Source organism: Methylobacterium sp. CM6247, from assembly GCF_054817925.1.
The window spans coordinates 560,545-617,348 of the sequence record NZ_JBTXKX010000003.1 but is presented as its reverse complement, the minus strand read 5'-3'; the positions used below and the strand labels follow the sequence as shown (position 1 = coordinate 617,348).

Annotated in this window: 50 protein-coding genes and 1 pseudogene (2 of these 51 only partly in view); 25 read left to right on the top strand and 26 right to left on the bottom strand. The window is 65.7% G+C overall.

Features of this window, described 5'->3' with window-relative positions:
* Nucleotides 1-3,951, top strand: the 3' portion of a protein-coding gene (locus ACYQOP_RS03730) for a beta strand repeat-containing protein (RefSeq protein WP_461221206.1). 219 nt of this gene lie to the left of the window's left edge; the window shows 3,951 of its 4,170 coding nt (coding positions 220-4,170); its start codon lies off the left edge, out of view; its stop codon occupies nt 3,949-3,951.
* 126 nt (nt 3,952-4,077) lie between these two features.
* Here the strand turns inward: ACYQOP_RS03730 and ACYQOP_RS03725 are convergent.
* The 5 genes and pseudogenes from ACYQOP_RS03725 to ACYQOP_RS03705 form a co-directional block, all read right to left on the bottom strand.
* Nucleotides 4,078-4,954 (bottom strand): annotated as a pseudogene (locus ACYQOP_RS03725) (transposase).
* 621 nt (nt 4,955-5,575) lie between these two features.
* The gene (locus tag ACYQOP_RS03720; RefSeq protein WP_461221205.1) at nt 5,576-6,610 is read right to left on the bottom strand and encodes an adenylate/guanylate cyclase domain-containing protein; all 1,035 of its coding nucleotides are present in this window, start codon (nt 6,608-6,610) and stop codon (nt 5,576-5,578) included.
* 46 nt (nt 6,611-6,656) lie between these two features.
* Nucleotides 6,657-7,016, bottom strand: coding sequence for a response regulator (locus ACYQOP_RS03715; protein WP_461221204.1), 360 nt, complete (start codon nt 7,014-7,016; stop codon nt 6,657-6,659).
* Nucleotides 7,013-7,213, bottom strand: coding sequence for a hypothetical protein (locus tag ACYQOP_RS03710; protein ID WP_461221203.1), 201 nt, complete (start codon nt 7,211-7,213; stop codon nt 7,013-7,015). The genes ACYQOP_RS03715 and ACYQOP_RS03710 overlap by 4 nt, the downstream gene beginning before the upstream one ends.
* A complete protein-coding gene (locus tag ACYQOP_RS03705) occupies nt 7,210-10,077 on the bottom strand; it encodes a response regulator (RefSeq protein ID WP_461221202.1) in 2,868 nt (955 codons plus the stop codon). Before ACYQOP_RS03705 ends, ACYQOP_RS03710 begins: the two co-directional genes overlap by 4 nt.
* A gap of 697 nt (nt 10,078-10,774) precedes the next feature.
* On the opposite strand from ACYQOP_RS03705, the gene ACYQOP_RS03700 reads away from it, so the two are divergent.
* Nucleotides 10,775-13,039, top strand: coding sequence for a cyclic nucleotide-binding domain-containing protein (locus tag ACYQOP_RS03700; RefSeq protein WP_461221201.1), 2,265 nt, complete (start codon nt 10,775-10,777; stop codon nt 13,037-13,039).
* A gap of 186 nt (nt 13,040-13,225) precedes the next feature.
* Here the strand turns inward: ACYQOP_RS03700 and ACYQOP_RS03695 are convergent, their stop codons facing one another.
* The 3 genes from ACYQOP_RS03695 to ACYQOP_RS03685 form a co-directional block, all read right to left on the bottom strand.
* Complete coding sequence (locus ACYQOP_RS03695; RefSeq protein ID WP_056423430.1) at nt 13,226-13,513, bottom strand: hypothetical protein; 288 nt, start codon at nt 13,511-13,513, stop codon at nt 13,226-13,228.
* Entirely contained in the window at nt 13,507-13,857 is a 351-nt protein-coding gene (locus ACYQOP_RS03690) for a hypothetical protein (RefSeq protein WP_461221199.1), read from the bottom strand. The genes ACYQOP_RS03695 and ACYQOP_RS03690 overlap by 7 nt, the downstream gene beginning before the upstream one ends.
* Nucleotides 13,858-14,001: 144 nt before the next feature.
* Nucleotides 14,002-14,889, bottom strand: coding sequence for a LysR family transcriptional regulator (locus ACYQOP_RS03685; protein ID WP_461225184.1), 888 nt, complete (start codon nt 14,887-14,889; stop codon nt 14,002-14,004).
* A gap of 109 nt (nt 14,890-14,998) precedes the next feature.
* Here ACYQOP_RS03685 and ACYQOP_RS03680 point away from each other — a divergent pair, with 109 nt between their 5' ends.
* From ACYQOP_RS03680 to ACYQOP_RS03665, 4 genes are all read left to right on the top strand, one after another.
* Entirely contained in the window at nt 14,999-15,337 is a 339-nt protein-coding gene (locus ACYQOP_RS03680) for an antibiotic biosynthesis monooxygenase (RefSeq protein ID WP_461221198.1), read from the top strand.
* Nucleotides 15,334-16,497: an MFS transporter gene (locus ACYQOP_RS03675; protein ID WP_461221197.1), complete on the top strand. Its 1,164-nt coding sequence runs from the start codon at nt 15,334-15,336 to the stop codon at nt 16,495-16,497. The genes ACYQOP_RS03680 and ACYQOP_RS03675 overlap by 4 nt, the downstream gene beginning before the upstream one ends.
* 51 nt (nt 16,498-16,548) lie before the next feature.
* Nucleotides 16,549-16,773, top strand: a complete 225-nt coding sequence (locus ACYQOP_RS03670; protein WP_056423442.1) for a hypothetical protein — start codon at nt 16,549-16,551, stop codon at nt 16,771-16,773.
* Between the two features lie 217 nt (nt 16,774-16,990).
* Nucleotides 16,991-17,356 (top strand): hypothetical protein, encoded by a 366-nt coding sequence (locus ACYQOP_RS03665; RefSeq protein ID WP_056423446.1) that lies wholly within the window; start codon nt 16,991-16,993, stop codon nt 17,354-17,356.
* Between the two features lie 176 nt (nt 17,357-17,532).
* Here the strand turns inward: ACYQOP_RS03665 and ACYQOP_RS03660 are convergent, their stop codons facing one another.
* Nucleotides 17,533-18,660, bottom strand: coding sequence for an aldo/keto reductase (locus ACYQOP_RS03660; protein ID WP_461221196.1), 1,128 nt, complete (start codon nt 18,658-18,660; stop codon nt 17,533-17,535).
* A 96-nt stretch (nt 18,661-18,756) separates the two neighbouring features.
* On the opposite strand from ACYQOP_RS03660, the gene ACYQOP_RS03655 reads away from it, so the two are divergent.
* On the top strand, nt 18,757-19,671 hold the full coding sequence (locus ACYQOP_RS03655) for a LysR family transcriptional regulator (protein ID WP_461221195.1): 915 nt from the start codon (nt 18,757-18,759) through the stop codon (nt 19,669-19,671).
* 38 nt (nt 19,672-19,709) lie between these two features.
* On the opposite strand, the gene ACYQOP_RS03650 is transcribed toward ACYQOP_RS03655, so the two are convergent.
* Nucleotides 19,710-19,922: a DUF4287 domain-containing protein gene (locus ACYQOP_RS03650; RefSeq protein WP_461221194.1), complete on the bottom strand. Its 213-nt coding sequence runs from the start codon at nt 19,920-19,922 to the stop codon at nt 19,710-19,712.
* Between the two features lie 428 nt (nt 19,923-20,350).
* Between ACYQOP_RS03650 and ACYQOP_RS03645 the strand changes: the two genes are divergently transcribed.
* The 8 genes from ACYQOP_RS03645 (at nt 20,351) to ACYQOP_RS03610 (ending at nt 29,696) form a co-directional block, all read left to right on the top strand.
* Nucleotides 20,351-20,440: a K(+)-transporting ATPase subunit F gene (locus ACYQOP_RS03645; RefSeq protein ID WP_056423457.1), complete on the top strand. Its 90-nt coding sequence runs from the start codon at nt 20,351-20,353 to the stop codon at nt 20,438-20,440.
* Between the two features lie 12 nt (nt 20,441-20,452).
* Nucleotides 20,453-22,168, top strand: coding sequence for a potassium-transporting ATPase subunit KdpA (gene kdpA, locus ACYQOP_RS03640; protein WP_461221193.1), 1,716 nt, complete (start codon nt 20,453-20,455; stop codon nt 22,166-22,168).
* Between the two features lies 1 nt (nt 22,169).
* On the top strand, nt 22,170-22,391 hold the full coding sequence (locus ACYQOP_RS03635) for a hypothetical protein (RefSeq protein WP_311274325.1): 222 nt from the start codon (nt 22,170-22,172) through the stop codon (nt 22,389-22,391).
* A 50-nt stretch (nt 22,392-22,441) separates the two neighbouring features.
* Complete coding sequence (kdpB, locus tag ACYQOP_RS03630; protein ID WP_461221192.1) at nt 22,442-24,535, top strand: potassium-transporting ATPase subunit KdpB; 2,094 nt, start codon at nt 22,442-22,444, stop codon at nt 24,533-24,535.
* 53 nt (nt 24,536-24,588) lie between these two features.
* A complete protein-coding gene (locus ACYQOP_RS03625; RefSeq protein WP_461221191.1) occupies nt 24,589-25,194 on the top strand; it encodes a K(+)-transporting ATPase subunit C in 606 nt (201 codons plus the stop codon).
* 37 nt (nt 25,195-25,231) lie between these two features.
* The gene (locus ACYQOP_RS03620; RefSeq protein ID WP_461221190.1) at nt 25,232-27,946 is read left to right on the top strand and encodes a DUF4118 domain-containing protein; all 2,715 of its coding nucleotides are present in this window, start codon (nt 25,232-25,234) and stop codon (nt 27,944-27,946) included.
* A complete protein-coding gene (locus ACYQOP_RS03615) occupies nt 27,943-28,638 on the top strand; it encodes a response regulator (RefSeq protein WP_207409889.1) in 696 nt (231 codons plus the stop codon). The genes ACYQOP_RS03620 and ACYQOP_RS03615 overlap by 4 nt, the downstream gene beginning before the upstream one ends.
* Before the next feature lie 164 nt (nt 28,639-28,802).
* On the top strand, nt 28,803-29,696 hold the full coding sequence (locus ACYQOP_RS03610) for a lipase family protein (RefSeq protein ID WP_461221189.1): 894 nt from the start codon (nt 28,803-28,805) through the stop codon (nt 29,694-29,696).
* 80 nt (nt 29,697-29,776) lie between these two features.
* Here the strand turns inward: ACYQOP_RS03610 and ACYQOP_RS03605 are convergent, their stop codons facing one another.
* Nucleotides 29,777-30,220, bottom strand: a complete 444-nt coding sequence (locus ACYQOP_RS03605) for a PACE efflux transporter (RefSeq protein ID WP_056423715.1) — start codon at nt 30,218-30,220, stop codon at nt 29,777-29,779.
* An 89-nt stretch (nt 30,221-30,309) separates the two neighbouring features.
* On the opposite strand from ACYQOP_RS03605, the gene ACYQOP_RS03600 reads away from it, so the two are divergent.
* Nucleotides 30,310-31,218, top strand: a complete 909-nt coding sequence (locus ACYQOP_RS03600) for a LysR family transcriptional regulator (protein WP_461221188.1) — start codon at nt 30,310-30,312, stop codon at nt 31,216-31,218.
* A gap of 97 nt (nt 31,219-31,315) precedes the next feature.
* Here ACYQOP_RS03600 and ACYQOP_RS03595 read toward each other — a convergent pair whose 3' ends face one another.
* Both ACYQOP_RS03595 and ACYQOP_RS03590 read right to left on the bottom strand, forming a co-directional pair.
* Entirely contained in the window at nt 31,316-31,960 is a 645-nt protein-coding gene (locus ACYQOP_RS03595) for a hypothetical protein (RefSeq protein ID WP_461221187.1), read from the bottom strand.
* Nucleotides 31,961-32,006: 46 nt separating this feature from the next.
* A complete protein-coding gene (locus ACYQOP_RS03590) occupies nt 32,007-32,636 on the bottom strand; it encodes a hypothetical protein (RefSeq protein ID WP_461225182.1) in 630 nt (209 codons plus the stop codon).
* 80 nt (nt 32,637-32,716) lie between these two features.
* Here ACYQOP_RS03590 and ACYQOP_RS03585 point away from each other — a divergent pair, with 80 nt between their 5' ends.
* Nucleotides 32,717-33,700 (top strand): glycosyltransferase family protein, encoded by a 984-nt coding sequence (locus tag ACYQOP_RS03585; RefSeq protein ID WP_461225180.1) that lies wholly within the window; start codon nt 32,717-32,719, stop codon nt 33,698-33,700.
* Here ACYQOP_RS03585 and ACYQOP_RS03580 read toward each other — a convergent pair.
* Both ACYQOP_RS03580 and ACYQOP_RS03575 read right to left on the bottom strand, forming a co-directional pair.
* Complete coding sequence (locus tag ACYQOP_RS03580) at nt 33,688-34,896, bottom strand: glycosyltransferase family 4 protein (protein ID WP_461221186.1); 1,209 nt, start codon at nt 34,894-34,896, stop codon at nt 33,688-33,690. The two genes, ACYQOP_RS03585 and ACYQOP_RS03580, sit on opposite strands and share 13 nt — an antisense overlap.
* Nucleotides 34,896-35,936 carry a glycosyltransferase family 4 protein gene (locus tag ACYQOP_RS03575; RefSeq protein ID WP_461221185.1) on the bottom strand — a complete coding sequence of 347 codons (1,041 nt, stop codon included), beginning with the start codon at nt 35,934-35,936 and terminating at the stop codon, nt 34,896-34,898. The genes ACYQOP_RS03580 and ACYQOP_RS03575 overlap by 1 nt, the downstream gene beginning before the upstream one ends.
* 60 nt (nt 35,937-35,996) lie before the next feature.
* On the opposite strand from ACYQOP_RS03575, the gene ACYQOP_RS03570 reads away from it, so the two are divergent.
* From ACYQOP_RS03570 to ACYQOP_RS03545, 6 genes are all read left to right on the top strand, one after another.
* Entirely contained in the window at nt 35,997-38,051 is a 2,055-nt protein-coding gene (locus ACYQOP_RS03570; RefSeq protein WP_461221183.1) for an HAD-IIB family hydrolase, read from the top strand.
* Nucleotides 38,041-38,928 (top strand): glycosyltransferase family 2 protein, encoded by an 888-nt coding sequence (locus ACYQOP_RS03565; protein ID WP_461221182.1) that lies wholly within the window; start codon nt 38,041-38,043, stop codon nt 38,926-38,928. The genes ACYQOP_RS03570 and ACYQOP_RS03565 overlap by 11 nt, the downstream gene beginning before the upstream one ends.
* Before the next feature lie 22 nt (nt 38,929-38,950).
* Complete coding sequence (locus tag ACYQOP_RS03560) at nt 38,951-40,087, top strand: glycosyltransferase (protein ID WP_461225178.1); 1,137 nt, start codon at nt 38,951-38,953, stop codon at nt 40,085-40,087.
* Between the two features lie 48 nt (nt 40,088-40,135).
* Nucleotides 40,136-41,053, top strand: coding sequence for a galactosyltransferase-related protein (locus ACYQOP_RS03555; protein WP_461221181.1), 918 nt, complete (start codon nt 40,136-40,138; stop codon nt 41,051-41,053).
* Nucleotides 41,050-42,123: a glycosyltransferase gene (locus ACYQOP_RS03550; protein ID WP_461221180.1), complete on the top strand. Its 1,074-nt coding sequence runs from the start codon at nt 41,050-41,052 to the stop codon at nt 42,121-42,123. The genes ACYQOP_RS03555 and ACYQOP_RS03550 overlap by 4 nt, the downstream gene beginning before the upstream one ends.
* Before the next feature lie 61 nt (nt 42,124-42,184).
* Nucleotides 42,185-42,868 (top strand): class I SAM-dependent methyltransferase, encoded by a 684-nt coding sequence (locus ACYQOP_RS03545; RefSeq protein ID WP_461221179.1) that lies wholly within the window; start codon nt 42,185-42,187, stop codon nt 42,866-42,868.
* A 40-nt stretch (nt 42,869-42,908) separates the two neighbouring features.
* On the opposite strand, the gene ACYQOP_RS03540 is transcribed toward ACYQOP_RS03545, so the two are convergent.
* On the bottom strand, nt 42,909-43,976 hold the full coding sequence (locus ACYQOP_RS03540; protein WP_207409913.1) for a spore photoproduct lyase family protein: 1,068 nt from the start codon (nt 43,974-43,976) through the stop codon (nt 42,909-42,911).
* A gap of 254 nt (nt 43,977-44,230) precedes the next feature.
* Between ACYQOP_RS03540 and ACYQOP_RS03535 the strand changes: the two genes are divergently transcribed.
* A complete protein-coding gene (locus ACYQOP_RS03535; protein ID WP_461221178.1) occupies nt 44,231-44,467 on the top strand; it encodes a hypothetical protein in 237 nt (78 codons plus the stop codon).
* A 129-nt stretch (nt 44,468-44,596) separates the two neighbouring features.
* Here ACYQOP_RS03535 and ACYQOP_RS03530 read toward each other — a convergent pair whose 3' ends face one another.
* The 8 genes from ACYQOP_RS03530 to ACYQOP_RS03495 all read right to left on the bottom strand — a co-directional run bounded on the left by ACYQOP_RS03530 (nt 44,597) and on the right by ACYQOP_RS03495 (nt 54,721).
* Nucleotides 44,597-47,383 (bottom strand): bifunctional diguanylate cyclase/phosphodiesterase, encoded by a 2,787-nt coding sequence (locus ACYQOP_RS03530; RefSeq protein ID WP_461221177.1) that lies wholly within the window; start codon nt 47,381-47,383, stop codon nt 44,597-44,599.
* A 235-nt stretch (nt 47,384-47,618) separates the two neighbouring features.
* Nucleotides 47,619-47,870, bottom strand: coding sequence for a GCG_CRPN prefix-to-repeats domain-containing protein (locus ACYQOP_RS03525; protein ID WP_461221176.1), 252 nt, complete (start codon nt 47,868-47,870; stop codon nt 47,619-47,621).
* A 160-nt stretch (nt 47,871-48,030) separates the two neighbouring features.
* Nucleotides 48,031-48,285: a hypothetical protein gene (locus ACYQOP_RS03520; RefSeq protein WP_461221174.1), complete on the bottom strand. Its 255-nt coding sequence runs from the start codon at nt 48,283-48,285 to the stop codon at nt 48,031-48,033.
* 261 nt (nt 48,286-48,546) lie between these two features.
* Nucleotides 48,547-50,328: an ABC transporter ATP-binding protein gene (locus ACYQOP_RS03515; RefSeq protein ID WP_461221172.1), complete on the bottom strand. Its 1,782-nt coding sequence runs from the start codon at nt 50,326-50,328 to the stop codon at nt 48,547-48,549.
* Nucleotides 50,322-51,035: a siderophore-iron reductase FhuF gene (gene fhuF / locus ACYQOP_RS03510; RefSeq protein WP_461221170.1), complete on the bottom strand. Its 714-nt coding sequence runs from the start codon at nt 51,033-51,035 to the stop codon at nt 50,322-50,324. The genes ACYQOP_RS03515 and fhuF overlap by 7 nt, the downstream gene beginning before the upstream one ends.
* Nucleotides 51,032-52,270 (bottom strand): MFS transporter, encoded by a 1,239-nt coding sequence (locus ACYQOP_RS03505; RefSeq protein WP_461221168.1) that lies wholly within the window; start codon nt 52,268-52,270, stop codon nt 51,032-51,034. Before ACYQOP_RS03505 ends, fhuF begins: the two co-directional genes overlap by 4 nt.
* A gap of 334 nt (nt 52,271-52,604) precedes the next feature.
* Nucleotides 52,605-53,357 carry a type I methionyl aminopeptidase gene (map, locus tag ACYQOP_RS03500; RefSeq protein ID WP_461221166.1) on the bottom strand — a complete coding sequence of 251 codons (753 nt, stop codon included), beginning with the start codon at nt 53,355-53,357 and terminating at the stop codon, nt 52,605-52,607.
* A 140-nt stretch (nt 53,358-53,497) separates the two neighbouring features.
* Nucleotides 53,498-54,721 carry a CaiB/BaiF CoA transferase family protein gene (locus ACYQOP_RS03495; protein WP_461221164.1) on the bottom strand — a complete coding sequence of 408 codons (1,224 nt, stop codon included), beginning with the start codon at nt 54,719-54,721 and terminating at the stop codon, nt 53,498-53,500.
* Nucleotides 54,722-54,800: 79 nt separating this feature from the next.
* On the opposite strand from ACYQOP_RS03495, the gene ACYQOP_RS03490 reads away from it, so the two are divergent.
* Nucleotides 54,801-54,965, top strand: a complete 165-nt coding sequence (locus tag ACYQOP_RS03490) for a hypothetical protein (protein WP_461221162.1) — start codon at nt 54,801-54,803, stop codon at nt 54,963-54,965.
* A gap of 71 nt (nt 54,966-55,036) precedes the next feature.
* Here ACYQOP_RS03490 and ACYQOP_RS03485 read toward each other — a convergent pair whose 3' ends face one another.
* Nucleotides 55,037-56,329 carry an MFS transporter gene (locus ACYQOP_RS03485; protein WP_461221160.1) on the bottom strand — a complete coding sequence of 431 codons (1,293 nt, stop codon included), beginning with the start codon at nt 56,327-56,329 and terminating at the stop codon, nt 55,037-55,039.
* A 123-nt stretch (nt 56,330-56,452) separates the two neighbouring features.
* Nucleotides 56,453-56,804: the 3' portion of a pyridoxal-phosphate-dependent aminotransferase family protein gene (locus tag ACYQOP_RS03480; RefSeq protein WP_461221158.1), read on the bottom strand. The gene runs 824 nt beyond the window's last position; only the last 352 of its 1,176 coding nucleotides appear in the window; its start codon lies off the right edge, out of view; its stop codon occupies nt 56,453-56,455.

Genomic DNA, 56,804 nt, shown 5'->3' with positions numbered 1-56,804 from the left:
TTCACCTATACGATCGCGGCCGGGGAGGACGACGCGAGCCTCACCGTCACCGGCCTCGATCTCAATGGCGGATCGCTGGACAGGCCCGGCCTGCTCGACTTCGCGACTGCACCGAACGTCACGGTCGGCGGCGCGCCAGCGAGTGTGACGGTCGCCGACGTGAACGAGGATGGCAAGCTCGATATCCTTACCGCCAACAACAGCAGCAACACGGTTTCGGTGCGGCTGGGCGACGGGGCCGGCGGCTTCAGCGGCACGACCGACGTAGCCGTCGGCTCCGCTCCCGCCAGCGTGACGGTCGCCGACGTGAACGGCGACGGCCGGCTCGATATCCTCGCCGCGAACAGCGGCAACAGCACGGTTTCGGTGCGGCTGGGTGACGGGGCCGGCGGCTTCAGCGGCACGACCAACGTATCCGTCGGCTCAGAGCCTGGCAGCGTGACGGTGGCCGACGTGAACGGGGATGGTCATCTCGACATCCTCGCCGCGAACAGCGGCACCGACACCGTCTCGGTGCGGCTGGGTGACGGCGCCGGCAGCTTCGGCGGCACGACCGACGTCTCCGTCGGCGCCCAGCCTCGCAGCGTGACGGTGGCCGACGTGAACGGCGACGGCCATCTCGACATCCTCGCCGCTATCCAAAGCAGCAACACCGTCTCGGTGCGTCTGGGCAACGGAGCCGGCAGCTTCAGCGGCACGACCGACATAGCCGTCGGCAACGCCCCCTTCAGCGTGGCGGTGGCCGATGTAAACGGCGACAACCGGCTCGACATTCTCACCGCGAACAACGGCAACGGCACCGTCTCGGTGCGGATGGGCGACGGGGCCGGCGGCTTCAGCGGCACGACCGACATAGCCGTCGGCCCTAACCCCTTCAGCGTGACGGCCGCCGACGTGAACGGCGACGGCCGGCTCGATATCCTCACCGCGAACATCGGCAGCGTCACAGCCTCCGTGCTGCTCAACACCTCGACCACCGCGCTCACCTTCGACCCGGCCAGCGTCTCCAGCGCGACCACGGGCTCCGATACCGACCTGGCCATAGACGCCACCGCTCCGGCCCTGACCGGCACGCAGACCGTGCTCGCCGACGGCACGGAGGACGTCGCCTACACGGTGACCGAGGCGCAGTTGCTCGAGGGCTGGGCCGATGCGGGCGCCGCGATGCTGACCGTGTCGGGCCTGACCTCGTCCAGCGGCACGGTCACGGCGAACCTGGACGGCTCCTTCACCATCACGCCGGTAGCGAACGCCACGGGTCCGGTGACGCTGACCTACGGCGTCAGCGACGGCACCAACGCTCCGGCCCCCGCTACCCGCAGCTTCTCGCTCACGGCGGTGAACGACGCCCCGCTGCTCACCGGCACGCAGGCGACGCTCGTGGCCGGCACGGAGGACACCGCCTTCACGGTGAGAGCGGTCGACCTGCTGCAGGGCTTCGCCGATCCCGAGGGCGCCACCCTCGTCCTCTCCAACCTCAGCGTCGACCACGGCACCATCGTGAGCGACGGGGCGGGCGGCTACACCGTCACGCCGGACGCGAACTACAGCGGCCAGATCACGATCAGCTACAGCGTCGGCGATGGCGCGGCGTCGATCCCCGCCACCCTGAGCACCACCCTCGCGGCTGTGAACGACGCGCCGCGCCTCACCGGTACCCAGGCGACCCTGGCGGCCGGCAGGGAGGACGCTGCCTATACGGGTCGGCTCTCCAACCTACTGAAGGGCTTTACCGACACCGACAGTGCATCGCTCGCGGTCACGAACCTGAGGGCCGACCATGGCACGGTGACGATCACGGGCGGGACCTTCACGCTTACGCCGGACGCCGACTATAACGGTTTGGTTACGCTCAGCTACGATGTCGGCGACGGCACGGCCATCACGGCAGCGACCCGGGCGCTGACTCTCGCCTCAGTCAACGACGCCCCCGTCGCGACCGACGACGTGATCGAGGTTGTTCAGCGAAATTCCGTGGCGAGTGGCGTGCTCGGCAACGACATCGACCCCGACAGCGGCACCCTGACGATCACCGCGATCAGGGCGGTGACCGCCGGCACGGCCCGGACGACCATCGACGGCGCCACGGTGATCGCCGGCCGCTACGGCACGCTCACACTCCAGGGGAACGGCAGCTACACGTACGAAGCCGATGCCGAGGGCCGGGTCGCAGTGGGAGCAAGTGTCGTCGACGACTTCCTCTACACGCTCTCCGATGGACAGGGTGGCGCCGGTTCCGCGCATCTGCGGGTGACCGTCACCGGCTCCGGCCAGGGCGATGCGGACAACAACATCTTCCTTCTGACCGGCCCAGGGACGAGCGCCTCCGGGTATGACGGTGACGACACCTACATCGTCGACGCCGCCGGCGACCGCGTGTTCGAGACGGATGGCGGCGGCACTGACATGGTCAAGACCAGCGTGAGCCACACGCTGTTGGCCGGACAGGAGATCGAGACACTGAGGACCACGAACGACGCCGGCATGGCCGCCATCAGGCTCACCGGCAACGCGTTCGCGAACAAACTGGTGGGCAATGACGGCGCCAACGTTCTCAACGGCGGCGCGGGCGCCGACCGTCTCTACGGCAACGCTGGCGACGACACCTACATCGTCGACGACGCTGGCGACCGCGTGTTCGAGACGGATGGCGGCGGCACTGACATGGTCAAGACCAGCGTGAGCCACACGCTGTTGGCCGGACAGGAGATCGAGACACTGAGGACCACGAACGACGCCGGCATGGCCGCCATCAGGCTCACCGGCAACGCGCTCGCGAACAAACTGGTGGGCAATGACGGCACCAACGTCATCGACGGCGGCGCGGGCGCCGACCAGCTCTACGGCAACGCTGGCGACGACACCTACATCGTCGACGACGCTGGCGACCGCGTGTTCGAGACGGATGGCGGCGGCACTGACATGGTCAAGACCAGCGTGAGCCACACGCTGTTGGCCGGACAGGAGATCGAGACACTGAGGACCACGAACGACGCCGGCATGGCCGCCATCAGGCTCGGCGGCAACGCGTTCGCGAACACGCTGATAGGTAATGACGGCGACAACGTGCTGAACGGCGGCGCGGGCGCCGACCGACTCTATGGCTACGCTGGCGACGACAGCTACATCGTCGACGACGCCAGTGACCGCGTGTTCGAGACGGATGGCGGCGGCACCGACATGGTCAGGACCAGTGTGAGCCACACGCTGTCGGCCGGTCAGGAGATCGAGACGCTGAGAACCATGAGCGACACCGGTCTGGACGCCATCAGGCTCGGCGGCAACGCGTTCGCTAACACACTGATAGGCAATGCCGGTGCCAACGTTCTCAACGGCGGCGCGGGCGCCGACCGACTCTATGGCTACGCTGGCGACGACAGCTACATCGTCGACGACGCCAGTGACCGCGTGTTCGAGACGGATGGCGGCGGCACCGACATGGTCAGGACCAGTGTGAGCTTCACGCTGTCGGCCGGTCAGGAGATCGAGACGCTGAGAACCATGAGCGACACCGGCATGGACGCCATCGGGCTCATCGGCAACGCGTTCGCTAACACACTGATAGGCAATGCCGGTGCCAACGTTCTCAACGGCGGCGCGGGCGCCGACCTGCTCTACGGCAAGGGCGGCAGCGATACGTTCGCATTCTCGTCGAACCTCGGCTCTGTCAATGTCGACAGCCTTACCGACTTCTCAGTACCGGAGGACACGATCCAACTGGCCCGGGCCGTTTTCCGCGCTCTTGCCACGGGGCAGCTTGCGGAGACTGCGTTCAAGGATCTCGGCAATGCCGGTGCCGTGGTGGATGCGAGCGATCGCATTCTCTACAACCACAAGAACGGTGCGCTCTCCTACGATGCCGACGGCAACGGGACGGCTAGCACTGCCGTCCAGTTTGCCGTCATCGGCACGAAGGAAACGCTGACTCACCTCGACTTCCTGGTGGCGTAAGCTTCGCAATGCGCTCTGGCCGATCAATCCTGCTCGGCCAGAGCCGAGCATGCCGTATGGGCCTTCGCCTTCACGCGATCCGGCGGCTTTCTGCCCCTTCACCACGTCAACCGCTATTGCATTGACTCAGACGGATGGTTCAGGGGCTCGGTTGCGGGCATCGAAGTTGGCGGCGGCGGGCTTTATCCAGACGAAGGGGCGGGCGCTGCGGTTGTGCTCGGCGATATAGCGTTTGATGGCCACCTGCAGATCAACGACGCCACTGAACGTACCCCACTGGAGGCGGCGGCGTGTGAGCGTGGAGAAGAAGCCCTCGACCGCATTGAGCCATGAGGCCGAGGTTGGGTTGGAGGGACACGTTCATCGCGCGTGGCGGGTGTAGTCATGCGTCTGAGCGATAGGATGGCCGGGACCGATGGGACGGGTTCGCTCCAGAGTCTGGATCTGGGACTCCTCATCCTGAGCCTGTCGAAGGATCGTCGATGGACAGCACGACGGCGTGGGCGGGCGGATTTGGTGTTGTGACTGACCACATCCTCCACATTCTCGGCGAGGCCGGGTCGTGCGAGCGCTTGAAGGTACGCACCCGATGCGGTTGCAGACGGTGCTCCTGCAAGACCCGCTGCACGAAGCGGAGAGATCCTGGTCTACGCAGCGACGGCGCGGCCGGTCCAGTGGATGACCTCATCCGGCGGCACCGAGCAGGTCAGTGCCAGAGCTCCCGCCACCGTTCCTGTGAAATGCGGCGGGGTGTCGGGCAGACAGGTCTTGTCGGGTAGCAGACCCTCGACGCCTTCTTTGTCAAAGCGCTTTTGCTAGAGCCCTCCCGCAAGCCAACTGTTACCTGCCTCTCGAGCCACCTCTCCACGTTCAAGCGCTCGGTCGACCGCAGGATGCTGAGAGCGCGAACGATGCGCTTGAATGGCCGGGATTGGTCACCGGCAATCGCAGCCAGTTGTGACGTCGGTGGCTCATCGAAAGGTATCCAAACGGACTGAGCCATCACCCAGCTTCGCAGGCGTCAATCCCATCGTGAATCCTCTTGCCGCGTCAGGGCACTTAGGCCGCGAGCGCAGTCAGCAGGATCAGATCCTTGACGATAGGAGGTCTGCCTCAGACACTGACTTGAAGCACAGGGGCAGCACGATAAGAGTTAGTCCGATACCGAGTGGGGCTGCCATAACGATGGCCTCTCGAATGAGTGGCGGGCCTAAGTTGACCTGATCGAGGATGCGAGTGCCGGTCGCGGCAACGACTCCCAACGTGACGAGCGCAGAGACACCCAGGACGATCTGTGAAATCAAGCCCGCGACGAAGACTACATTGGGTGCGAATTCGATCCGGTTGGAGTAACGGAGGCTCCTCACTTAACGACGCGCATTTCTACGGGATGAGCCGATTTTACCTTGGCGGAAGAGTTTAAGCCGTATGACGCTGCGGGTCGTCGCAGTGCGTCATCGTTAGTTATTTGAGATCGGACGTCCGCATTGTGGCTACCTCGTTGAGGCTATGAAATATTCGAATACGAAATGAAAGTGCGTATTTTTAGATAGACTGAAATATACTTTAATTCAATGCTAATTTGACGCAGTATAAGTCTGGAATAAGAATAGCAAATACGGCACTACGTAAATTTAAAACAATAAACCTCGATCTCGCCTTTTCCCTTGAGAGACACCTTGCCGATATGGTTGATCGCGCTGCCGTCATGCACGCGGGCTGAGGCTTCCTCGGAGAGATGAACGGAACATCCGTCGCCGAGCGAACACAGACGAGCGGCCACGTTCACCGTGTCGCCCCAGAGATCGAAGGTGAACTTCGACCGCCCGACGATGCCGCCAACGACGGCGCCGATGTGAATGCCAGCCCGGATTCGCCATCCGGTGGAGCCATCACCAGCGATGGACACCATGTCCTGCGCGCAGCGGATCGCCGCGGTCACCGGATCGGTATGGGGCGATAACAAATTGGCGGTTGCCATGAAGGCGTCGCCGATCGTCTTGATTTTCTCCATGCCGTGCTTGTGCGCCACGACCTCGAACGCTTCGGCCAGACGCTGAACTTCGGCCACGACGTCTTCGGGGCCTTTGCTGTGGCACCACGCCGTGAAGCCGACGAGATCGATGAAGAGCACTGCGACATCGTAAAAGAGCCGCGGCTTGACCTGGCCGGTGCTCATCAGCTCGCTCACCGCCGCGACGGGCAGGATCGCGTGCAGCAGGTCGTCTGCGCGCTTCTGCTGGAGCTTGATGGTTTCCAGATGGGCCACTTCCCGGTCGTGCAGCCGCTTCCTGTCGAGGCAGGCACGGATCCGCGCTTCGAGCAGTACCGGCTCGAAGGGCTTGGGAAGGTAATCTTCGGCCCCCATCTCGATACAGCGCACGACGCTGCTGATCTCTGTCAGCGCCGAGATCATGACCACCGGGGTATGACGGAGCCGGTCGTTCGACTTTATGCTGCCCAATACGGCGTAGCCGTCCAGTATTGGCATCATCACGTCGAGCAGGACCAGATCGAACGGCTCGGTATTCAGGAGATCGAGCGCAGCGCGTCCGTTGGCGGCCCGAACGCTCTCGTGTCCGAGAAGCTCGAGCTCCTGCTCCAGCAGATCGAGGTTTAAGGCTTCATCGTCAACGATGAGGATGCGTGCGGGGTCCACAGGTCTCGTTATCTCCAGGTCGCAGCCGCTTCAGGACCGGCTGCGTTCAATCGAGCCATTGATGCAGCTTGGCGAAAAGCAGGTCTTCATCGACAGGCTTCGTCATGAAATCGTCGCACCCCGCCATCTTGGCCTTTTCCTCGTCGCCGCTCATCGCGTTGGCCGTGATCGCGATGACGGGAATGTTTCCCGTCGCCGGGTTGGCCTTGATCCGCTGCGTCGCCTCCCAGCCGTCGATGACGGGCAGGGAAAGATCCATGAGGATGAGATCCGGAATATGGCTCGCGGCCATCGCGACGCCCGCACCCCCATCGACGGCGATCAACAGCGCGTAGTCGTCCTCGAGGAGCTGTGTCAGCAGATCGCGATTGAGAGGGCCATCTTCGACAATGAGGATGGTCTTCATCGAGCGAAACCTTCGTAGTCTACGAAGAGATAGCCGGGGCGCTGCCCGGTGCTGGCAAGTCCTGTTTTTGTCCGGTTCGATTTTTCGGTGAGGACTCGGCAAATCCTGCGCCGATCCATGGCTCGCTGCCGGCCGATGCCGCGGCGCCCAACCAGGCTGTTCATCGAACGCACTCTCGCTTCCACGGCGCGGATCATTGGGCGATCTCGGCGCCCTGGGTTTCCAGCAAAGGCAATACCCGCCTGACCTCTCGGATGAGTGCGTCACGGTCGAGGCCCTGCTTGTCGATAAGCCCGCGCACGCGTTCCCGAAGCATGCCATGGTCGGCTGCGTTCAAGGATGCCGCCGTCAAGACGACAACGGGGATCGTGCGGGCAACGGGATCGGCCTGCAGGTGATCGAGGAAGGTGAGGCCGTCCATGCCCGGCATCAGGAGATCCAGGAGAATGACGCTCGGGCGCGCCTGCGCGATCCGTTCTAGGCCCGCGACGCCGTCGCGCGCCCATTCGATCGTACAGCGCTCGGTATCCAGCAACTGCCGGACGAGGTCGACCACGTTCGGGTCGTCATCGATCACGAGGATGCGTTCGCTGTCGGGGGCCGCGCGCCCAAGGGCGCCGATCAGTGACTCGCGCTCGAATGGTTTGACGATGTAGTCGCTGGCACCGAGGTGGAAGCCGAGCTCCTTCTGGTCGACGATCGAGATCAGGATTACGGGAATCTCACGCGTCAGAGGGTCGGTCTTGAGCGCATGCAGGACCTGCCACCCATCCGTTCCCGGCATCATGATATCGAGGGTGATGGCGCGCGGCTGAAGCTCCCGTGCCTTCCTCAGGCCGTCCTCGCCATTAGGGGCGCCGATTACGTCGTAGCCCGCGTCGAGCAGATTTTCCTTGAGGAGGTAGACGACGTTCGGGTCGTCATCGATGGCGAGCACGGTCCTGGACGAGGTCCGATTCACGGCTTCGGTCACAGGCGCCCGAGGGCTGGGCGGAGGTTCGACGTTGCCGTCGATACGCCGCGGAAGAGTGAGGGTGAAGGTCGAGCCCTTACCCTCTTGGCTGTCCACGCCCACTTCGCCGCCGAGCATCCGGGCCAGTCGGTGGCTGATGGCGAGGCCGAGCCCGGTTCCACTATGTGTTCGGCTTGCGGAATTATCGACCTGTTGGAACTCCTCGAAGATCAGGGTCAGCGCTCCGCTCGGGATGCCGATGCCCGTATCGATCACCGCGAGTGCGATCCGGTCCCCGACCGCGCGTGCGCGCAGGGTCACCGAACCGGTTTCAGTGAACTTGATGGCGTTGCTGAGAAGGTTGATCAGGATCTGCCTCAGCTTCTCCTGATCGGTGCTGATCGTCTCCGGCAGGCCCTCAAGATCTTTGACGAGTCGCACGTGCTCGCTTTTGACCAGGGGCTCGACCGTACGGAGGCAGAGGTCGAGGGTGGATTCGAGCGAGAATTCCGATGTCTTCACTTCCATCCGGCCCGCTTCGACCTTGGCGAGATCGAGGATGGTGTTGATCAGCGAGAGCAGATGCTCGGAACTAATCAGTATCTTTTCCAAGTTCTCGAACTGCTTGATGGGCAGCACGTCCTTGGCGCGACGCATGATGAGCCGCGTGAAGCCGATGATGGCGTTGAGCGGCGTCCGCAATTCGTGGCTCATGTTGGCCAGGAAGCTGCTCTTGGATCTGCTGGCGTTTTCCGCCGCGTCCTTGGCCTCCCGCAGGTTCTCCTCGGCACGTTTGCGCTCGATCACCCGGCCGAGCTGCGCGCCGATATTGGCCATGACGTTGAGGAGCGCCCGGTTCGGTGCTTGCGCGTCAGCCGCAAAGAACTCGAGCACCGCGACGACCTCACGACCGATCGTGACGGGGAACTCGAAAGCCGCCCGGAACCCCTCCGCAGCGGCGGCACCGGCATGGGAATGGTCGGATTCCGCATCGAGATCGAGGACCCACATCGCTTCGCCGGATGCCAACACGCGTCCCGGCAGCCCTATGCCGACAGGAAGCGGCGTCTCCGAAGTGACGGCCTGGAAGCGCGCAAAGCGCTCCGGCGTATCGCAATGCCAGATGCCGGACGACACCAGGGTTTCGCTGCCGTCATTGGCAAGCATGTAGGCGTGCCCGAGCGGCCATCCGGTATGTGCCGAGATCCGACCCAGGCAGATCTGCAAGGCATCCTCGACGTTGAGCGCCTCGTTGGCCGCGGCCGCCGTGACCTGCAGGAGCTCGACGAGAGTCGTCTGCTCCCGAAGTGCGAATTCTGCCTCCTTGCGCTCGGTGATGTCGCTCCAGGATTCGACGACCTCGACAGGTTCGCCATGCGGGCCGCTGATCAGGCGCTGCTCGTCCCTTACCCAGCGATAGATACCGTCCTTGCGCCGGAACCGGTACTCGACGACGTGGTGGCCATTCGCGAGAAGATGGGGGAACTCGGCCAGAACTCGGTCCCGGTCGTCGGGATGAAGCCGCTCGAGCCAGAAATCGGGGCCCTCGAGATACTCGCTCGGCTCGTAGCCGAGAAGGTCCCGGACATTCTCACTGATGAATGTCGGTGCGTTGCGGCCGCCCACCTCGAAGCTGCAGATCATCGACGGTGAGGCGGTCAGGAGATAGGACAGCCGACCCTGCGTCGTGAGGAGAGCCTGCTCGGTGCGCTTGATCTCGGTGACGTCCGTGTAGACGGCCACTGTCCCGCCATCCCGAGTCCTGCGCTCATTGATCTGGACCCAACGACCATCGACCCGCTGCTGAAGGATCGGCCCGCGCGGATCGCGATAAAGAGCGAGTCGGTTTTCGAGCCACGTATCGGCGGAGGAGCCATCGTTCCGCGCGATGCAATTTTCCGCGGAGGCGCGGGCAATCACGGAGAACGGTGCCCCCGGGACGATCACGCTCTCCAGCCCCGGATGAAACTGGCGAAAACGATCGTTACAGAGGAGGAGGCGGTCTTCGGCATCGAAGAGCGCGAAGCCGTCCGAACTGCTTTCGATCGCCTCGATCAGGCGCTGCTCCCCACCATCATTGGAGGGCACTGCCGTTGTGTAGGCTACCATGTCGTGCCCCGGCTCATCGAATTTCGGACGAATAGACCTGCTCTTATCATCTTATGTAATTCAAGCTCGTCGTTGCGAATAATAGATAATAATAGCACATCTATAAATTTATAAGTAATAGACTTTGACTGTTGCGAATATTAAAATTTATAAGTGAACCTTGTGGATGCCGTTCGATTTGCTCGCAGACATTACTGCATGCTTGGGCATCTGGATAGCTGGTAGATATCAAGGAGCGGTGTATGCCGGACCGGTGTTTCCAAGTATGCGCCACAGCGTCTGATCAGGATTCAGGATGAAACGTCGAAGAACGATGGAGTCATGATCGGTCTGCCGGGTGGTAAAATTATCACGCCTATGTCGGTTTGCTGGTGTTCGGTGACGTGCCAGTCACACATATGCGGGTTATTTCTAACATCCGAATTTCGATTTGCCCGTCGTTGCTCCCATGCAACAACCTCTCGATTGGCACTATCCAAAATACGTGTCAGGTCAGCCTAAATCTTTAACCGTCTCGGTAGTATGTGATCACTCCAGTGATTGCGAGAACGATAATGATTTCCCCCGTATTTATCGGGTTCATTTAGAATGTATTCGATGAATTTCTATGATTACGGCCTGCGGTTGTCGCCTCGTGATAGCGTTGAGATAAGCTCGCGTCTGCTTGGGCGAATCTCGAGCTACGGAAGCCGCCCCGATGAGAGCCGCTGACTTATCATCGGCTTCGGGCAAGGCGCCGGTCGAGAGGCGCTCGGCATTGGCGCGTATCGCGCGCATCGTTGCCGGTGCCTCCGTCGCTACGATGGTGCTGCTGATCGATTTCGTCAGCTTCTCCCAACTCATTTTTGCGGGTCCACTCGCTGAAAGCCGAATTGCCGGCATGTCGGGCATGCTGGCGGCCTATGTGCTGGGGAGCCTCGTCTTCATCGCGCTCCGGCGGAATGCGGTGGTGTCGCTTTCCTTCATCGGTGGAGCTGCGATCGTTCAGGCCGCGATCGCCGCCGCGGTCGCCGATGGGCTGCGCAAAGCCGGCATCACCGATCCGGACACGCTCGGGCAAACCGTCCTGGTCGCGTGCGGCATCTCCACTTTCGCCACCGGTCTCGTCTTCGTGCTGCTCGGTACCCTGCGGGCCTCGCTGCTCGCGCAGCTTCTGCCCTATCCGGTACTGACCGGGTTCTTGGGCGGCGTGGGGCTTCTTTTCGTACGCAGCGGGCTGCAGGTCGGCGCGCAGTTCGACGACGCTGCCGCTGCCATGCTGAAGACGTTCGGGTCGGCGTCTCCCGACCTGAGCCAGATCGATGCGGGTGCGCTTGGGCGCATTGCCCTGACGCTCGGCATTGGGTTTTGCGCCTTCAAGCTGCCTCGGCGCATTCGCCATTGGGCGACCTACCCGTCGGTCATTCTAGCCAGCCTCGTCATCGTTCATCTCGGCCTGGCCGTGTACGGAATCGACGCCCACGCTGCGCAACTGGCGGGATGGCTCATCGATCCGATGCCGGCGGGATCCCTGCTGCGCGTCCCGGCCGTGAGCAACTTCTTCGCCCTCGACCTTGGCCTGCTCCTGCCGATCCTTCCAAAGATCGCCACCGAGATCGTGGTCGCGGTGATCATCCAGATCCTGTACGTCATGAGCGTCGAGCTCGAGATGCGGCGCGAACTCAACATCGACAAGTTGTTCGTGGCGGCGGGCTCGGCCAACCTGGTCGGAAGCCTATTCGGCGGACCTACCGTGGGCTTTGGCCGAACTTCGACATTGCTGCTGCATAATATCGGCGGTGGCCACTGGCTTGGCTGGTGGCTCACCCTGACGGTGATCGCCGCGCTCCTCGTACTCGGTGGGAGCTCCCTTGCGCTGTTGCCGCGTCCGCTCGCGGGTGGGGCTCTCATTGCCATCGGGCTCGGCCTGCTGGCGAGCTTGGCGCTCGCCTGCCGGAACTTTTCAAAATGGGAAACAGGCGTCGCGCTCGGCGTATGCGCGGCGACCGCCTTCTTTGGCGCCACGGCGGGCCTTGTGCTTGGCCTCGCGCTGGCGATCCTGATCTTCGCGCTCCAGTACGCGCAGATCCCGGCGATCCGTCGTGCGTTCTCCGGAGCTGAGCGTCGAAGCAGTATCATTCGCGCGCCCCACATCACCGATCTGCTGCGTGCATCAGGGGAGCGGACGCGGATCTACATCCTGCAAGGGTACCTGTTTTTCCTGAACGCGCAGACGATCTTGCGCCAAGCCGCCGCTGACGTTGAAGCGACTCCCGATTTCCGTTTCCTGATTCTGGATTTCCGTGAATGTGTCGGACTGGACAGTTCCGCGCTGCTTGTCTTCCGCAAGATCGGGCAGTTCGCCGAGCAGGCGCGCTTCGACGTTCTGCTGGTCAATCTCGGCCCAATCGCTCATCAACAGATCGAACGTGACGGACTTCTCGTAGAGCCGCGAATACGGATCTTTCGCACCCGCGATGCGGCCATGCGGGCAGCGGAGACGGCTCTCTTGTCAGATGCCGGGACCAGCGACGAAGGTGAGGCGACATCGTTTGCTCAGCACCTTGCCGATAGGCTCGGCTGCACGGTCGGGGCTGGCGAACTGGAACCGTATCTTAGTCTCCGCACCCTGGCGGCCGGCGAGGCGCTGATGCGTCAGGGTGAGCCCGCTGACGCTTTTTACTTCCTCGAACACGGCCTCATTTCCATCCGCCTGGAGATGCCCGGCCGCTCCAACCATCGTTTGCGCACGACCACAGCCGGCACTGTCATCGGCGAAATCGGCTTGGCCCAGGGGGGGCGGCGCACCGCCACGGCGATCGCCGAAAGCCCCTGCCGCACCGTCGGCATTGATCGGGCCGCTCTGGCCCGCATGGAGCGTGAACGCCCCGACCTGGCGCTGTACGTTCAACGTTTTCTCATTCTGGAACTGGCCGACAAGATCGTCGACACCAATCGGCTCCTTGAAGCGGAGCTCTCTTGAGTCAGTCACGGGTTCTCATGAGACTTAACCCTGTCATGATCCTGCGGCCCCAAACAGGTTCGCGCCGTGCGCAGGTCTTTCCGGCACCTTTTGCCTGGAAAGAAGGGAAGAGTTGACAACCGCTCCACGAACGAAGGGATCGCGTCCGTCAAGCCGCTCGCTCGGACACGCACCCGCTGGGTGCCGCTATTTCCAACGCAGCTTCGGGAGACGTCGAAGGGACAAGATCGTCGGTGAGCGTCGAGGTTCGAGTAATTCGAGGTGTCCCGGCGGGCCGAGAAGTAAGCGGTGCTCTGACATGGCCGCGTCATCGGCCTCGATGTCACGAACCGTGACGGCGACCCGAACCGGCGCGCGCGCCCCCTCCTCGATGACCTCGCGTCCTGCCAGTATCCAGAGTACGGCAAACGCGATCAGGGAGAGCAGACCTATGAGGGTCGCGTTCCAGTTCGGCACTTCCTGCACCATCAGCACAACGAGGCCACCAACGGCGATTGCCGAAGCATATCCTCTGGTTGCGTGCGGATTCCTCGCCATGATTGATGATCGCCGAAAGAAATCGCTTTCTCGTGAAGCAATTTCATCAATTTGTTGCTGTCGCGAGCTGAATCAACAGCTTGAGTGCGGATGCCGAAAACGCACGCTGTCAAGTCCGTCATGATCGGAATGCCATGTCGATGGATATGGTGCATGCCGAGCGGATCGTCCGCCGTCGCCACCGAGCCGATTGTACACAGAAGCATCGTCGAGCGCTGTAGGTAGGCGCGAGAGAAGTTGCGCCGGCCGGTCCTCGACTCTTCCAGCCCGGTGCGAAACACCCTGAAGACTTCCAGCCGGATTTCTGCGCTCGCCTCGACACCCCTGTGTTGTGCAGCTTGAACGACTAAGTTTCGCTTCTGAGATCATCGCTGGGGCACTCGAATAGACAGCGGGACCACTCTTGGCGATCTCGCGTATCGTCTTTACTGCGGCTGTAGATGTTCGGCCATGAAATCGACGAACGCACGTAGTCTGGGCGTGATCTGCCGGCTGGCCGGCCACAGGACATGGAACTGATCGGTCCCGGTCAACCACTCGTCCAGGATGGACACGAGACGGCCATCGGCGATCTCGTCGCGGATCGCGAAGGGCGGCAGACAGGCGATGCCCATTCCCTCGCTCGCCAGTTCGATCAGGGGGTCGACCGCTGTCGCGCTCATCCGCTCGGGCAGGACGGGCTTCCCCTGGCCTGAAGCACGCACAAAGGGCCAGGGCCGCAGCTTTCCGGTGTCCGGCGAACGCTGGTGAAGACAGTGATGCTCGTGCAGGTCGTCAGGGGTGAGCGGCACTCCATATTGCGCCAAGTAGTTGGGTGACGCGACGATTTTGAGGCGGAACCGTCCGAGATGGCGGCTCATCAACAAGCTGTCAGAGGGTTGCCCGGTCCGAATGACAGCGTCGAACCCTTCCTCCACGACGTCCACCAGCCGGTCCGTGAAATCCAGGTCGAGTTGAACCTCGGGCCAAGTGCGCATGAAATGAGCCATCACCGGCGTCAGCAACATGCCGACCAGCGGGAGACTCACACGCAACCGGCCCCTCGGGGTTCGATTGGACCGGGCAAGCTCGGCTTCGGCCGCCTCGATCTCCTCGAAGATGCGGTGGCAGCGTTCCAGGAACAGTCGCCCTTCTTCGGTCAGGGTCATGTTGCGCGTGTTGCGATGGAACAGCCGCGCGTCCAGCCGTTGCTCGAGCCGTGCCACCGCCTTGCCGACTGCCGAGGCTGACAGGCCGAGCTTGCGGCCCGCCGCGACGAAGCTGCCGGTTTCAGCCGACTGCACGAAGGCATCGAACGCCGTGAGCTTGTCCATGTCGTCGCGGTTAAGCGAATTTCCTTCCGCAGTCACCGGAACGCTGGCCCGTTTTTCCGCAACGGTCCGGTCGCTATCCCCTGGACCTCGCAAAACCAGGGAAGCGAACATGATCCCAGCCTTCACGATTCATCCGATCCCGACCACCTTCATCGTCAACGTAATTCACGTTCACCCTGGCAAGCAGGAAGACGCGTTCCGGCTCATCCAGGATGTCGTTCACTATGTGGCCGAGCGGAAGCCCGGATTTCTATGGAGCAACCTTGCCAGGAGCACCGATGGACTGACCGTCGTGAATATCGAGGCGATATCAGACCCAAAAGATGTCGAGATTTTCTTCTCCGATCCGGTGTTCGTCGGCAAGTTTCAGGCGCTCGAAACTGTTTCGTCCAGCGAGTTCCACACCTACACGGTGGGCGACCTTGTACTTCCGAGGGCTTCGGCATGACGGCGCGAGCCGATCGGCTGCCGATGGCCGGGCTATGTGCTCTGGCGGTCGCTGGCTTCGTCACGATCCTGACCGAGGCCCTGCCGGCCGGACTTCTTCCGCAGATCGGGGGATCGCTGGGGGTGAGCGAGGCCATGGCCGGCCAATGGATCAGTGTCTACGCCTTGGGATCGCTCCTCGCTGCGATCCCTTTGACCGCGGCGACGCGAAGCTGGCGCCGACGACCGCTTCTGCTCGGCTCCATCGTCGGGTTCATGATCGCCAACCTGATAACGGCCCTGACCGGGAGTTTCGCCGTCGCGATGGCGGCGCGTTTTGTCGGCGGGGTATCGGCCGGCCTGCTATGGGCGCTCCTCGCTGGCTATGCGGTTCGCATGGCACCGCCCCGTCTCGCGGGGCGAGCCATGGCCGTGGCGATGGCAGGAACGCCCGTGGCGCTTTCTATCGGGGTACCGGCCGGTACGTTTCTGGGCATGCTCGCCGGCTGGCGGCTCACCTTCGGCCTGCTCAGCCTCATCGCGCTGCTACTGGTTGGCTGGATCATCGCGAAAGTTCCGGATTTCCCTGGCGAACCTGAAACGCAACGCCCATCGCTGACTCAAGTCTTTGCAGTGCCGGGCGTGCGGCCGATACTGGCGGTGACGCTCTGCTTCGTGCTGGCCCATAATCTCCTCTACACCTACATCGCGCCCATCCTGGCCGACTACCGCATGCCCGACCGGATCGACGATGTTCTACTAGTCTTCGGGGGTTCCGCACTCGTCAGTATCGGACTGACGGGCGTGCTGATCGACAGATGGCTGCGGGCTTTGCTTTTCGCCGCGATCGGATTGTTTATCGTCGCGGCCTTCACGCTTGCCGTTACGAGTGGAGCGTCCCTCGCGATCTATGGCGCCGTATTGATCTGGGGTCTGGCATTCGGCGGGTCGGCGACGGTTCTTCAGACCGCATCGGCACGCACGGCAGGCCCAGCGGCCGATGTGGCGCAGGCGATGATCGTCACGGCTTGGAATATCGCCATTTTCGGCGGAGCCGTCCTGGGCGGGATCATCCTCGAAACCGCCGGACCGAGCCGCTTGTCGTGGGCTGGAATCGCCCTGCTGGCCGGAGCCGTCGCAGCGGCATCGTGCATGATGACTAAGCTGGAGCCGAACACATGACGGCGCCATCTTGGTCGTTGGGTGTGCCCCTCTCAATTACGAAGGATCGTCGTGACTTTGCTGTTCAGCGTTCGTCGGCACGGCGAGAATGCCCAGCACGACCACGTGCATGTCCTCGACATGGCCGGACGAACCTTCTTGGATGACACCGTCGACGTCTCGATGGACGCGATCGTCAGACGGGACGATGTCGATAACGCAAGCCTGTATCGCCCACCGGTTAGATTTCTGAAGGAAACGCCAACGTCATCGGTGCCGGCAAGTTCTTATGAATAAGATTAGCCGTCACAGTTATGAGCGGCGGAGGAGCCGGTTTTTCCGGCCTTCTCGATCACTCGGATTCGGTGATTGCGGATGTGATGAATTCCATCCTGCTTCGGTGGTGATACTGGGGGGCGGATTGGCAAGTGGTATTACCTGCGGCCCATTCGACGGGAACCAATATTGAGGCTCGGAATTATTCCTCCCGACACCGATCTTGGAGGGACGCCCCATGAAGTTTACTGCGATCGCCGGCGCGGCAATGGTTCTTGCTTTCACGGCCGGGACTACTCTGGCTGCACCATGCAATACCGGTTCAACCACCGATAAGAGCTCCAAGTCCGACACCGGCAGCAAGAACCTCGCTGGTGGCGAGCAGCCTGCATCCCCAGGCACCGTCGGCGCGATGAACAATGTCGGTGCCAACCAGGGCCTTGGCGATAAGCCGGGTGCGGGCGCTTCCGCCACCAAGGGAAATGAGGAGCCCGGCAGCAAGAATCTCGCAGGTGGCCAGCAGCCTGCCGCCCCGGGCACCGTTGGCGCAATGAACAATGCCGGCGAGAATCAGGCCGTCGGCAAGAAGGGCGACGATTGCTGATCGTCCATCCGCGATAATACCGACATCAGACCCGCCCGGTTCGCGCCGTGGCGGGTTTTTTTGATTGTCACGTGGTGAAGCCTGATCGTGGCTCAACCCGTCTGTATCACGCCCGGCAATGCCACGGGGTCGCAAGTGGCCGGGATCCGGTGCCGGATCAGGTTCGCACGGTCTGCTCAGAGGGGCAGCATCCCGGTCGATGCGTGGACCCGACTGCCACCGAAGATGACCTGCTGCTGCAAAGGGAGGCGGGACAGGCCGTAGATGAGGCGTGATTCGGCGAAGGCGCTGACGGTATCTAGAGCGGCACGATGCTCAGGCGATAGAGTCAGGTCGAGCGCCGCTACGTTGTCCTTCACCTGCGCCGGCCGGCTCACGCCCATCAGGGTCGAGGCCACGCCCGTCCGACCTACGACCCATGCCAGGGCGATCCGTGCCGGGGGCTGCCCGATCTCGCTAGCGATCTGGCGCACCGCGTCCACGATTTCCCAATTGCGTGGCGTGAACAGGCTGTCCCCGAAGGGGTTGGCGCCATCGAGACGTCTGTCTTTGGCCGTCCGCTCCTGCCCAGCCATGGCCGTGTCCGTTGGTAGCCCCGAGCCACGCGGGGAGCCCGCCTCGACGGAAGCACGCTCGTACTTGCCCGTGAGCAGCCCGTAGGCGAGGGGAGACCAGGGCACCATCCCCATGCCGAACTCGGCGCCGAGCGGGATGTGCTCGTCCTCGACCTCCCGGTTCACGAGCGAGTAGAAATACTGCAACCCGATCGGTCCCGGCAGGCCACGCACGGAAGCGAGCGTCGCGAGCTTGGCCGCGTACCAGGCAGGAGTATTCGACAAGCCCCAGTAGCGGATCTTGCCCGACCGAACGAGGCCGGCCATCGTCTCGAGCAGTTCCTCCGCCGGCGTGAGTCCGTCCCAGACGTGCAGCCAGTACAGGTCGACATAATCCGTTCCCAGGCGGCGAAGCGATCCGTCTATTGCGGCGTGGACATGCTTGGCACCGCAGCCACCCGCATGCGGTCCGTTCCCAGCGGCGAAACCCGACTTGGTGGAGAGAACGATTTGGTCGCGCAGGCCCCGCTCGGCGACGAAGCGGCCGAGCATCGTCTCGCTGGCGCCGCTTGCGTAGATGTCGGCTGTGTCGACGAAGTTGCCGCCTTGCGCGACATAGGCATCGAACACTGCGCGGCTGCCGTCTTCGTCGAGGCCCCAGCGTGCCGTGCCGAAGGTCATGGTGCCCAGCGCCAGGGGGCTCACGGCCAGGCCCGAGCGGCCGAGCGTCCGATAATGCGTCAGATCCATTGTTGCACCTCGCTAATCACCGAGATGAGGATAGGGTCGTGGCAACCCGGCGATTAGCTCCGCTGGTCGGCATGGGTTCGTGAGCGGAATGCATCAATGCGGCGCGGCGATCTCGACGATCTGGCGGCCTTCGCGGCCGTGGCGCGCGTCTGCAGCTTCACCCGCGCGGCGGCCGAACTCGGCCTTTCGCCCTCGGCCCTCAGCCACGCGATTCGTGGATTGGAGACGCGTCTCGGTGTTCGCCTTCTCGCACGCACGACGCGGAGCGTCGCCCCGACGCCAGCCGGCGACCGGCTTCTGCGCACGATCAACCCGGCGCTGGAAGAGATCGCTCGGGGACTCGCGGCGCTCGCCGACTGGCGGAGCGAGCCTTCGGGTACCATCCGGCTCACCACGTTTTCATACGCCGCCCGCACGATCCTCGAACCGTCGCTTCCCCAATTCCTCCTCGACCATCCGGCGATCTCCGTCGAGGTTCTCGTCGACGACCGTCTCGCCGATCTGGTCGCTGCCGGCTTCGACGCAGGGATACGCTTCTGCGAAGCCGTGGAAGGCGACATGGTGGCGGTGCGCGTCGGCCCCGATCTCCGCACGGTGGTCGTCGGCACGCCGGATTACTTCGCACGCCATCCTCGGCCCGAGACCCCGGCCGATCTGGAGCACCACAATTGCGTCAGCTACCGTCTGATCGGCGGTGGCGGTCTCCTGCCATGGGAGTTCGCTCTGGACCGACGCGACATACGCGTGCGCGCAGGCGGCCAGTTCATCGTCAATGATGGCGCGCTGGCAGCCTCCGCGATACGTGCGGGCGCGGGCCTCGGCTACATGCTGGAGACGGATGTCGTAGAGGATGTGGCGGCCGGCCGGTTGATCCAGGTGCTGGACGATTGGTGCCCGCCATTTCCAGGCTGTCATCTCTACTTTCCCAACCGCCAGATCTCGCCCGCGCTTCGGGCATTGGTCGATACGTTGCGGTGGAAGAATTCCGAACCACGCGATCCTGCGGAATGAGGGCGGTGCTGCCACGTCGCAGCGCCGGCTGGGGTCGGCTACGCGTTCTGCGCGGACAGCACATGAGCGACGATCGCGTTGGCGTGACCGTGACCCATTCCGTGTTCTTCCTTCAGCATCGACACCAGTTCCATGTGCTTGGCGGGAAGTCGGTCTCTCACCAATCGTTTCCAGTCACCGATCGGGCGTCCGTACTTCTTCTCGATGGATGGAAAGTAAGATGCAGGTCCCTTGGCGGCCTCGGTAGACATGTGAGCGTTTTTCCCATGCATTGACCGGCATCAGCTTCGCCAAAAATCGCCTTCATCGCAACCTCTTCGCATGAGTCGGCGCGGCGGCCGGACCGCAAATGCCGGTACGGATTGCCCGGAGCCCGTCGGATTCAGTGCCGGGCGTCAGACGGGGACGCCATGCACTGGTCCTGCCACGGGACCACCCTCGACATCCAAGACGGCACGAATCCTCATGCGATCCTTATAAGATCGTCCTCGCGTCCCTCTCGAACCCTAATGCGGTTCCGAGCCACATCGGAGGGCGAGCGCGACCGGTCACGGCACCGGCGCGCCGAACCGAAACGGACGCTCCATGCTCGATCTCACCTTCATTGCCCTGGGCCTCGGCTTCTTCGGCCTGGCCGCCGGCTACGCCGGCCTCTGCGAACGCCTCTGAGGCCCCCGCCATGACCCTCGACCTGATGCTGGGCGCCCTCGTGACCCTTGGGCTGCTCGGATACCTCACCTATGCCCTCGTCCGCCCCGAGCGGTTCTGAAGGAATTCCCCGATGAGTCTCAACGGCTGGTTCCAGATCGCGCTGTTCTGCGCGGTCGTCGTCGCGCTCGCCCGTCCGCTTGGCGGCTACATGTCCCGTGTCTTCACGGGCGAGCGTACGCTCCTCTCGCCCGTGCTCTCACCCGTCGAGCGCGGACTCTACCGCATCGCCGGCATCAATGCCGAGCAGGAGCAACACTGGCTGGCCTACGCGCTGGCGATGCTCGCATTTCACGTCCTCGGCTTCCTGTCGCTCTACGCGCTGCTGCGCGTCCAGGCGCTGCTGCCGTTCAACCCGGACGGACAAGCCGGCGTCGCGCCGGACCTCGCCTTCAACACCGCGACGAGCTTCGTCACCAACACCAACTGGCAATCCTATGGTGGCGAGACGACGCTGTCGTACCTCACGCAGATGCTGGGCCTGACGCACCAGAACTTCCTTTCGGCCGCCACCGGTATCGCGCTCGCCGTCGCGCTCGTGCGTGGCTTTTCACGGGCCTCGGCGAAAACCGTGGGCTCGTTCTGGGTCGATTTGACCCGCACGACCCTCTACCTGCTGCTCCCGCTCTGCATGGTGCTGACGCTGTTCTACGTCTGGCAGGGCATTCCGCAGACGCTTTCCGGCGCCGTCGAGGCGACCACTCTGGAAGGCGCGAAGCAGACCCTCGCGGTCGGCCCCGTGGCGAGCCAGGTCGCCATCAAGATGCTGGGCACCAATGGCGGCGGTTTCTTCAACGCCAACGCCGCGCATCCTTTCGAGAACCCCACCGCGCTCTCGAACTTCGTTCAGATGGTCTCGATCTTCGCCCTCGGTGCGGCGATGACCAACGTGTTCGGGCGAATGGTCGGCGACGAGCGCCAGGGTTGGGCCATCCTCGCCGCCATGGGCGTGCTGTTCCTGGCTGGCACCGCCATCGTCTACTGGGCCGAAAGCGTGGGCAGCCCCGTCCTCAACGGCCTCGGCCTCACCGGGGGCAACATGGAAGGCAAGGAGGTCCGCTTCGGGATTCTCGGCTCTTCACTATTCGCCGCCATCACTACGGCGGCCTCCTGTGGCGCGGTCAATGCGATGCATGACAGCTTCACGGCGCTCGGCGGCATGATCCCACTGATCAACATGGAACTCGGCGAGATCATCGTCGGCGGCGTCGGCGCGGGTCTCTACGGCATCCTGGTCTTCGTCATCGTGACGATCTTCGTGGCCGGTCTCATGGTGGGCCGTACGCCGGAATATCTCGGCAAGAAGATCGAGGGCCGCGAGGTCAAGATGGCGATGCTCGCCATCCTGTGCCTGCCCCTGATGATGCTGGGCTTCACGGCGCTGGCCACCGTCGTCGCGGCCGGCCTCGCGGGGCCTGCCAATGCCGGACCGCACGGCTTTTCGGAGATCCTCTACGCCTTCACCTCGGCGGCGGCCAATAACGGCTCCGCTTTCGGTGGGCTCACGGCCAACACGACCTTCTACAACACCACCCTCGGCCTCGGCATGCTGTTCGGTCGCTTCTTCGTCATCATCCCGGCGCTGGCCATCGCGGGATCGCTGGCAGCCAAGAAGACCGTGCCGGCCTCGGCCGGGACCTTCCCGACCCATGGCGGCCTGTTCGTCGGACTGCTGGTGGGAGTGATCCTCATCGTCGGTGGACTGACCTTCTTCCCGGCGCTCGCCCTCGGACCAGTGGTGGAGCACCTCGCCGGCGGCCTCGGGCAGACATTTCCGGCGGGGGGCTGAGATGCGTCGCCTGTCGCTTCCCCACTCCGCGCCGAAACGATCCGTCGTCCGCCGGGCGCTCGCCCTGCACCGACCCCGTCCCCCGACCTGGAGCCGGGTTCAACGAGACCGCCACGACCTCCGCATTTCGGATGTGATCCTCGGCATGCTCGGCCTGATCCTCCTCGGCGCCCTCTGCATCATGGCAGGAGCCGACCTGCTGACCCGCGCGCTGGCACCCTGAGCTCCGCTCGACGGCGCCGCCCCCAAATGCCTCCCTATCGGACACCCGCAATGGCCCGCCCAAACTCCTCCAGCCTGTTCAGCGCCTCCCTCGTCGGGCCGGCACTCCTTGGCGCCCTGACCAAGCTCGATCCCCGCAGGATGATCCGCAACCCGGTCATGTTCGTGGTCGAGGTCGTGGCTGCCCTGACCACGATCCTCTTCGCTCGCGACGTTCTCACCAGCGGGGCCAACCTCGCCTTTTCCGGTCAGATCATCCTGTGGCTCTGGTTCACCCTGATCTTCGCCAATTTCGCCGAAGCCCTCGCGGAGGGGCGTGGTAAAGCGCAGGCGGACATCCTGCGCCGCACCCGGACCGAGATGACGGCCAAGCGCCTCACCGGCTCCGGCCGCGAGATCGAGACCGTTCCGGGCACGTCCCTCAAGGTCGGTGATGTGGTGCTGGTGGAGGCGGGGGATCTGATCCCATCCGACGGCGAGGTCATAGCCGGCGTCGCCTCCGTCAACGAGGCCGCCATCACCGGTGAATCCGCCCCGGTCATCCGCGAATCCGGCGGCGACCGCTCGGCTGTCACCGGCGGCACTCAGGTGCTTTCCGACGAGATCCGCGTGCGCATCACCGCCGCCGCCGGCTCGACCTTCGTCGACCGCATGATCGCCCTGGTGGAGGGCGCTTCGCGACAGAAGACGCCCAACGAGATCGCGCTCAACATCCTGCTCGCCGGCCTGACCCTCATCTTCCTGTTCGCGGTGGCGAGCATCCCGAGTTTCGCGAGCTATGCCGGCGGCGCGATCCCGGTCATCGTCCTCGTCGCGCTGTTCGTCACGCTGATCCCGACGACGATCGGCGCGCTCCTCTCGGCCATCGGCATCGCCGGGATGGACCGGCTGGTCCGGTTCAACGTCCTCGCCATGTCTGGCCGCGCCGTGGAGGCGGCCGGTGACGTCGATACCCTGCTCCTCGACAAGACCGGGACCATCACTCTCGGCAACCGGCAAGCCACCGAGTTCCGACCCGTGCGCGGTGTTTCCGAACAGGATCTGGCCGACGCCGCCCAGTTGGCGTCCCTGGCCGATGAAACTCCCGAGGGTCGTTCCATCGTGGTGCTGGCCAAGGACAAGTACGGCATCCGCGCCCGCGACATGGGAAGCCTGAACGCCACCTTCGTGCCCTTCACCGCCCAAACGCGAATGAGCGGCGTCGATGTCGACGGTTCCTCGATCCGCAAGGGCGCGGTGGAGTCGATCATCGCCTCGGTGAGCCCTCAGCCCGTGGCCGCGCGCGGATCGAACACCGCCCTGGCCTACGCCCCCGGACCCGCCACCGACATCGTGCGTGAGATCCAGGCCATTGCCGACGACGTCGCGAAGGCCGGCGGGACACCGCTCGCTGTGGCACGCGACGGGCAACTGCTCGGCGTCGTCTACCTGAAGGACATCGTGAAGGGCGGCATCCGCGAGCGCTTCGCCGAGTTGCGCCAGATGGGCATCCGAACGGTGATGATCACCGGCGACAACCCGATGACGGCGGCGGCCATCGCGGCCGAGGCCGGCGTGGACGACTTCTTGGCCCAGGCCACGCCAGAGGACAAGCTGGCCCTGATCCGCAAGGAACAGTCCCAGGGCAAGCTCGTGGCCATGTGCGGCGACGGCACCAACGACGCCCCGGCGCTTGCCCAGGCCGATGTCGGCGTGGCCATGAATACCGGCACGGTGGCGGCCCGCGAAGCCGGCAACATGGTCGACCTCGATTCCGATCCGACCAAGCTCATCGAGATCGTCGGCATCGGCAAGCAACTGCTGATGACGCGGGGCGCGCTGACCACGTTCTCCATCGCCAACGACGTCGCCAAGTACTTCGCCATCATCCCGGCGATGTTCCTCGTGCTCTACCCGCAGCTTGGGGCGCTCAACATCATGCGGCTGGCCTCGCCCGAGAGCGCGATCCTGTCGGCGATCATCTTCAATGCGCTCATCATCGTCGTGCTGATCCCGCTGGCGCTGCGCGGTGTGTCCTACCGCGCGGTCGGAGCCGGCGCGCTTCTGCGGCGCAACCTCCTGATCTACGGCCTCGGCGGTATCCTGGTGCCGTTCATCGGCATCAAGGCCATCGATCTCGCCATCACCGCGCTTCACCTCGTCTGATCTCCCCGCACCTCGTCCGAGCCGCCAAGCCAACTCACGACAGGCATACGTCCATGTTGACCCAGCTTCGCCCCGCTTTCGTCCTGCTGATCGCCCTGACGGCACTTACGGGGCTCGCCTATCCCTTCGCGATGACCGGCCTCGCGGGGGCGATCTTCCCGGCGAAAGCCGCCGGGAGCCTGATCGAGCGCGACGGCAGGATCGTCGGCTCCAGCCTGATCGGACAGTCTTTCACCGGTGCGGGGTATTTTCACGGTCGGCCCTCGGCGACGAGCGCCGCCGACCCGGCCGATTCCACCAAGACTGTTCCGTCGCCCTACAATGCCGCGAATTCCTCGGGCTCGAACCTCGGTCCGACGAGCGCCGTCCTGGCGGAACGGGTCAAGGGTGACCTCGACGCTCTGAAGGCCGGGAATCCCGGCCAGCCGGTACCCGTCGATCTCGTCACTGCGAGCAGTTCGGGCCTCGATCCGGACATCTCGCCGGACGCGGCCCAGTTCCAGGTTCCCCGCGTCGCCAGGGAGCGCGGCCTGTCGGAGGACAGGGTGCGCTCCCTCGTGGAGGCTCAGATCCAGGGCCGGCTCGTCGGCATCCTCGGCGAGCCGCGCGTGAACGTCCTTGCCCTCAACCTCGCCCTGGACGATCTGAAGCCAAGATAATCTTGCCGCGTCATTCTTTCCGCATGTCGGGCCGCCCATGCCGATGCCTCATCGCGATCCGGACCGTCCCTCGCCCGACGCGCTGCTCGAGGCCGTCCGCCGGGAAGAGGGACATCGCGGCCGTCTCAAGGTGTTTCTCGGGGCGGCTCCTGGCGTCGGCAAGACCTACGAGATGCTGACCGTCGGACGTGCTCGGCTCAAGGCCGGGACGGACGTCGTCGTTGGCGTGGTCGAGACACATGGCCGGTCCGAGACCGAGACTCTCGTCGAGGGCTTCGAGGTGATGGCCCGGCATTCCATCGCGTATCACGGCACGATGCTGGATGAGATGGACCTCGACGCCTTGCTCCTGCGTCGGCCCGCCCTGGCCCTCGTGGACGAGCTCGCCCACACCAACGCGCCCGGCTCGCGCCATCCCAAGCGCTACCAGGACGTCGAGGAACTCCTCGACGCCGGCATCGACGTCTACACCACTCTCAACATCCAGCATGTCGAGAGCCTCAACGACGTCGTCGCCCAGATCACCCGCATCCGCGTGCGGGAAACCGTGCCGGACGGTGTCTTGGACCGGGCCGACGACATCGAGGTGGTCGATCTCAGCCCCGACGACCTGATCCAGCGTCTGCGCGACGGCAAAGTCTACGTGAAGGGGAACGCCGAGCGCGCGCTGAAACACTACTTTTCCCGGGGCAATCTCACGGCCCTGCGGGAACTCGCGCTCCGCCGCACCGCCGACCGGGTCGATGACGAACTTCTCAGCCACATGCGGGCCAATGCCATCGCGGGTCCGTGGGGCGCGGGCGAACGGGTCCTCGTCTGTATCAGTGAGGATCCGCGCTCGGCCGGCCTCGTGCGCCACGCCAAACGTCTCGCGGACCGGCTGCACGCGCCCTGGACCGCCATCACGGTCGAGGGCCCTCGAACCCTCTCCCTCGACGAGGCCGCGCGCGACCGCATCGCCGACACCCTGCGCCTCGCCGACCGCCTCGGCGGCGATGCCGTGACGATCCCGGGGGGCCGTCGCGTCGCCGACGACATCCTCGCCTATGCCCGCTCGGCGAACGTCAACCACATCATTCTCGGCAAGGCCGACCGCTCGCCCTTGTTCGAGCTGTTCCACGGCTCAGTGGTGCACGATATCGTCCGGCGCTCCGGCACGATCAGTATCCACGTCATCGCCGGCGAGGCGATCGAGGCGGGTCCGGTTCCGCCGAAGACGGTGGCGACGGCCCCGGCCGTGCGTGCCTTCAGTCCCGGTCACTATGTCCTTGCCCTGAGCGCCACAGCTTTAGGGCTCGGGCTCGCGCTTGTTTTGCAACCCTATCTCGGCGTCGAGAATGCCGACCTCATCCTGCTGACCGCGGTGGTGGCGGTGGCGGTGCGCCTCGGGCTAGGGCCGTCGCTGGCCGCGGTGCTGGCCGCCTCGCTCGCCTACAACTTCTTCTTTCTCCCGCCGGTCTACACACTCACCATCGCCGACCCGACCAACGTCGCCGCGTTCCTGCTCTTTACGGTGGTGGCCGTGGTGGTCTCGAACCTCGCCTCGCAGACCCGCCGGGAGGCCAGGGTCTCGCAAGGGCGTGCCCGTGCAACGGAGCGACTCTACGGTTTCAGCCGCAAGCTCGCCGGCTGCGGAACCCTCGACGACGTGCTCTGGGCCACGTCGGCCCAGATCGCCGCCATGCTCAAGGTCCGCGTCGTGCTCCTGTTGCCCGAGAACGACGTCGTCTCGGTGCGCGCCGGCTTCCCACCCGAGGACAGGCTGGATGCGGCCGATTTCGGCGCGGCGAAATGGGCCTTCGACAACGAAAGGCCGGCGGGACGCGGCGCCGACACCCTGCCGGGCGCCAGGCGGCTCTTCCTGCCGATGCGCACGGGGCGCGGCATCGTCGGCGTGATCGGCCTCGATGCGGATGGCATCGGCCCCCTCCTCACCCCGGAGGAACGACGCCTGTTCGACACCCTGGCCGATATGGCGGCGCTCGCCATCGAGCGCGTCCGCCTCGTGGAGGATCTCGACCGCGCCGAACGCGCCGCCGAGACCGACCGTCTGCGCCAAGCCCTGCTCACCTCGATCTCGCACGATCTGCGCACGCCGCTCGCTTCGGTGCTGGGGGCGGCCACGACCCTGCGCGACCTCGATGGGGCTTTGGCCCACGAGGCCAAGGCCGACCTGCTCACGACCGTCATCGCGGAATCGGAGCGTCTGAACCGCTTCATCGTCAACCTCCTCGACATGACACGGCTCGAGGCGGGGGCGGTCGCCGCCAACCTCACCCTGCAGGATGTCGCCGAGATCGTGGACACGGCCCTGCGTCGCCTCGGGCCCATTCTGGCAGGACACCGTGTCGTGCTGGATCTGCCGGCGGGTTTGCCGGCCCTGCGCCTCGACCCCGTCCTGTTCGAGCAGGTGCTGGTCAACCTCCTCGACAACGCCGCCAAATATGCCCCGGAGGAGTCCACCGTCACCGTCCGGGGCTCGGCCGAGGGTGGGCGGGTCCACCTCGCGGTGCTCGACGAGGGCGACGGCCTGCCTGAGGCCGATGTCGAGCGTGTGTTCGACAAGTTCTATCGCGTCCGCAAAGGCGACAGCGTAAGGGCGGGAACGGGGCTCGGCCTCGCCATCGCACGTGGTTTCGTCGAGGCCATGGGTGGCACAATGACGGCGGGAAACCGCCGTGACCGCCTCGGCGCGATCTTCACCATCGTCCTGCCGGTGCCCGGACACAGCCGGGCGGATCTCGCCGCATGAGCCTGAACATCCTCGTCATCGACGACGAACCGCCGATCCGCAAATTGCTGCGCATGGGGCTCGCGACCCAGGGCTACGCGATCTTCGAGGCGCCGAACGCCCGCATCGCCCTCGACCTCCTGGCCAAGGAGGCGATCGACCTCATCATCCTCGACCTCGGGCTGCCGGACATGCGGGGGCACGACCTCTTGCGCCGCATCCGCGAAGACCATCGCGACCTGCCGGTGGTCGTCCTATCGAGCCGCGACGACGAGCCCGGCAAGGTCGAGGCCCTCGATCTCGGGGCTGACGATTACGTGACGAAGCCCTTCGGCATGGGCGAACTCCTCGCCCGCATCCGCGCGGCCCTGCGCCATCAGCTCGCCGTCCAGGGCGAGCGCGCCCTGTTCGAGGTCGATGGCCTCAGCGTCGATCTCGTGCGCCGCATCGTCCGGGTGCGCGGAGCGGAAGTGAAGCTCACCCCGCGCGAGTACGATTTCCTGCGCGTGCTGATCCAGCATGCCGGCAAGGCGCTCACCCACGCCCAACTCATGAAGGAGGTTTCGACCTCGTCGGACCCGCAATACCTGCGTGTCTACATGCGCCAGCTTCGCCTCAAGCTGGAGGCCGATCCCGAGCGGCCGCGCATCCTCCTCACCGAGACCGGAATCGGCTACCGCCTGCGCGCGCCGGAGGACGATGCCCGGACCTGACATGCCCTGACGCAAGCACCGACGGCTGCATGGGCAATGGGCATGCGTCGCCAACTTCACCCTTCGCCATGCATCGAAATCCGGGGATTCGCGTTCATGGACCGACCTGACAAAGGCGGGCGTGGTGAAGCGCGCGCCTTCATCGAGAGGAACCTTCCCGACCTATGGAGCGCGATTGCGTCGTTATCGGCATCCACGGTCTCGCGAATAAACCACCCGCAGATGAGAAAACGCGATGGTGGAAGGCGGCCATCGACGAGGGCCTCGTTCGCAACGAAGGCATCGCCGATCCCCACTTCGCGTTCGACTTCGTCTACTGGGCCGATCTTCGCTACGACGCGCCGCTGTCCGGGGATGGCAACCGCGAGCCGTACCGGCCTTACGAGGGGACGGGACCTCTACCACGCGGGGAGACCGTGCCGACGCTCACCACCAACGCCATGCTGGCACCGGTCTATGCCGGGATCGACGCCGTCGAGGAGGCGACCGGTGTGACTCTCGTCGACGATGTCATTCTCGAACATCGCTTCGACGACCTCTGGCACTATCACGCTGAACAGGACTTCGCCCGTCGGGTTCGCACGCGGCTGATCGAACGCCTGAAGGCATTCAGCGCCCATCGCATCCTTCTTGTCGCCCATTCGATGGGGTCGGTCATCGCCTACGACGTCTTGCGGATGCTGGAACGGGACGAACCATCATTGAGGATCGACCACCTCGTCACGGCGGCGTCGCCATTGGGCCTGGCGAAGGTGAAGCTCAAATTCGAGGCCGAGCACGACACATTACGCGTGCCGAACAACGTCGCGGCTTGGACAAACCTCGCCGATGGAGAAGACGTCGTCGCCATCATGGGTGATCTGGCGACGGACTACTCACCAAACGAGACCGGCATCCGCATCGACGACCGGAGAGTCATGAATGCGTACCGGCGTCCCGGCGGGGAGCCGAACCACCATAAATCCTACGGCTACCTTCGCACGCCCGAATTTTCAGCCATCGTCTCGAATTTCGTTTCGCGTGAGCAACGGCCCGTCAGGAGCGCGGAATCCATCTGAAAGCAGGGGGGATCGTCGCCGATCCGCCCCCAGGGTGCACTTTCGAAGCCTGGGTCTCTGCTGCAGGCGACGGGCGCCGCTCAGCGGCACGGCTCCGCCGCGGTCTCGCTCCAGCTCCGCAATGGGAAGGCTCGGTCGTAGCCGAGATTGAAGAGGAAGGCGTAGACCACGTAGAAAGCCGCGATCGCGAGATCCATGAAGAAGGCTTGCGCGAGGCCGATCCCGAGATACCAGGCGATCGGCGGCAGCAGGATCATGAGCAGACCTGCCTCGAACAGAACGGCGTGCCCCACCCGCAGGGGGAGGCTCTTTCGCGTGTGACCGGCGAGCCGTTGCATGGCTCGATCGAAACCGAGATTGTAGACGTAGTTCCAGGCCGTTGCGATCACGGCGCTGCCCACGCCGATCATGCCCATATCGGAGGCGTGCAATCCGAACAGCACGGTGCCGAACGGGATGATCAGCGCGAGCCCGAACATCTCGAACAGGAGGGCGTGGCGGATACGGTCGCGTGTGCTGCGCATGGTCATACCTTGAACAATCTCGTTGGTTGACCGCTTCCTATCTGCGATACCCAGAGCATCAAGTTGGTATGTATCTCGGATCCAGATAGATGGCCGTCTCGCTCGACCAGCTTCAGGCCTTCGTGGCAGCGGCCGAGGCCGGGTCCTTCTCCGGCGCAGCCCGGACATTGCGCAAGGCGCAGTCGGCCATCAGCACCCAGGTGGCGAACCTGGAGACGGATCTGGGCGTGGCGTTATTCAGCCGGGCGGGCAGGAACCCGGTGCTCACACCGGCGGGAGAGCGGCTGCTGCTCGAAGCGCGCGTGGTGCTCGACAGGCGGGAGCATCTCATCGGCGTGGCGAGCAGCCTGGAGCGGCGGGTTGAGAACCGGCTGGTGGTCGCCATCGACGAACTCTACCCCGAACATGCGCTCGGCGCCCTCTTCGCCGATTTCGCGCGGCATTTCCCCTTCGTGGAACTGGAACTGCTGTTCCCGCTGATGGAGGATGTCAGCCGCATGGTTCAATCCGGCGCCGCCGATCTCGGTGTCATGTGGCGCCAGGAGGTCCTGCCCACGGAACTGGGCTTCCAGACCATCGGCTGGGTACCGCTCAAGCTCGTCTGCGGATGCGATCACCCGCTGGCGAAAGCACGCGTGGAGTGGGAGGAACTGAAGCGCCACCGCCAGATCCTCATCGCCGCGCGCAGCGACGGGCCGGAAAAGCGCCGCCTGCGGGTGGCCGCCGAGGTCTGGTGGGTGGAGAGCCACTGGGTGATCCTCGAACTGGTAAAACACGGGATCGGCTGGGCCTTCGTCACCGACCACGTCATCGCGGCGTCTCAGACCGCGCCGTACCTCGTCACGCCGGACCTGCAATTCGACAAGGGCGATTGGCCGATCGCCCTGGAACTGGTCTGGCACAAGCAGCGCCCCTGCGGCCCCGCTGCGGCTTGGCTGCGCGAGCGCTTCGCGGCGGAAAGGGTCGGCACCCTGTCGAACGGTAGCCAAGCAGGGTGAGGGACGGAATGCGAACTCGTCCCGGTGGAGGACGCCTTACAATCGCGGGGCAATCAGCCCTTCATGAGCGGGAACCGGACCGGTGGCACGAGACGGGTCAAGGCCGTTCCCATGCCGCCCGGACCGGGCCGGTCGCATTGTCCGGCTTCGCATCACCGATGAAGATCACCACCGGACCGTGATCGGCCCGGCGCGGGTCGTAGAAATCGAGCAGGTTCGGGTGAAGGCGCTGGATATAGTCCGGGCGCACGCATTCCCGTCGTAGCAGGTGGTCGATGACGACCTGATCGCCGTGCACGGCGTTCGGGACCGGTCCGCATGACCCCGCCTCCATCCAGCGCGCAGGGTCCGCCGCAAAGGCGGTGGAGAGGAAATCCAGTTCGCCGCCCTCCCAGCGCATCAGGGCGCTAGAGAGACGGTTCGTGTGGAAATAATCCTCCATGGCGGCCAAGCCCGGCGAGGCGAGGGCGTCGGCTGGCCCGGTGAAGACGGTGTCGAGGTCGCACAGCACCGTCGTTCCCCGCGTCAGGCCGGGGCGAAACGCCTCCATCTTCGCCCACCATGCCGGCCAATCGTGCCGGAGTGCCACGCGCTCCACACCGGCCATGGCAAGGGGAAGGTCCGTCAGGCAGAGTATCGTGTCGAAGGCCGGGGCGTGGCGGCGCACGCCGCGAGCGAGGCGCTCGACCCAGGTCGCGTCGTAACGGCCTCCGCCCTTCAGGACGGTGATCAGTGTGGTCATGTGGGAAACTCGGTCTTGTGAGGAGCCCGGCCCAGGGATGGGCGGTTCATTCGGAGGTGTGCAGGCGGAGCCGCCCGGCCGCCTCGGCCTCTGCGAACCACGCGCGTTCGGCGGCCCAGGGATGGCCGGGCCAGCCGGCAAAGCCGAAGCCGTATGCATCGACCGGCCCGGATTGTGGTCGCCGGCCGAGAAGGAGCGCCAGCGTCACGAGGAATCCGGTGCTGGGGTTCGGCCGTCCCGTGGTGCCAGGCGCGAGGCGACGCCGCCCCTCGCGGTGCAGATCTTCGGACAGCACGTGGACCGGTTTGCCGAGGGGAGCCAGCAAGGCCAGCACCTCGCGGGTCCAGCACATCTGTTCAGGCTGGTTCTCCTCTGCGGCAAGCATCGGGAATGGCAGGATGAACGCTTCGGCGCACCGGACGACGGGGCGATCGAGGAAGCGCGGGTCGGCCAGCCATTCGCGCATCTGTCCACCGCGATTGACCAGGGCGAGGTGCGTGACCCGGGAGCCGGTGCTCCCGCCGAAACCCGCCGCGTTGTTGAAGCGCACGACAGAGGCGGCGGCGTCGATGGCGGCGGCTGCCTCGATCCCCGGCGCGTTGCCGACGATGGCGAGCGGCGAATCCGGTAACCGCAGCACGTCGTGGGAGAGGGGGGAGTCGACCTGGGTATTCACTTGCGGCAGGGGTACGAGGAACAGCGGAGGTATGGCGTCGGACCCGCGCGGCAAGGTGCGAGCGGGGAGGGGGACCGATGATGCGTCGATGCTTTGTCTGTGGCGCCGCCATGCTGCAGCCGACCGACCGGCACCTCATCTATCCGGGTGGACGCCGCCGCGCCTTTCCGCTCGCCTGCGCGTCCTGCGGCCTCCTGCTGGCGGCGGATGCAGAGCCTCAGCGATGCCGCGCGGATCTCGCCGAGCGCCTTTCGGGCCCGATTTTCCTTCCCGACCCGGAGGGCGGCTACGGGTTGGACCTCTACACCCTGCGCAGTGCCGCGACCGGCTTCGGCCTCGGCGTTCGTGCGCTCGATGACGAGGGCCGGACCGACCTTCGACGCCCCCATAGCGACCGTGCCGCGCGGGCGGACCTCTACGCCCTAGACGGGGCGGCGGGAGTGCCGGTCTCTCTGGGCTTGCTCTGCCGGCCGGCAGAGCTCGACGCCGTCCTGGCTAACGTGGCGAGCCATGCGGGCTGGACCGACGATGTCGTGATCCTGCTCGACGCGCCGGCGCATCCGCCGCGAGCCGTGCCCACGGCCGGATTTCCACCGAGTGCCGTGCGGGTGGGCGCCCGGCCCATGGACGGTGATTTCAGTACGCAGCGCAACGTCCTTCAGGATCTCGCCCGCAATCCCTGGATGCTGCAGCTCGATGCCGACGAGACCCTGACTGCCGATTCCGGCCAGCTCCTTCCGGCGCTGGCTGCCATGGCGGAGGCGGACGTTGTCCTCTCCGTCGGCTTGGCGCGCCGGAACCGTGTCGACGGCATCCTCTCGGACGTCTACCCGGACGTGCAGTATCGGCTCAATCGCAAGTCCGTGCGCTATGCAGGCCGCGTGCATGAGCGGCCGGTCCTCGACGGCGGCTGGCCACGCAGCTTCATCGCCCTGCACGGGGCGATTGAGCACCGTCTGAGCCGGGCCCATGTCCTGGCGCGTTCACGGCGCTACGAGAGCCTGGACCCGGGACGCGGACGTCCCGAGGAGGAGGCCGCGCTGCTGCAGCCCTACCGGGAGTGAGGCCGCGCTGACCCGTGGGCCTGGGCCGCCGCGATGGCCCGGGCATAGAGGTCGAGGGTCTCTCTGGCGAGCACCTCCCGGCTGAAGCGGCCAGCCGCCGCCAGTGCGTTGGTCCGATAAGTGCGGCGCAGAGCCGGATCGGCCAGCAGCGGACGAACGACATCGGCCAGGGCCGGGCCGGTAGCCTCCTTGGCCAGCGGCCCGGCGCCGGGCCCGCCTACGAACCTGCGCGCGCTCGCGTCCTGCGCACAGGCCACCACCGGCCGGCCATAGGCGAGGGCCTCCTGATAGACGAGGCCGAAGCTCTCGTAGCGAGAGGGGGCGAGCACTGCGTGCGCCTTGGCATAGGCGTCGGCGAGGTCTTCCGCGGGCACCCGGCCGCGTGCGCGAATGCAGGCCCGCGCCGCTTCAGGAATGCCGGCCGGGAGATCCGTTGCCGGCACGCCGACGAGATCGAGCACGAAGGCGGGCACGCCGCCGCGCCTCGCGTCTTCGGCCAGGATCGCAACCGCAGCGAGAAGCGCGTCGAAGCCTTTCCGTGCTTCTGCCCGGCCGACGAAGAGCAGGCGTACCGGCCCTTCATCCTCCGGGTACAACGCGCCGCGCGCCGCCGCCGCGATCTCCGGCGGCAGGCTGAGGCCGATCACTGCCTCCGGTTGTCGGCCGGACAGGCCGTAGGCTCGGGCGATCACGGCCCCGTGCTCGGAGGTGTTGGCGATCAACCCGGCGCTGCCGCGTGCTTGGCGGCGTTCGAGGGCATCGGCGGCTCTTCCGTCCAGGCCATCGCGCAACGAGCCGGCGGGCGGGCGCGTGAAAGCGGCAGGCGTAGAGCTGCGCGTCACCAGCGGCAGGTCTCGGCGGCCGGTCAGCAGCACGGCGGGGGCATACCAGTTCGTTGCCTCCACGACGTCGAAGGGAGCTCGGGCATGGTCGGCGAGGATGGCATGGCGGAAGGCAAACGGCGCGGCGAGGTGCCCGGCCGAACCCCAGCGGCGCAGGCGGGCCAGAGCGCCGTCCGGCGGCAGGCCAATCCCCGCAACCGTCACGCCCTCGACCCGTTCGCGGCCGACGCGGTCGAGGGTGAAGACCGTGACGTCGGCGCCGGCCTCGGCGAGGCTTTCGGCGATCTCCCGGGCGGCGGTCGAAAGGCCGCTCGGTGCCGGCGGATAATCCCATGTAAGGAGCGCGACGCGCATCAGGCAGCAAGCAGGCGGCGATAGATGGCGAGGTAATCGGCCGCCATGCGCTCGGCGGTAAAGCGCGCCTCGAAGCGGCGGCGGATGACGGCGCGGTCGAGGCGGCCGATCCGGCCCAGGGCCTCCACCGCCTCGGCCTCGGAGGAGACGACGAAGCCGGTCACGCCGTCCTCGACGATCTCCGGCACCGAGCCACGGTTCCAGGCGATCACTGGCGTACCACAGGCCATCGCCTCGATCATCACGAGGCCGAAGGGCTCGGGCCAGTCGATGGGAAAAAGCAGAGCCCGCGCGCTTCCCAGGAGATCCGCCTTCCGGGAATCGTCCACGGGACCGAGATAGGTCGCGTCCTCGCCGAGGAGCGGGCGCACGTGGCGTTCGAAATAGTCGGGGTTGCCGACGTCGATCGTGCCACCGAGCCGGATCGGCACGCCTGCGGCGCGCGCGACACGGATGGCGGTGTCCGGCCGCTTCTGGTCGGTCATCCGACCCACGAAGGCGACATGGTCTCCGGGCTGGGTCCGCAAGGCGTAGCGGTCCCGCGCGATGCCGTGATGGACGATACCGGCCCGGTTCGAGGCCGGAATACCCGCCTCTTGTGCCGCCGAGATTGCCGCCACCGGCAGGTCGGGAAACCCTGCGAAGAACAGCGCCCGATCGAGCTCGTCAACCCGCCAGTGGATCGTGGTCAGGCTGCGCCGCCGGCGGGTTCCGAGGAGCGCCGCATGCGAGAAATCGCCGTGGCAATGGATGATGTCGAACTCGTCCATCCGCAGCCGCAGCGCCTCCAATTGCAGTGCGTCGAGCGCCGCCGGGACGCCGGGTGCAACGCGACCGTGACGGCTTTCCAGGGTCGCCAGACTGGGATGGTCGCCGATGCGTGGTAAGTCTGTCGCACTGTCGGACGGCGCGAACAGCGTTATTTCGACGCTGAGGTTTCGTAGTGCCGTGCTGAGGTCATGAATGACCCGCTCCGTGCCACCGTGATGCTCGGGAGGAACAGGGAAAATGTTCGGGGCAACTTGGGCGACGCGAATCACGGAGCGGACCTCAACTACAGAATTTGCTTGTCTCAGCGCGCTTACAACGCTGTCGGCCTGATGTTTATCTTGCATATCGCCCTTCAGGGCTGCCTGCGCGGCGGCGGAGTGGTGTTTGGGCTCACCGCCGATACCGGCGGCCATATCCGCTACCTGCTCGATCTCGTGGCGGCCTCGTCACAGGATGCCGGCATCGACCGGATCGTCATGGCGACACGTCTGTTCGACGGCACGCATGGCCCGGATTACGCCGTGCCCGAAGAGCGGATCTCCGACAAGGTCGAGCTCGTGCGGCTCGCGAGCGCGTCCCCCGTCTACCGCGCCAAGGAGGAGATGCACGAGGAGGTGGCGAGCTTCGCCCGGAGCCTCATGGACTGGATCGCACGGCAGCCTCGGGCGCCGGACATGATCCATGCACATTACGCCGATGCCGCCTCGGTCGCGAGGCTCGTGACGGATGAACTCGGAATACCCTTCGTGTTCACCGCCCATTCGCTCGGGCGGGTCAAGGCATCGATGTTGGGTGTAGGAGCGGAGACCTTCGCCGATCTCGCCCACCGCATCGCTGCGGAAGAGGGGGCGCTGGCTAGCGCCAGTCTCGTCATCGCCTCGTCTCGGGACGAGGCGGAAGTGCAATATGCCGGATACGTCGCCTACGATCCCGGACGCATCCGGGTCTTGCCGCCGGGCAGCGATCTCGCACGGTTCGCGTCTGCCGAGCCCCTTTCGCGGGTCGATGCCACCATCGATCGCTTTCTGCAGGATCCGGGCAAGCCCGCCTTGCTTGCCCTCGCCCGGCCGGTGGCGCGCAAGAATCTGGCGGCTCTGCTGCGGGCCTATGGCGAAAGCCCGGCCCTGCAGTCCCGCGCCAACCTTGTCCTCATGGCCGGCACGCGCGAGGACATCGATGCGCTCGACGGCGATATGGCCGCCACCCTGCGTGAGATTCTGGTGCTGATCGACCGCTACGATCTCTACGGACGCGTCGCCTATCCGAAGACTCACGACCCGGAGGATGTGCCGGCGATCTACGCCTATGCCCGCGTGCGCGGCGGCCTGTTCGTCAATCCCGCCCTCAACGAGCCGTTCGGTCTGACATTGCTGGAAGCCTCGGCGTCAGGGTTGCCGCTGGTCGCCACCGATAGCGGCGGCCCCAACGACATCGTCGAGACCTGCGGCAACGGTCTCCTCGTCGATCCCCGCGCGCCCGACGCGATCGCGGCCGCGTGCCTGCGCATCCTCGGCGAGCCCGACCTCTACGCGCGCTGTGTGGCGGGAGGCGCGCGCGCGGCTGCCGCCTATGACTGGGATCAGCATGCGGCGCGCTACCACGACCTACTGCGGGCACTCCTGGCGCCCGAGCCGCCCATGGCGGAGCCAAGGCAATTGCTGATCTGCGATATCGACAACACGCTGGTGGGTTGCGAGGCGGCGCTCGGCATCTTCCGGCGCTGGCGCAGCTGGCAGGCAGGTTTGGCCTTCGGTGTCGCCACCGGTCGCTCCTTTCACAGCGCCATGGCGATCCTCGAACAGCAGGCCAGTCCGCGCCCGCAGGTGATGATCACCTCGGTGGGGTCCGAGATCTACCATCTCGACCCCAACGGCGTGACCTACACGGCCGATCTGGCTTGGCGCGACGCCGTCTCGACCGGGTGGGACCGTGCCGGCATGCAGGCGGTGCTCGGCAGTCTCGATGGGCTCGTGCCCCAGGGGGGGCTGGAGCAGCGCGGGCACAAGCTGAGCTATTTCGGGGATGCCGCGGCGGCTGAGGCGGTACGAAACCGCCTCGCGCAAGCGGACCTCCGCGCCAACGTGATCCACAGCCACGGACGCTACCTCGATGTCCTGCCGGTGGCGGCATCGAAGGGCACCGCGGTGCGCCATGTCCGCGCCCTCTACGGCTTGCCGGAGAGAGCCGTGTTCGTGGCGGGCGATTCCGGAAACGACGTGGAGATGCTGCGCGCCGAGGCGCAGGCCATCATCGTCGCCAATTATTCCGACGATCTGGCGAGCCATGCGGCCCTGAAGCATTCCTACGTCGCCCGGACCTCGCACGCCCGTGGCATCATCGAAGGCGTCGGCCATTTCCGCAGGATGCTGGTCGATGCGGGCTGAGCCTTCGGACGGGCCTTCCGCGAGCGTGCTCACGCTCGTGCGCGGCCGGGCCGACCGCCTGCGCAATCTGATGCGTGGTTTGGCCCGGCAGTCCGTGCGGCCACATGAGTTCGTGATCGCCTGGATGCAGCCAGAGCCGGAGGCGGACTTGCCCGATCCGAGCTGCCCCGTGCGCCATATTCTCGTGGCCGGGGAGCCGATGCCGCTGGCCGCCGCCCGCAACCGCGCGGCCGAGGCTGCCACCGGAGACCTGCTGGTTTTCCTCGACGTGGACTGCATTGCCTCGCCCGGCCTCGTCGGTGCCTATCGCCGGGCCGCATGGGAGACGGACGGCCTGTTCCTCGGCGAGGTGCTTTATCTGCCGCCGGGGTTGGATGCGGAGACGGCTTCCGACGACGCGGCTTTGGCCCGACACGGCCGGGCACATCCGGCACGGCCGGCGGTCCCGCGAACGGGCCTGCGCCGGGAGCCCGATCCCGGCCAACTCTGGGGCCTGTCCTTCGCGCTGCCGGCCCGCGCCTGGCGCGCCGTCGGCGGCATGGACGAGGCCTATGTTGGCTATGGCGGCGAGGAGACCGACCTCGCCACCCGCCTCGACGCTTCCGGTCTCCCGACGTTCTGGGTCGCGGGGGCGCGCGCCTACCATCAGCACCACCCGGTCCACGTGCCGCCGTTGCAGCATTTCGAGCCCATCCTCGCCAATGCCGCCCGCTTCCGTCGGGCGCATGGACGCTGGTGCATGACCTACTGGCTCGGTCAGTTCGAGGCCGCCGGATTGATCGCCTGGGACGCGGACTCCCCCGCGATCCGGGTCATCCGCCATCCGAGTACCGCCGAAATCGCCGCCGCCCTGCGGCCCGACGCCCTTTACTCCTGACGAAATGCGACCCGTGACATCGATCAAGAAGCCCATCGCGTTCTTCGTCCACCACCAGGGACGCGGCCATGCCAACCGCACGATGGCGGTGGCGGCCGAGTTCGCACGCGACCGGCCCGTCTCCGTGCTCACCGCCGGCCCGCAGCTGTTCGAGGGGTTTTCCCGCGATATCGAGATCGTGACGCTGCCGAACATGATCGGCGCCGAGGTACCGACCCCGCGACTCTATGCGGAGCCGACGCCGCAGGTGATGCACTGCGTACCCCTCGGCCTCACCGAGATGCGCCGGACCATGCGGCGCATCCTCGACCATCTCGACGAGCGTGACGTCGGCCTGTTCGTGGTCGACGTCTCCGCCGAGATCGCGCTGCTCGCGCGCATCGCCAGCGTTCCGGCGGTGCAGATTCGCATGCACGGGGACCGCTCCGACATTGGCCATCTGGGCGCCTACGAGGCCTGTGTCGGCATGCTGGCCCCGTTCGACGAGCGCATGGAACAGGACGACTACCCGGCTCAGCTGCGGGCCAAGACTTTCTACAGCGGCGGCCTTTGCACCAGCGTCGACGGAGTCCTAGGCCGCGCCGAGGCACGTGCGAAGCTCGGCCTCGACCCCGACCGCGAGATCGTCGTCGCGGTGACGGGGGGAGGGGGGAGCGGCACCCCCTACGCCCCCCTGACGGTGGCCGCACGCGCCGCGCCCGAAGCCCTTTGGCTGACTCTCGGGCCCACCCACCGCGAGGGGCACGAGACGGATTTCTCCAACCTGCGCGAACTCGGCTGGGTGCCCTCGGTGACCGATTATCTCGCCGCGGCCGACATCGTCGTGGCGTCGGCGGGCGACAACACGATCCACGAGGTCGCGCGCGTCGGCGGGCGTCTGATCGTCATGCCGGAATGGCGCTACTTCGGTGAGCAGACCCGCAAAGCCGAGGCCCTGGTCCGGCTTGGTGCGGCCGTCCAGGCCCCGGTCTGGCCAGGCGACCTCAAGGGCTGGCGCGATCTCCTCGACCGGGCTCGCGCCCTCGACCCCGGTCCCTTGCGCAGCCTGTACGCGCCGGACGCCGCCCGTCGTGCCGCCGGCTGGCTCGAAGGGCTGACCGACGAACTCTGGCAGGGCGCAGCGGAGCGTCCCGCGCTCACCGTCGTTGCCGCAGGCTGAATGCCCCTCGACCCCATCGTTGAAACCCGCCCGGAGCCAGACCGACCGATGTCCACCGTTTCCGTCGTGACCCTGGCCAAGGGACGGCCCGCGCACCTGCGCAACGTGCTGCGGGGCTTGGAGCGCCAGACGCAGAGGCCCGCCGAGTTCATCATCGCGGTGATGCAGGACATGCCCTACGACCTGCCCGGGGTCGGCTTCCCGGTCCGCCAGATCCTGGTGCCGGGTACGGATCTGCCGCTGGCGGCGGCCCGCAACCGGGGCGTCGCGGAAGCCAGCGGGGACGCGGTGATCTTCCTCGACGTCGACTGCATCCCGGCCCCCGAACTCGTCGCCGACTATGCAAGAGGCCTCGCCGAACTCGACGGCCTGCTGATGGGTGAGGTGCTCCACCTGCCCGAGCATGCCACTGCGGGCGACTGGACCATCGCGGATTTTGCAGCGGTCGCGGAGAAGCATTCCGACCGCCGGGGCCCCCCGGCCTCCGGCCTCGAAATCTGTCCCGATTATCGCTGCTTCTGGTCCCTCAATTTCGCTATCCGGCGCGCCACCTTCCTGGCCACCGGCGGCTTCGACGAGCGCTATACCGGCTATGGCGGCGAGGACACGGATTTCGGCAAGATCCTCGACCAGGGCGGGATTCCCATCGCCTGGATGAAGGGCGGCCTCGCCTATCACCAGTACCACCCGCACCACATGCCACCTGTCCACCATCTCGACAGCGTGGTGCGCAACGCCGAACTGTTCGAGGCCAAGTGGGGCTACCGGACGATGGGCCACTGGCTCTACGCCTTCAAGGTGATGGGCCTGATCGACGACACCCCCGACCAGCCGATCCGCATCCTGCGCCGGCCGGAGCCCGGTGATTTCGCGCTCACCGGCCAGCAGAGCCACCAGCCCTACAGCAATTCGGCCTCCGTCATCCGATACCTCGAAGCCCAGTCGGCCACGGCTCTCACCGCGTGAGGATCGCGCTCCTCGCCCATCTGCGCCATCCGGTGGCGGCCCCCTTCGCGGGTGGAATGGAAGCCCATTGCTGGATCCTCGCCGAGGGGCTGATGGCGCGGGGACACGACGTGGTGCTGTTCGCCGCCGGGGACAGCGACCCGCGCTTCGCGATCGATCCGGTGATCCCGGTGCATCACGAGCGCAGCTTCCCCGGTCTGGAGCACCGGGGCGATTCCGGGCTCAAGGCTCATGTGGATGCCGGCTACGCCGCCGCCTGCGACCGGATCGCGGCCGGCGGCTTCGACGTGCTGCACAACAACTCGCTGAGCCGCCTGCCCCTGGAGCGTCGGCGCTTGGCGGCGGTGCCGACCGTGACGTCGCTCCACGTGCCGCCCTACGACGCCCTGCGCTGGTTCGTGCAGGAGAGCCTCGTGCCGGGACATCGGATCACCGTCACGTCGGAGGCCCAGCGCCGGGTCTGGTGGCCCGATGCGCCACCGGAGAATGTGTCCGTCCTCCATAACGGCATCGATCCTCGCACCTGGCCTTATCGTGATCGGGGCGATGGCAGCGCCGTCTGGTCCGGGCGCATCGCGCCCATCAAGGGCACTCATCTCGCCGTCGCGGCGGCGCAGCGCGCCGGCCTCCCCCTGACGTTGTTCGGTCCGATCGAGGATCGGGAATACTGGGACGCGCGGGTCGCCCCGCAGCTCGGCGGCGCCATCCGCTACGGCGGCCACCTCTTCGGCGACACTCTTGCGAAGGAGATCGGCCGCGCCTCCGTCTTCCTGTTCACGCCCTGCTGGGACGAGCCCTTCGGCCTCGTGGCGATCGAGGCCATGGCCAGCGGCGTGCCGGTGGCCGGGATCATGATGGGGGCCGCCGCGGAGGTCGTGGGCGAGGCCGGATACCTCGTGCCGCCGGACGACATTTCTGCGCTCGCCGTCGCGATCGGTGAGGCCCTCACGATCCCGCGCGAGGTCCCGCACGCCCGTGTCATGCGCCTGTTCACCCGCGATCTCTGGCTGGAACGCTGCGAGGCCCTCTACGCGCAGGCGCAAGTGCAGGCGCAGGTGAAGCACCCCTGAGTTCCCTCGCCCCTCCGGATGCCCGCCCCGAGGATGGGCGCAACCTCATCGTGAGCCGCCCATGAGCCCTATCCCCTGGACCCGCCGCGCCGTCATCGACGCCCTCTGGCACGGCCGTGATCCCTTCGCGGACCCGCCGGATGACCTGCGGCCCCTCGATCTCCAGGGCTGGCGCAGCGTCCATCCCTATCTCGACGAAGCCGTCATCGAATTCCGGCCTCACGTGGTCGTGGAGATAGGCGCCTGGAAGGGCGCGAGCACACTGCATCTGGCCAGGACCATGGCGGCGCATGGCGTCGAGGGAACCGTCATCGCGGTGGATACCTGGCTCGGCGCCGTCGACCATTGGGCGGATTCGGGTCTGTTCGCCGAACTCGCCACCGAACACGGCTATCCGAGCCTCTACCGGAGCTTCCTTGCCAACGTCCTGCGCGAGGGGCTGGCGGACCGGGTCGTGCCGCTTCCACTGGACTCGGTGAACGCTGCGGAACTGATGCGCCTACGCAACGTCACGGCCGACGTCATCCATCTGGATGCCGGCCACGAAGAGGCCTCCGTGGCGGCGGACCTTCGGGCGTGGTGGCCGGTTCTGCGCCCTGGCGGCCTGTTCGTCGCCGACGATTATGACCGCCTGGGTGGGAGCTTCCCCGGGGTCACGCGGGCGGTCGACACCTTCTGCGCGGAAGCCGGCGTAAAGGGGCCCTGGTCGCAGGAGGGGAAGTGCAAGTTCCTCAAGCCGGTCTGAAACCTAGGCCGGGTGCATCGGCACCTCGGACGCCATCGCTTCAGAAGGCATAGCGGACTTGGCAATAGGGCATCAGCTCGGCCAGATGATCCTTGAAACGCGCGATCCACCGCCCTTTCCAGCCGCTTCGATAGCGCAGGTTGTCGCCGCCACCCTGTGACCGTTTTCCCTCCTGGATATCGGGCCGCCAGAGCAGGTCCTCCGCGCGGGGATGCCAGTTCAGGTTGACGGCGTGGAGATCCGCATTGTGCGTGAGCAGGATGATCTCGGCCTTGAGTTGCGCCTTCGCCGCCGCCCCGATCCCGTCATCGATGGCGGTGAACAGTTCTCGCCAATCGGCCTCCCAGCCTTCGTAGAGGATGACCGGCGAGAAGTTCACATGGACTTCGAACCCTGCCGCCACGAAGTCGTCGATGGCGGCGATGCGTTCACGCATCGGGGCCGTGCGCACATCCACCACTTTCGCGATCCGTTCGGGCATCAGGGAGAAGCGGATCCGGGTCTTGCCCTGTGGATCGTAGGTCAGCAGTTCCCGGTTCACGGCCTTCGTGGCGAAGGAGGCCTTGGCGTTCGGGAGATCCCGAAACAGACCGACCATGTCGCGCACGTTGTCCGAGAGGCTCGCATCCACGGAAAGATCGCCATTCTCGCCGAGATCGTAGACCCAATGGTCGGCATCCACCGTATCCGGCTCGGGGAGCCGTCCCTGGCGCGCGGCATGGCGGGCGATGGCGGCGCAGACCTGCTCGACATTGACGAAGAGGGATATCGGGTTGGCGAAACCCTTGCGACGGGGGACGTAGCAATAGGCGCAGGCCATGGCGCAGCCATTCGAGGTGGAGGGCGCGATGAAATGGGCGCTGCGCCCATTCGGCCGCATCGTCAGGCCCTTCTTCACCCCGAGCACCAAGGTCGAGCGCTTGATCCGCAGCCAGTCCTCCGCCGAGCCTTCGTTGCCGTGCAGGGAGGGGATGTTCCAGTGCGACGGCACCTCGATCCGCTCGGCATCGGGGAAGCGGTCGAGGATGGCGAGGCCGCGCGGGAAATTCGAAACCGCAGGCTCGTGGTAGATCGTCCTGATATCCAGAATGTCGCGGGAAAGGGCCATGCGGTGTCCTGCGGCGCGCGTTCGCCCCGTGCCACGTAAGATAGGGCTCTGGGGGCCGGAGGGGATGGCCCTCGCCGTCGATCCGGTCGTCGCGCCGCCCGTGTTTCGGGGCTCGATCGAGTCCAGCGGACGAGTGACGGGCCATCGCGGGGGAGCGAACGTCGCGCGGCGGAAATCCGAGGCGGAGATTGGCCGCCGGGCCCGATGGGCCACCCTATCGTTAACAGATAATTAACCTCGCCCTCTTTGCGGCGGTGTCGAAACATGCGCTCAAGACGCGTCCGTCACGGGAGGTGAAACTATTGCCTTGGTTGCCGCGTATCTCGGGCATGATCTGCTTCGACACGCTCATCGATCAGCTTGAATTGGAAAAGCAGGCCCTTGCGCGGGAGATGGCGCATCGCGGACCCGCGCCTTACACCCTCATCGACATGCTGATCGCGCTCGACCAGAAAATTTGCGCCTTGAGAATCCTGAGTGAAGACCGCTGACGCCGCTTTGGCCGATGCGAATTCTCCTGGGTTTGCGATCAGGCGGGACACGACGTTTCTGACGAGTCTCCCATTGCGTTGACTCCCCCGGGGAGAGACCGATCCATCACCGGGAGTTCGTGACCAGCTTCAAGCGGCAGCGCTTTGTTTCCTGTTGGATGCGAACTCGAACGCTTCCAGGGCAGGGAGGGGCCTGCTCAGAAGATAGCCCTGAGCTTCCGTGCACCCTTCGCGACGAATGCAGGACAGTTGAACGTCGTTCTCGACCCCTTCCGCCGTGATGCTCGCTCCCATGCGTCCGCCAAGTCCGACGATGGCGCGGACGATGGCGGCGGTGTCCGCATCGGCGATCTCGGAAACGAACGACCGGTCGATCTTGATCTTGTCGAAGGGAAATCGACGCAGGTAATTGAGGGATGAGTAGCCGGTGCCGAAATCGTCCAGCGCGATGCGGATCCCGAGCGCACGAAGCCGGTGAAGGCAAGCCGTCACGCTGTCCGCGTCACCGATGAGCACGCTCTCGGTGATCTCCAACTCCAGGCGGTCCGGCCTCAGACCGGACGCGGCCAAAGCCGATACGACGCAATGCTCCAGGCCGGGCGTCGTGAATTGCGCTGCCGAGACGTTCACCGCCACCCGGAGGTCGCCTGGCCAAGCCGCCGCTTCGCGGCAGGCTTCCCGCAGGGCCCAGCTGCCGAGGGGAACGATCAGGCCGGTCTCCTCGGCCAATGGGATGAAATCAGCCGGCGAAACCAAGCCTTTGACGGGGTGACGCCAGCGCATCAGGGCCTCGAAGCCGCTGGTCGTGTCGGTGGCAAGCTCGATGATCGGTTGATAATACAATTCGAACTGACCCAGCCGCACGGCTTCGCGCAGATCGAGTTCGAGAACGTTGCGCGCGGCGATCGCCGCATCCATGCCGGGCTCATAGAAGCGGAACGTGTTCCGCCCGGCTGCCTTGGCGCGGTAAAGGGCGATGTCGGCATTCTTGAACAACTGATCCGGGTCGCCGCCATCCTGCGGTCCGACGGCGATGCCGATGCTGACGCCGACACTGACGGAGCGGCCGCCGAGGTCGAAGGGCGATTGCAGCGCCTCGATCACCTGCTGCGCCGTGGTACTGGCAGTCTGAAGAAGATCGGGTTCTCTCAGCACGATGGCAAATTCGTCGCCGCCCAATCGCGCAACGGTGTCGCCCTCGTGAATGACCGACGTCAACCGCTCGGCGACGGCGCGAAGGAGGCTGTCTCCCGCCGGATGGCCGAGGCTGTCATTGACCGCTTTGAAGCGGTCGAGGTCGCAGGCGAGGACGGCGAAGATGTGCCCGCGTCGTTGGGCATTGTCCATTTCCCGGCCGAGCCGGTCCCGGAACAGCGCGCGGTTGGGCAGGCCGGTCAGCACATCATGCGTGGCCAGATGTTCGAGCTGATGTTCCGCATGCTTGCGTTCCGCGATGTCGATATGGGTGCCGACCATGCGCAGCGGGCGTCCGGTTGCGTCGCGTGTCACCACCTTGCCGCGCGATAAGATCCAGGTATGGCCCCCGTCCTTCTTCCGCATGCGAAGTTCGCATTCGAAAATCGGCGTTCGCCCGCCGATATGGTCGAGGAGGAGTCGCCGGACGGTCACGACATCGACGGGATGGGTGAGCTGTTCGCACGCCTCGATATGCCCCTCGATTTCACCGGGTTCGTAGCCGAGCATGCTCTGCCAACGGTCCGAGAGCCACACCTTGCCCGTCGGGAGGTCCCAGTCCCAAAGGCCGTCGCTGCCGCTGTCCAGGGCGAAAGCGAGCCTTTCTTCGCTGGATCGTAACGCCGTTTCCGCGGCCTTGCGGTCGGTGACGTCGCGTAACGACGACACGTAGCCGATGGGCTTGGACGAGCCGGGCAGGCGCGTGACCTTGAGGCACGCTTCGATCCATACCCACGAGCCGTCCTGCCGACGATAGCGCTGGGTCGTGATGGCTCCCTCGATCCGGCCCTCGACAAGGTCGGAGAGAACATGTCGGTGTTGGGCGACATCCTCGGGATGGACGAAATCGATGGGCCGGGTGCCGATGATGTCTTCGGGAGGATAACCGAGCACCGCCACCGACGCGGGCGAGACATAACGGCGGATGGTATCGAGGTCGGACCAGATGATGACGTCTTTGGTGTTCTCCGCGAGAAGCCGATAAGCGGCTTCGCTCGTGCGCAAGGCTTGGTTGGCCCGGCGCATGCGGTCGACGAACAGGGCGAGTCCCGCGAAACCGACAATCGTCAGCATGGTCGCGGCGATGCCCGACGCCAGCGCGAAACGCGGCAGGGTCGACGCAATCTCGGGCGCGGCCATGTTCGGGATCAGCTCGGCTGCGCCCATGGCGGCGAAATGCACGCCCGCGACGGAAATCGTCAGGAGCGTCGCCGCCACGGTGGTGGCGTATCGAAGCGTGTCGCGTGCAAAAATCACGAAGGCGATGGCCGTCAGCGACCAGCCGATGAGCAGCGCCGTGGCGAGGAGCGGCCAGTTCATCACAGGGGTAGCGGCGACCTGCAGGCTCGCCATCCCCGCGAGATGCATCCCCGTCATGCTGATGCCCAGGATCACCGCGGCCGCGACAGCCACCGCGGGGGCCGCGCTCCATCGGGACAAGGCGAGCGCCACCATCGAACCGAGAATGCCGACGAGAAGGGAAACGAGGGTGAGCGTCAGATCGTAGCCGGTCGCGAGGCCTGGATCATAGCCGAGCATCCCGATGAAGTGGGTGCTCCACATGCCGGCACCGGCCGAGAAACCAGCCGCGAACAGCCAAGCCCATGTCTCGAAGCCCTGGCTTCGAAAGACGTGGCGAACGAGCCGCAGAGCGGTGTGACTCGACACCCAACATACGAGGATGGCCAGTGGTACGACCCACCAGTGATGCTCCTCGGTCATGCACAAAAATGCACGATACATCCAACGACAGCCTTTCGCCAATTAGGGGCGAGCCTGCCGGGGTACGGTTTAAAAAACTCGGAACTTTTGCCTTAAGTTATAATAGAGGTCTGATCGAGACGGGATTTCCTCTATAAAGCCGCGACTTCCTGGCTCGCCGCCGACCTGTTCAGATGCCGGCGACCGGTGCTCACGGAGAGCGAGCCTTGCCCCAGGCTCCGTGAAACCGCACCCGCTACTTCCAGCCGCCACCGGGCAAGCGGCCGTGATAGGGCGTGTTGCGACAATGCCCCCATGGCCCGCGCCAGTAACCGGGAGGGCAGCCATTGCCGGCCCGTGCCTGATACCAGCCGCCCGGCAGGCGACCGACATAAGGCGTCGAGCGGCAATGGCCCCATGGGCCACGCCACGCTCCCGGGCCGCAGCCTCCGGCAACGCCCAGCACCGGAGCCTCACTCACAAGATTTGAGGCGATGGGAAAGGCCATCGCAGGCACCGATGCCAAACTGCAGCTAGCGACCAGGGCGGGAATGCATGGCTTCATCGTAATGATCCTCACATGGCGAGGGCATTACGCATGGGCGACTCGCGTTTTGCAAACAGCATCACGAGCGGCAGTTAGCGAAACCTCTCGATAAACTGCACATTCATCCACTGATGTAGTCGATACGAGCGTCGTTACGCTGATGACCTCCTCGTTCGGGCGTCGAAATCCCCGCTCCGCGCATCGTTACGCGTCGCTTCAAGAGCGTGGCGAGGAAGAATCGAGCCCGGAGCCCGAAACGCATCGGTTCCACGGTCGCGGACACGGTCGCATCCACGATGCTGTTGTTCTCGCGCGCCTTCCTGCCGACCGAGATGAAGCGTTTCGCATCGGTCATCCCGGTCGAGACGGGATTCATGGGCCGGCTCGGATGCAATTCCGGTCCGGTCCATGGGATGGCACGCGCCGCGTTCTTTGCCGCTTGAAGGCGCAGTCTAGAACAGGAAGTTGTCGGCGCTCAGCGACTGTGTTGGAGCAAGAAGCCGAGCATCCGCCTTTGCGGCGCGATGGCATCTCTTGAATGGCGTCCTGACGTCCCTGCATTTGGTTCGTGCCATTGCCAGGGAATGGGGCGTCAGAACGGCAGAGCCGATCCGAAAGGACGCGCCGGCCCTCGGGGTCACGGCATAGCGTTCTCCAGAATGCCATTCCGGGCGGTCATCCGCACCCGGTCCGCCGCATCGTCGGCCTGGGCGAATTGCGCATTGTAGAGGCGCCGGTAGGCCCCGTCCGCCGAGAGAAGTGCCTCGTGCCGTCCCTGCTCCACGATGCCCTCCGGGCCGACCACGACGATCCGGTCCGCCTTGCGGATCGTGGCGAGCCGGTGGGCGATGACGAGGGTGGTGCGGCCCTCGGAGAGTTCCACGAGGGAACCCTGGATCGCCTGTTCGGTCTCGCTGTCGAGGGCCGAGGTGGCCTCATCCAGGATCAGGATCGGCGGGTTCTTGAGAAACACGCGGGCAATGGCGAGGCGCTGTTTCTGGCCACCCGAGAGTTTGACGCCGCGTTCGCCGACGACGGTGTCGAGGCCGTTGGGCAGGCCCTCGATCAGGGCGGTGAGCTTGGCCCGCTCCGCGGCCTGCGCGATCCCCGCCTCGGTGGCGTCGAGCCGGCCATAGGCGATGTTCTCGCGGATCGTGCCCGCGAACAGGAAGACGTCCTGCTGCACGATGCCGATCTGCCGGCGCAGTGAGGCGAGGGTGAGGTCGCGGATGTCGATGCCGTCGATGGTGATACGCCCGCTCTCCACCTCGTAGAAGCGCGGAATGAGGGAGCACAACGTCGTCTTGCCGGCCCCGGACGGGCCGACGAAAGCGACGGTCTCCCCGGCCGCGATGTCGAGATCGAGCCCCGACAGGACGGGCCGGCCGGCGGTGTAGCCGAAACTCACCTCCTCGAAGCGGATGTCGCCCTTCAGCGCCGGCACGGAGACGGCGCCGGGGCGGTCGACGATGTCGGGTTCGGTGGCGAGCAGCTCGGCGTAGCGCCGGAAACCCGCGACCCCCTTCGGGTAGGTCTCGACGACGGCGCCGATCTTCTCGAGCGGCCTGTAGAAGACGCCCACCAGCAGCAGGAATCCAATGAACCCACCGGGCGAGAGCTCACCGCGCACGACGAAGGCCGCGCCGCCCAGCAGCACGACGATCTGGACGAGCCGCATGCCGAGATAATTGATCGACAGGCTGGCCGCCATGATCCGGTAGGCTTCGAGCTTGGTCTCGCGGTATTTCCGGTTGTCGGAGGCGAACAGGCGCCGCTCGTGCGGCTCGTTGGCGAAGGCCTGCACCACGCGGATGCCGCCGACATTCTCCTCGATCCGGGCATTGAAGGCGGCGACACGACCGTATTGCGTCTGCCAGTTCCGCGTCATGCGACCGCCGTAGCGGAGGGTGACGAAGGCGATCACCGGTAGGATGGCGGCGGTCAGGAAGGCCAGCGGCGGGTGGACGTAGAGCATCAGCGCGAAGGCGCCGACCAAGGTCATCACTGCGATGAAGAGGTCCTCCGGGCCGTGATGGGCGACTTCGCCGATCTCCTCCAAATCCTTGGTGACGCGGGCCACGAGGTGGCCGGTCTTCTGGTTGTCGAAATAGCGGAACGAGAGCTTCTGCAGATGATCGAAGGCACGGCGACGCATCTCGGTCTCGATATTGATGCCGAGTACGTGCCCCCAATAGGTCACCACCACCATGAGGCCGGCATTGGCCACGTAGATCACGCCGAGGCCGACGGCGGCGAGCACGATCAACTGCCAGTCCTGGCGCGGCAGCAGCACATCCACGAAGGCCTTCACGGCCATGGGGAAGCCCAGTTCGAGCAGGCCCGACAGGACCGCGCAGCCGAAATCGACGAGGAACAGGGTCCGGTGCGGGCGGTAATAAGCGAGGAAGTCCTTCAGCATGATGCTTTCGTCAGGTGATCGACGGGGCAGAGGGCGCCGCAGGAGGGGACGCCCGGTATGCGGTAGCGCATACAGCAAACCCGCCGCCGCCGCTCCTCGCCGCCTCGGAAAGCCTGGGCCAGCGGGCAGCGGCCGAACGCATCGCCACAGCAACGCCCGAGGCATGCCTCGGCGCGGGAGGAGGCCGGAACCGCGTCACGGCTCAACTCGCGCAGGGCGAAATCGGCGGTCACGCCGGCATTGCACCAGAGGACATGGCGGGAGAGGCCGTAATGCGTCTGGCACAGGTCGAAGAACGGTCGCAGATGCCCCTCGATCAGGGGTTCGAGCCCGGGCTCCGGGCCTGCGCGCCGGTCGTCCTCCTCCGCCACGATGAAGCGGGAGACGATGCCGTTCTCGTCGAGTTCGAAGCCGACCCGGTCGAACCCGATCGGCAGGGCACGGCCGAGGCGGCTGAGCGCGGTGAAGTAGGGGATGATCAGGGCGGGGAGGTAGTACTGCGTCCAGAGCGAGACGAGGGCGCGGCGGTCGGCGGTCTCGAAGCCTTCGCCTGATGCCCTGCCGAACCCGTCCACCACCTCGTCGAACCTGGCCTTGCTGGTGAGGATCGAGAGCGGCCGGGTGCCGGACCCGGACGGCGCCGTGGCGATCCGGCAGCCGAAGGCCGACAGCGACGGTGGAACCAGGGCGGCAAGTTGATCGATCATGCGACCCCCGCGACCCGATCGGCATCGAGGGTCCGGCGAATCGTCGCGCGCAGGGCGGCGAAGGCGACGGTGTAGAACAGGATCGCGGTGGTGAAGTAGCCCGGCCAGCCCACATGCGCCGCGAGCGCCGGCGCGGCGACCCGCAGCGGCATCGCGGCAAAGAATGCCGCCCCGAACAGGAGCGCGTAATCGGTGGCGGGGCGAGGCCCCTGCGCCCAGCGATAGATCATGTTGAACACCGGCACTCCGAGCCCTCCGCCGCTGACGATGCCGACGATCGTCGCGGCTATGGCGAGCGTGGCCGAACCGATGGCAGCGCTGGCGATCATCAACCCGCCTCCGGCGATCACGCCCAGCGCCGAGACCGTGATCAGTCGCAGGGTCCCGACCCGTCGAACGAGGACGCCCGAGACCAGGGCCATGACGAGGTTGATGACAGGCGAGAGAGAACCGGTGACAAATCCGACCTCCCGCAACGGCACCCCGAGATCCAGCAGGGCGAGGTTGTTCAGGCCGGAGAGGGCGAACATGGCCGCGAAGTACAGGCCCAGGACCAGGATGCGCGGCGCCAGGAGGCGCAGGCGTTCGAACGGGGCTGCCACGCGCTCCGCCTCAGCGGCACCGCGGCGGAGCCGGACTTCCGGGTAGCGCAGCATCGGCAGCAGGCAGAGAAGGTTGAGGCCGGCGATGCCCAGCACGGCGGCCTGCCAGCCGACCGGGTCGTAGTACCCGACCAGTAGCCCCGCGCCGGCGATTCCGCCCAGCGACGCACCGGAGAGTTTGGCCGACGCCACGAAGGGCCGCCGGTCGGCGGGCACCGTCTCGACCACCAAAGCTTCGAGGGCGATGTCCATGGTGGCGACGCAGAAGCAGGTCGCCACCGCGAGGCCGAGGAGGAGACCGAGCGGCCACGCCTCGCCCAGGCTCAGCACCAGCAGCAATGCGATGGTCGCGCCCTGCATCAGCGCGATCCAGCCGATGCGATGCGGCAGGCCGGGCAGGCGCAGCCTGTCGATGGCGACGGCCCAGAGAAACGTCAGACCGACAGGCAAGTTGATAAGCTGCAACAGGCCGATCTCGGCGAGTTCGACGCCGCGTGCCCGCAGGATCAGCGGGGCGCCGCTGGCCAGGAAGCCGAGCGTGGTCCCGAAGGTGATGTAGAGGCAGAAGAACGGCAGCAGGGGCCGCGCCCGGCGCCACGCCCTGGACGCTCCCTCGAACCAGATCCCGCTCATGCGATCCGCGCCACCCGGCCCGGTTGCCCGGCGAGGATAGGCATGGACCCTGGGAACCATCCTCCCGCGCGGGTCACGCCGGCTCCTCCGAGAATGCACTTTACCGGCCTCGACTGACGCGGCGACCGATCCGCGATCCGGCGCGCGACGTGACAGGGCCTCCCTTCGGACATCCGGAGCCTCCCTGATTCCTGAAGCGCACGTTGTTTTTAAGCAGTCTAATCTGCTGTAAACATTGGCCTTTCTTTGGGATTATGCCGCGCGTGTCCGTCATGCAAGGTCCGTTTGGACGCAGTGCCGCCGGCCTTCGCTTCTCTTGCTCTGCGTCTGGCTTCTATTGCCCCGGCATGGTGAGGATGAGCGGCCCGCTGCGCGAGGCGATGACCGTATGCTCGTATTGCACGGTGAGGGCCTTCGGCTGGCTGTAAAGGGTCCAGGGATCGTCGCCGTCCTCGGCGAACTCCGCGCCGAGGGACAGGAACGGCTCGACGGTAAAGACCAGCCCCTCCTGCATGATCCGTCGCTCGGAGGCGTCGGGCCAGGTGGCGATCTCGGTCGGCTCCTCGTGCAATGACAGGCCCACGCCGTGGCTGGCGAGGTTGCGGACCAGGGTGTAGCCGTTCTTCCGCGCGAAGGCTCCGACGGCCCGTCCGATATCGGCCAGGGGCTTGCCGGCGCCGACCTGGCGCAATCCCGTCCACATCGCCCGGCGCCCGTCCCTGCACAGTCGCTCCACCGCCCGCGTCACCGGCGGCACGGCGAAGGACGCGCCCGTATCGGCGAAGTAGCCGTCTTTCTCGGCGGACACGTCGATATTGACGAGATCGCCCGGATTGATCCTGCGGTCGCTCGGAATGCCGTGCGCGATCTCCTCGTTGACGCTGATGCAGGTGGCTCCGGGAAAGGCGTAGACCAGTTCCGGTGCCGGGCGAGCTCCGGCCGCCTCCATGATTCGCCGCCCGATCCCGTCGAGTTCGCGGGTGGTCATGCCGGGCTCGATGGCCTTACCCATCGCCTCGAGGGTGTCAGCGACGATGCGCCCGATCTGCTTCAGGCCGGCAAGCTCGTCGTCGTTCGACACCGTCATGTCGTCTTCCCTTCATGGCACCGGAGGCGGCTCCGCCCGCGCGGTTCTGCCATTCTCCGCGAGCCCGGCAAAGCCTGGGTTGCCCCACACGCAAATCACCTCACACGGGTCCGATATGCATATGAGGGCCGGCACCCCGCTCAGGCCGCGAAGGCGCCACGCGAGCGCAGGGCCGCGATCTCCTCCGTCGAGAGGCCGAATTCCGAGAGCACGTCCTCGGTATGCTCGCCGAGAAGCGGCGCGTGCCTGCGCGCGCGCTGCGGCGTGCCGGTGAGCTTTACGGGGAAACCGATATTCGGCACCGTGCCCTCGATCGGGTGGGGAACCTCGATGCGCATCTGCCGGTGCCGGCCATGCTCGCTCTCGAATGCTTCAGGATAGGTGTTCATGCGGCCGGCCGGAATGCCGGCTTCGAGGAGCAGGGACACCCATTCCTCGGCGGTCCTGGCGGCAAAGCTCCGCTCCAACTCCTCGATCAGTTCCTCGCGGTTGGCGAGCCGCGCGGGAATGTCGACGAAGCGGCTATCCTCGAAGAGTTCGGCGCGGCCGAGTACATCACAGAGTAGGCGCCAGAGCTTCTGATTCGTGGCCCCCATGACGAAGTAGCCATCGGAGGCGCGAACCGCCTGGTAGGGGGCGCTCATGCGGTTGGAGGTGCCGAGCGGCTGCGGGATCCGGCCCGTCCCCCAATATTCCGATACATCCCAGATCGAGAAGGCCAATGCCGCGTCGAAGAGCGAGGCATCGATATACTGGCCCTCGCCGCTGGCCTGCCGGCCGATATAGGCGGAGAGGATCGCGTAGACGGTGAACAACGCACAGCCGATATCGGCGACCGGCACGCCGGCCTTCACCGGCGGACCGCCTGGATGACCGGTCACGCTCATCACCCCCGACATCGCCTGCGCCATCAGGTCGTAACCGGGGCGCTTCGCCCAGGGACCCGACTGGCCGAAGCCCGAGATGCTCGCATAGATGAGACCCGGATTGCGGGCGCGCATCGCCTCGTATCCGAGGCCGAGGCGCGCCATCACGCCGGGACGGTAATTCTCGACCAGCACGTCCGCAGTGGCGGCCATATCGAGAAGAAGGTCGCGCCCCGCATCGGATTTGAGGTTCAGGGCAACGCTGCGCTTGTTCCGGTTCATGTTGAGGAAGCCCATGCTGTCGGGCCCCTTCATCTTGAATCCCATGGCGCCGCGTGTCTGGTCGCCCGTGCCCGGCGGCTCGATCTTGATGACATCCGCTCCGAGATCGGCGAGCAGCATGCTGCAGAACGGCCCCGCCATCACCTGCGTCACGTCGAGAACGCGGATGCCCGCGAGGGGGAGGGGGCGGGGGCCATCGTGCACGGAGTGATCCATCGTGCTCGTTTCCTGTTTTGCGCCGGGGCCGGGCGTAGCCCGCCGGCGGTGGCGTTACGCGAGGAGGACACGAATCGCCGTGAGCATCTCCTCGCCCCGCTTGCGGGGAGAGGGCCGCGACGACCTCGTCGTCGGCGCGGCGAGGCGGCAGCCGAAGGTGAGGGGGCGGTTCCGGGGGAGTCTCGTCCGGCGACGCCCCCTCACCCTCGCTCCGCTCGTCACAGGCACGACGGGGTGCCTGTGACCCTCTCCCCGCGTGCGGGGAGAGGGGAATGCGCTCTCGCTTCGGCTCGAGTCGGCGAAGTTAGGATCGCACTACTCCGCCGGCACGGCCCGCCCGAGCGGTAACACCGGTTCCTCTTCGAACGGCCGTTCCGGGTGCATGGTGAAGGCGAGGCCTGCACCCAGGAGGCAGAGGCCGATGGAGCCGACGAAGGGCAGGGTCCAGCTCCCCGTCATGTCTACGATCATTCCAAATACGATCGGCGAGATGATCGCCGCCACCGCCGAGCCGGTGTTCATGAGACCCGCTGCAGTACCCGAATATTTCGGTGCGATGTCCATCGGCACCGACCAGATCGGGCCGATCACCAGTTCGGCGAAGAAGAAGCCGGAGCTGAGCAGCAACGCCACCAGTGTCAGGTCCCTGGTGAAGAACACGCCGGTGAGGCTTGCCGCCGCGCCGAGGAAGCCGACCACGATGACGCTGAGCCGGGCAAGCTTGAGATCGCCGGTGCGCTTCAAGATGCGGTCGCTGAAGACGCCGCCCAGGGTGTCGCCGACGACGCCGGCGAAGAACACGCCCGACGCGAACAGGGCCGAGTTCTTCAGATCGAGCCCATAATTGAGCTTGAAGAAGCTCGGGAGCCAACCGAGGAACAGCCACAGGGTCCAGCCGTAGCAGAAATAGGTCAGCGTCACCGGTAGCATGCGCCGGGTGAGGCGGCCCCAAGGCACGTTCTGCTTGGCGCCGACCTTGCTCGGAGGTGGCAGGACCGCGAGTTCCTCCGGGGTGATCGCCGGGTGTTCTTTCGGATCGTCGCGAAAGTACCAGAACCAGACGACGACCCAGGCGAAGCTCGCCACGCCTAAGATGACGAAGCCGAGGCGCCAGCCGAACTGGTAGATCAGGAAGGCCACGATGGGCGGCGCCACCGCGTTGCCCAGTCGCGCGAAGGCATGCGTGATGCCCTGCGCGAAGCCACGCTTGCCCGGCGCGGTCCAGTTCTGCATGGCGCGGGTGGCGGTGGGGAAGGTCGCCCCCTCACCGAAGCCGAGGAGCACCCGGGCGAGGAACAGGCTGATGAGGCCTCCCACCATTCCAGTCAGGATCGTCGCCGAGGCCCAGATCAGGCCACAGACGAGGAGCGTGCGCCTCGCGCCGAACTTGTCACCTACCGAGCCGCCGATGACTTGGAAGATGGCATAGGGATAGGCGAAGGCGGACAGGATCAGGCCGAACTGAGTGTTCGACATCCCGAGATCTTTCATGATCTCGCCGCCCGCCGTGGCGATGTTCACCCGGTCGAGATAGGTGACGAAATACATCAGGCAGAGCAGGAACAGCACCATGTTCGACGCTGAGACGCGTCTTTTGGCTGGCGTCATCGGGGTTTCCTCGGGTTGAGCGCGCCACCCGCCCCGGTTTGATCACCGGTTGTTTGTGGGATCACGCGTGGTTGGTATGATCGGCGCGGCTCTCCTCCCTACAAGGGGGAGGGGACCTGCTACTCAATCGTCGATACCGGAGCGCAGGGCGTCCATGGCCGCCAGCACGCCGCCGCGCGTGTGCGGGACGCCGCCGGCCTTGAGGCCCATTTCGACGCCCGACAGCGCCGCCATCAGCATCAGGTCGTTGCATTCGCCGAGATGGCCGATGCGGAAGACCTTACCCGCCACCTTGGCGAGGCCGGTGCCAAGGGAGAGGTCGTATTTCTCGAGGATCAGATTGCGCAGGGCATCCGCGTCATGGCCCTCCGGCATCACCACGGCGGTGAGCACGGGCGAGTATTCGGACGGCTCCTGGCACAGTACCTCCAGGCCCCACCCCTCCACGGCGGCGCGCGTGGCGGCGGCGAGACGC

Excerpts from the sequence above, each read along its gene's own strand:
- ACYQOP_RS03715 (WP_461221204.1), bottom strand. The coding sequence starts at position 7,016 with ATGAAGACCATCCTCATTGTCGAAGATGGCCCTCTCAATCGCGATCTG.
- ACYQOP_RS03710 (WP_461221203.1), bottom strand. The coding sequence starts at position 7,213 with ATGATCCGCGCCGTGGAAGCGAGAGTGCGTTCGATGAACAGCCTGGTT.
- ACYQOP_RS03705 (WP_461221202.1), bottom strand. The coding sequence starts at position 10,077 with ATGGTAGCCTACACAACGGCAGTGCCCTCCAATGATGGTGGGGAGCAG.
- ACYQOP_RS03700 (WP_461221201.1), top strand. The coding sequence starts at position 10,775 with ATGAGAGCCGCTGACTTATCATCGGCTTCGGGCAAGGCGCCGGTCGAG.
- ACYQOP_RS03685 (WP_461225184.1), bottom strand. The coding sequence starts at position 14,889 with ATGGACAAGCTCACGGCGTTCGATGCCTTCGTGCAGTCGGCTGAAACC.
- ACYQOP_RS03680 (WP_461221198.1), top strand. The coding sequence starts at position 14,999 with ATGATCCCAGCCTTCACGATTCATCCGATCCCGACCACCTTCATCGTC.
- ACYQOP_RS03675 (WP_461221197.1), top strand. The coding sequence starts at position 15,334 with ATGACGGCGCGAGCCGATCGGCTGCCGATGGCCGGGCTATGTGCTCTG.
- ACYQOP_RS03665 (WP_056423446.1), top strand. The coding sequence starts at position 16,991 with ATGAAGTTTACTGCGATCGCCGGCGCGGCAATGGTTCTTGCTTTCACG.
- ACYQOP_RS03660 (WP_461221196.1), bottom strand. The coding sequence starts at position 18,660 with ATGGATCTGACGCATTATCGGACGCTCGGCCGCTCGGGCCTGGCCGTG.
- ACYQOP_RS03655 (WP_461221195.1), top strand. The coding sequence starts at position 18,757 with ATGCGGCGCGGCGATCTCGACGATCTGGCGGCCTTCGCGGCCGTGGCG.
- ACYQOP_RS03650 (WP_461221194.1), bottom strand. The coding sequence starts at position 19,922 with ATGTCTACCGAGGCCGCCAAGGGACCTGCATCTTACTTTCCATCCATC.
- ACYQOP_RS03645 (WP_056423457.1), top strand. The coding sequence starts at position 20,351 with ATGACCCTCGACCTGATGCTGGGCGCCCTCGTGACCCTTGGGCTGCTC.
- kdpA (WP_461221193.1), top strand. The coding sequence starts at position 20,453 with ATGAGTCTCAACGGCTGGTTCCAGATCGCGCTGTTCTGCGCGGTCGTC.
- ACYQOP_RS03635 (WP_311274325.1), top strand. The coding sequence starts at position 22,170 with ATGCGTCGCCTGTCGCTTCCCCACTCCGCGCCGAAACGATCCGTCGTC.
- kdpB (WP_461221192.1), top strand. The coding sequence starts at position 22,442 with ATGGCCCGCCCAAACTCCTCCAGCCTGTTCAGCGCCTCCCTCGTCGGG.
- ACYQOP_RS03625 (WP_461221191.1), top strand. The coding sequence starts at position 24,589 with ATGTTGACCCAGCTTCGCCCCGCTTTCGTCCTGCTGATCGCCCTGACG.
- ACYQOP_RS03620 (WP_461221190.1), top strand. The coding sequence starts at position 25,232 with ATGCCGATGCCTCATCGCGATCCGGACCGTCCCTCGCCCGACGCGCTG.
- ACYQOP_RS03615 (WP_207409889.1), top strand. The coding sequence starts at position 27,943 with ATGAGCCTGAACATCCTCGTCATCGACGACGAACCGCCGATCCGCAAA.
- ACYQOP_RS03610 (WP_461221189.1), top strand. The coding sequence starts at position 28,803 with ATGGAGCGCGATTGCGTCGTTATCGGCATCCACGGTCTCGCGAATAAA.
- ACYQOP_RS03605 (WP_056423715.1), bottom strand. The coding sequence starts at position 30,220 with ATGCGCAGCACACGCGACCGTATCCGCCACGCCCTCCTGTTCGAGATG.
- ACYQOP_RS03600 (WP_461221188.1), top strand. The coding sequence starts at position 30,310 with ATGGCCGTCTCGCTCGACCAGCTTCAGGCCTTCGTGGCAGCGGCCGAG.
- ACYQOP_RS03595 (WP_461221187.1), bottom strand. The coding sequence starts at position 31,960 with ATGACCACACTGATCACCGTCCTGAAGGGCGGAGGCCGTTACGACGCG.
- ACYQOP_RS03585 (WP_461225180.1), top strand. The coding sequence starts at position 32,717 with ATGCGTCGATGCTTTGTCTGTGGCGCCGCCATGCTGCAGCCGACCGAC.
- ACYQOP_RS03580 (WP_461221186.1), bottom strand. The coding sequence starts at position 34,896 with ATGCGCGTCGCGCTCCTTACATGGGATTATCCGCCGGCACCGAGCGGC.
- ACYQOP_RS03570 (WP_461221183.1), top strand. The coding sequence starts at position 35,997 with ATGTTTATCTTGCATATCGCCCTTCAGGGCTGCCTGCGCGGCGGCGGA.
- ACYQOP_RS03565 (WP_461221182.1), top strand. The coding sequence starts at position 38,041 with ATGCGGGCTGAGCCTTCGGACGGGCCTTCCGCGAGCGTGCTCACGCTC.
- ACYQOP_RS03555 (WP_461221181.1), top strand. The coding sequence starts at position 40,136 with ATGTCCACCGTTTCCGTCGTGACCCTGGCCAAGGGACGGCCCGCGCAC.
- ACYQOP_RS03545 (WP_461221179.1), top strand. The coding sequence starts at position 42,185 with ATGAGCCCTATCCCCTGGACCCGCCGCGCCGTCATCGACGCCCTCTGG.
- ACYQOP_RS03540 (WP_207409913.1), bottom strand. The coding sequence starts at position 43,976 with ATGGCCCTTTCCCGCGACATTCTGGATATCAGGACGATCTACCACGAG.
- ACYQOP_RS03530 (WP_461221177.1), bottom strand. The coding sequence starts at position 47,383 with ATGACCGAGGAGCATCACTGGTGGGTCGTACCACTGGCCATCCTCGTA.
- ACYQOP_RS03525 (WP_461221176.1), bottom strand. The coding sequence starts at position 47,870 with ATGGCCTTTCCCATCGCCTCAAATCTTGTGAGTGAGGCTCCGGTGCTG.
- ACYQOP_RS03520 (WP_461221174.1), bottom strand. The coding sequence starts at position 48,285 with ATGAATCCCGTCTCGACCGGGATGACCGATGCGAAACGCTTCATCTCG.
- ACYQOP_RS03515 (WP_461221172.1), bottom strand. The coding sequence starts at position 50,328 with ATGCTGAAGGACTTCCTCGCTTATTACCGCCCGCACCGGACCCTGTTC.
- fhuF (WP_461221170.1), bottom strand. The coding sequence starts at position 51,035 with ATGATCGATCAACTTGCCGCCCTGGTTCCACCGTCGCTGTCGGCCTTC.
- ACYQOP_RS03505 (WP_461221168.1), bottom strand. The coding sequence starts at position 52,270 with ATGAGCGGGATCTGGTTCGAGGGAGCGTCCAGGGCGTGGCGCCGGGCG.
- map (WP_461221166.1), bottom strand. The coding sequence starts at position 53,357 with ATGACGGTGTCGAACGACGACGAGCTTGCCGGCCTGAAGCAGATCGGG.
- ACYQOP_RS03495 (WP_461221164.1), bottom strand. The coding sequence starts at position 54,721 with ATGGATCACTCCGTGCACGATGGCCCCCGCCCCCTCCCCCTCGCGGGC.
- ACYQOP_RS03485 (WP_461221160.1), bottom strand. The coding sequence starts at position 56,329 with ATGACGCCAGCCAAAAGACGCGTCTCAGCGTCGAACATGGTGCTGTTC.